At 73.7% G+C, this 41,098-nt stretch carries 34 protein-coding genes, 2 pseudogenes and 2 riboswitches; of the genes and pseudogenes, 15 read left to right on the forward strand and 21 right to left on the reverse strand.

The window, feature by feature from the left end; translation table 11 throughout:
• Positions 1 to 970 precede the first annotated feature (970 nt).
• Positions 971 to 2,026: a thiol-activated cytolysin family protein gene (locus ABTX81_RS37860; protein WP_350555173.1), complete on the forward strand. Its 1,056-nt coding sequence runs from the start codon at positions 971 to 973 to the stop codon at positions 2,024 to 2,026.
• Here ABTX81_RS37860 and ABTX81_RS37865 read toward each other — a convergent pair.
• Positions 2,002 to 2,139 (reverse strand): annotated as a pseudogene (locus tag ABTX81_RS37865) (aldo/keto reductase); the annotation flags it as partial. The gene ABTX81_RS37860 and the pseudogene ABTX81_RS37865 overlap by 25 nt on opposite strands.
• Positions 2,140 to 2,416: 277 nt before the next feature.
• On the opposite strand from ABTX81_RS37865, the gene ABTX81_RS37870 reads away from it, so the two are divergent.
• Positions 2,417 to 2,854: a hypothetical protein gene (locus ABTX81_RS37870; RefSeq protein ID WP_350555175.1), complete on the forward strand. Its 438-nt coding sequence runs from the start codon at positions 2,417 to 2,419 to the stop codon at positions 2,852 to 2,854.
• A gap of 147 nt (positions 2,855 to 3,001) precedes the next feature.
• Here the strand turns inward: ABTX81_RS37870 and ABTX81_RS37875 are convergent, their stop codons facing one another.
• The 5 genes from ABTX81_RS37875 to ABTX81_RS37895 all read right to left on the reverse strand — a co-directional run bounded on the left by ABTX81_RS37875 (position 3,002) and on the right by ABTX81_RS37895 (position 8,491).
• The gene (locus ABTX81_RS37875) at positions 3,002 to 5,293 is read right to left on the reverse strand and encodes an FtsX-like permease family protein (RefSeq protein WP_350555177.1); all 2,292 of its coding nucleotides are present in this window, start codon (positions 5,291 to 5,293) and stop codon (positions 3,002 to 3,004) included.
• Positions 5,290 to 5,958 carry an ABC transporter ATP-binding protein gene (locus tag ABTX81_RS37880; protein WP_350555179.1) on the reverse strand — a complete coding sequence of 223 codons (669 nt, stop codon included), beginning with the start codon at positions 5,956 to 5,958 and terminating at the stop codon, positions 5,290 to 5,292. Before ABTX81_RS37880 ends, ABTX81_RS37875 begins: the two co-directional genes overlap by 4 nt.
• Positions 5,959 to 5,994: 36 nt before the next feature.
• Positions 5,995 to 6,267, reverse strand: a complete 273-nt coding sequence (locus ABTX81_RS37885; protein ID WP_350555181.1) for a hypothetical protein — start codon at positions 6,265 to 6,267, stop codon at positions 5,995 to 5,997.
• On the reverse strand, positions 6,227 to 6,976 hold the full coding sequence (locus tag ABTX81_RS37890; protein ID WP_350555183.1) for a hypothetical protein: 750 nt from the start codon (positions 6,974 to 6,976) through the stop codon (positions 6,227 to 6,229). The genes ABTX81_RS37885 and ABTX81_RS37890 overlap by 41 nt, the downstream gene beginning before the upstream one ends.
• Positions 6,977 to 7,222: 246 nt before the next feature.
• The gene (locus ABTX81_RS37895) at positions 7,223 to 8,491 is read right to left on the reverse strand and encodes a hypothetical protein (RefSeq protein WP_350555185.1); all 1,269 of its coding nucleotides are present in this window, start codon (positions 8,489 to 8,491) and stop codon (positions 7,223 to 7,225) included.
• 576 nt (positions 8,492 to 9,067) lie between these two features.
• On the opposite strand from ABTX81_RS37895, the gene ABTX81_RS37900 reads away from it, so the two are divergent.
• Entirely contained in the window at positions 9,068 to 10,120 is a 1,053-nt protein-coding gene (locus tag ABTX81_RS37900) for a phosphotransferase enzyme family protein (RefSeq protein ID WP_350555188.1), read from the forward strand.
• A 495-nt stretch (positions 10,121 to 10,615) separates the two neighbouring features.
• Here ABTX81_RS37900 and ABTX81_RS37905 read toward each other — a convergent pair whose 3' ends face one another.
• Positions 10,616 to 11,308 (reverse strand): hypothetical protein, encoded by a 693-nt coding sequence (locus ABTX81_RS37905; protein ID WP_350555190.1) that lies wholly within the window; start codon positions 11,306 to 11,308, stop codon positions 10,616 to 10,618.
• A 371-nt stretch (positions 11,309 to 11,679) separates the two neighbouring features.
• Between ABTX81_RS37905 and ABTX81_RS37910 the strand changes: the two genes are divergently transcribed.
• Together ABTX81_RS37910 and ABTX81_RS37915 are read left to right on the forward strand one after the other, a co-directional pair.
• Entirely contained in the window at positions 11,680 to 11,859 is a 180-nt protein-coding gene (locus ABTX81_RS37910) for a hypothetical protein (RefSeq protein ID WP_350555192.1), read from the forward strand.
• Positions 11,860 to 12,902: 1,043 nt separating this feature from the next.
• Positions 12,903 to 13,337, forward strand: a complete 435-nt coding sequence (locus tag ABTX81_RS37915; RefSeq protein ID WP_350555194.1) for a hypothetical protein — start codon at positions 12,903 to 12,905, stop codon at positions 13,335 to 13,337.
• Positions 13,338 to 13,784: 447 nt separating this feature from the next.
• Here ABTX81_RS37915 and ABTX81_RS37920 read toward each other — a convergent pair whose 3' ends face one another.
• The 4 genes from ABTX81_RS37920 to ABTX81_RS37935 all read right to left on the reverse strand — a co-directional run bounded on the left by ABTX81_RS37920 (position 13,785) and on the right by ABTX81_RS37935 (position 18,112).
• The gene (locus tag ABTX81_RS37920) at positions 13,785 to 15,050 is read right to left on the reverse strand and encodes a sensor histidine kinase (RefSeq protein WP_350555197.1); all 1,266 of its coding nucleotides are present in this window, start codon (positions 15,048 to 15,050) and stop codon (positions 13,785 to 13,787) included.
• 4 nt (positions 15,051 to 15,054) lie between these two features.
• On the reverse strand, positions 15,055 to 15,861 hold the full coding sequence (locus tag ABTX81_RS37925; RefSeq protein WP_502892949.1) for a response regulator transcription factor: 807 nt from the start codon (positions 15,859 to 15,861) through the stop codon (positions 15,055 to 15,057).
• An 89-nt stretch (positions 15,862 to 15,950) separates the two neighbouring features.
• Positions 15,951 to 17,075, reverse strand: coding sequence for an endonuclease/exonuclease/phosphatase family protein (locus ABTX81_RS37930; protein ID WP_350555200.1), 1,125 nt, complete (start codon positions 17,073 to 17,075; stop codon positions 15,951 to 15,953).
• Positions 17,072 to 18,112: a D-alanyl-D-alanine carboxypeptidase family protein gene (locus ABTX81_RS37935; RefSeq protein WP_350555202.1), complete on the reverse strand. Its 1,041-nt coding sequence runs from the start codon at positions 18,110 to 18,112 to the stop codon at positions 17,072 to 17,074. The genes ABTX81_RS37930 and ABTX81_RS37935 overlap by 4 nt, the downstream gene beginning before the upstream one ends.
• A 612-nt stretch (positions 18,113 to 18,724) precedes the next feature.
• On the opposite strand from ABTX81_RS37935, the gene ABTX81_RS37940 reads away from it, so the two are divergent.
• Entirely contained in the window at positions 18,725 to 19,198 is a 474-nt protein-coding gene (locus ABTX81_RS37940; RefSeq protein WP_350555204.1) for a PH domain-containing protein, read from the forward strand.
• Positions 19,199 to 20,106: 908 nt separating this feature from the next.
• On the opposite strand, the gene ABTX81_RS37945 is transcribed toward ABTX81_RS37940, so the two are convergent.
• On the reverse strand, positions 20,107 to 20,349 hold the full coding sequence (locus ABTX81_RS37945) for a hypothetical protein (RefSeq protein WP_350555206.1): 243 nt from the start codon (positions 20,347 to 20,349) through the stop codon (positions 20,107 to 20,109).
• Positions 20,350 to 20,540: 191 nt separating this feature from the next.
• Complete coding sequence (locus ABTX81_RS37950) at positions 20,541 to 21,758, reverse strand: SUKH-4 family immunity protein (RefSeq protein ID WP_350555208.1); 1,218 nt, start codon at positions 21,756 to 21,758, stop codon at positions 20,541 to 20,543.
• Between the two features lie 166 nt (positions 21,759 to 21,924).
• Between ABTX81_RS37950 and ABTX81_RS37955 the strand changes: the two genes are divergently transcribed.
• The 7 genes from ABTX81_RS37955 (at position 21,925) to ABTX81_RS37985 (ending at position 30,517) form a co-directional block, all read left to right on the forward strand.
• On the forward strand, positions 21,925 to 22,602 hold the full coding sequence (locus ABTX81_RS37955; protein ID WP_350555210.1) for a hypothetical protein: 678 nt from the start codon (positions 21,925 to 21,927) through the stop codon (positions 22,600 to 22,602).
• A 122-nt stretch (positions 22,603 to 22,724) separates the two neighbouring features.
• A complete protein-coding gene (locus tag ABTX81_RS39765) occupies positions 22,725 to 22,871 on the forward strand; it encodes a hypothetical protein (RefSeq protein WP_502892950.1) in 147 nt (48 codons plus the stop codon).
• Positions 22,872 to 23,397: 526 nt separating this feature from the next.
• Entirely contained in the window at positions 23,398 to 24,339 is a 942-nt protein-coding gene (locus ABTX81_RS37965; RefSeq protein WP_350555212.1) for a TIGR04222 domain-containing membrane protein, read from the forward strand.
• 406 nt (positions 24,340 to 24,745) lie between these two features.
• Positions 24,746 to 25,729, forward strand: a complete 984-nt coding sequence (locus tag ABTX81_RS37970) for an ABC transporter permease (protein ID WP_350555214.1) — start codon at positions 24,746 to 24,748, stop codon at positions 25,727 to 25,729.
• Between the two features lies 1 nt (position 25,730).
• Positions 25,731 to 26,693: an ABC transporter permease gene (locus ABTX81_RS37975; RefSeq protein WP_502892951.1), complete on the forward strand. Its 963-nt coding sequence runs from the start codon at positions 25,731 to 25,733 to the stop codon at positions 26,691 to 26,693.
• Positions 26,690 to 28,780, forward strand: coding sequence for a dipeptide ABC transporter ATP-binding protein (locus tag ABTX81_RS37980; RefSeq protein ID WP_350555218.1), 2,091 nt, complete (start codon positions 26,690 to 26,692; stop codon positions 28,778 to 28,780). The genes ABTX81_RS37975 and ABTX81_RS37980 overlap by 4 nt, the downstream gene beginning before the upstream one ends.
• Before the next feature lie 51 nt (positions 28,781 to 28,831).
• Positions 28,832 to 30,517 (forward strand): ABC transporter family substrate-binding protein, encoded by a 1,686-nt coding sequence (locus tag ABTX81_RS37985; protein WP_350555220.1) that lies wholly within the window; start codon positions 28,832 to 28,834, stop codon positions 30,515 to 30,517.
• A gap of 146 nt (positions 30,518 to 30,663) precedes the next feature.
• Here the strand turns inward: ABTX81_RS37985 and ABTX81_RS37990 are convergent, their stop codons facing one another.
• The 7 genes from ABTX81_RS37990 to ABTX81_RS38020 form a co-directional block, all read right to left on the reverse strand.
• Positions 30,664 to 31,788 carry a hypothetical protein gene (locus ABTX81_RS37990; RefSeq protein WP_350555222.1) on the reverse strand — a complete coding sequence of 375 codons (1,125 nt, stop codon included), beginning with the start codon at positions 31,786 to 31,788 and terminating at the stop codon, positions 30,664 to 30,666.
• A 693-nt stretch (positions 31,789 to 32,481) separates the two neighbouring features.
• Positions 32,482 to 33,345, reverse strand: coding sequence for an aminoglycoside phosphotransferase family protein (locus ABTX81_RS37995; RefSeq protein ID WP_350555224.1), 864 nt, complete (start codon positions 33,343 to 33,345; stop codon positions 32,482 to 32,484).
• A 70-nt stretch (positions 33,346 to 33,415) separates the two neighbouring features.
• Positions 33,416 to 34,165 (reverse strand): class I SAM-dependent methyltransferase, encoded by a 750-nt coding sequence (locus ABTX81_RS38000; RefSeq protein ID WP_350555226.1) that lies wholly within the window; start codon positions 34,163 to 34,165, stop codon positions 33,416 to 33,418.
• Positions 34,162 to 35,400: an MFS transporter gene (locus ABTX81_RS38005; protein ID WP_350555228.1), complete on the reverse strand. Its 1,239-nt coding sequence runs from the start codon at positions 35,398 to 35,400 to the stop codon at positions 34,162 to 34,164. The genes ABTX81_RS38000 and ABTX81_RS38005 overlap by 4 nt, the downstream gene beginning before the upstream one ends.
• A complete protein-coding gene (locus ABTX81_RS38010) occupies positions 35,393 to 36,658 on the reverse strand; it encodes an ATP-grasp domain-containing protein (RefSeq protein WP_350555230.1) in 1,266 nt (421 codons plus the stop codon). Before ABTX81_RS38010 ends, ABTX81_RS38005 begins: the two co-directional genes overlap by 8 nt.
• Positions 36,655 to 37,677 (reverse strand): cysteine synthase family protein, encoded by a 1,023-nt coding sequence (locus ABTX81_RS38015; RefSeq protein WP_350555232.1) that lies wholly within the window; start codon positions 37,675 to 37,677, stop codon positions 36,655 to 36,657. The genes ABTX81_RS38010 and ABTX81_RS38015 overlap by 4 nt, the downstream gene beginning before the upstream one ends.
• Positions 37,674 to 38,573, reverse strand: coding sequence for a GHMP family kinase ATP-binding protein (locus ABTX81_RS38020; RefSeq protein ID WP_350555234.1), 900 nt, complete (start codon positions 38,571 to 38,573; stop codon positions 37,674 to 37,676). The genes ABTX81_RS38015 and ABTX81_RS38020 overlap by 4 nt, the downstream gene beginning before the upstream one ends.
• 203 nt (positions 38,574 to 38,776) lie before the next feature.
• Positions 38,777 to 39,015: riboswitch (cobalamin riboswitch) on the reverse strand.
• A 221-nt stretch (positions 39,016 to 39,236) separates the two neighbouring features.
• Between ABTX81_RS38020 and ABTX81_RS38025 the strand changes: the two genes are divergently transcribed.
• The gene (locus ABTX81_RS38025) at positions 39,237 to 40,247 is read left to right on the forward strand and encodes a ferric reductase-like transmembrane domain-containing protein (RefSeq protein ID WP_350555236.1); all 1,011 of its coding nucleotides are present in this window, start codon (positions 39,237 to 39,239) and stop codon (positions 40,245 to 40,247) included.
• Positions 40,248 to 40,336: 89 nt separating this feature from the next.
• Positions 40,337 to 40,527, forward strand: a riboswitch (cobalamin riboswitch).
• 41 nt (positions 40,528 to 40,568) lie between these two features.
• Positions 40,569 to 41,021 carry a (2Fe-2S) ferredoxin domain-containing protein gene (locus ABTX81_RS38030; protein ID WP_350555238.1) on the forward strand — a complete coding sequence of 151 codons (453 nt, stop codon included), beginning with the start codon at positions 40,569 to 40,571 and terminating at the stop codon, positions 41,019 to 41,021.
• A 3-nt stretch (positions 41,022 to 41,024) separates the two neighbouring features.
• Here ABTX81_RS38030 and ABTX81_RS38035 read toward each other — a convergent pair.
• Positions 41,025 to 41,098, reverse strand: a pseudogene (locus ABTX81_RS38035) (GTP-binding protein); the annotation flags it as partial.

The following is a 41,098-nucleotide window of genomic DNA, read 5'->3' on the forward strand; positions in this document are numbered from 1 at the left end:
GTCGCCCCGCGGCCCCGTTGGGGGGCCGCGGGCGCGCCGGGCGGGGCTGGGGGGGGGCGGCGCGCGGGTCGCTCTGCCGGGGGGGCCGGGCTGCCCGCCACGGCCCGCGTGCCCGCGCCGTTCCCGGTGCGCGCCCCACGGGGTACGCACCACCCGCCGGGTGCCTGCTCGCCGGCCGGTTCCGCGGTCGCCCGCGCGCCGTGCCCGGGGATCGCCTGTACCCGCGCCACCGTGCGCGTCCACCGCACCGGCCGGGCCCGGCACCACCCCACGCCGTCCGCCAGCGCCAGGGGCGCCTGCGCCCACCGCTCCCCCGCTGTCTCGCGACCACCACCAGGCGCGGGAGGCCCACGCCCGGTTCGGCTGCGGCCAGCAGGCCCAGCCCCTCGGAGCCGGGCGCCGTCGCGGTGGCGACGCGGTGCCGGCGGCGCAGTGCCGGCACCGCGCACCGACACCACCGCACCCGGGCGCAGCCCGGCGTCCGGCAGGAGGCTTTCGAGCGCGGGCGCAGGCCCCGCACGGGAGAGCTGCGGCTGGGGTGGGTCCGGCCCTGGCGGGGCGGGGCGTTCGGGTCTTGAGTCGCGGGCTTTCGGCTTCGTTGCCGGCCTGGCCCGACGGCCGGGCACGTGGCTGTCCCCCGGAATCGGGACGGACGTCGCTGAGAGAGCGGGCCGGCGATCGATGGAGGTGCAGGCGGCTCCTCGTTTCGCCGCTCGAGCAGGGGGTAGCCGCAACGCTACAGAACGTATGCGATCGGTACGACGCGGTGGAGGCCGACGGTCCTCGGCGCACCGGTCACCGCTGTCCGGCGGCGGGATCACCCACGATCGATGCGCGCCCGTCGGCTCCGACGCACCAGAGGGACGCCGGGATTCACACGGCCGGTCCCTCACCTGGAGGCCCGGGCGGCCCGCCCAGCCGGTGCTATGCCCGGGACCGCCGGCACGGCCGGATCGAAGGGAAGCAGGTCATGGCACGGCACCTCACCGCGCAGGAGGCCGCCGGTGCCCCGGCCCAGCAGGCCGCGGGCGACGGCAAGGCCGACCTGGTCGCGAAGCTCAAGCAGTGGAAGAAGTGGGACGAGATCGCCCCGCACGAGAAGTCCGGACACCAGAACATCGGCGAAGAGGAGGAGATCAAGCACGGAGACGTGACAGGGACCAAGCAGAGGGTCACCGTCACCGCGACCCCCCTCGAGATCCTCACCTTCAGCCCGGACACCGCCGTGCTGTGGCCCGGGGAGATCGTCTCCTCGAAGTCGCTGATCGCTGACGGCTCCCTCCAGACCGTGGGCATTCCCGGCGACAAGCGGGGAAGCTTGAAGATCGTCGTCGACGCACTCTCGGCGGGAAACTCGGACACGGTCGAGCAGCCCGACGGAGCAAAGGTGCACGACGCGGTCCGCGGCCTCGTCAACGGCAAGAAGAACACGTCCCCCGATATCCGGTACCAGCAGACCAGCGCCTATTCGAGCGAGGAACTCTGTCTCGAACTCGGCCTCTCCGCGCAGTACGGCGGATTCTCGGCGAACGTCGAGACGAAGTTCAGCAGGAAGGAGGAGTACAACAGCATCGTCTACTATCTGCGCGAGCGGGCCTTCACCGCGACCGCGGTGTGGGAGAACGCCAACGAGCTCATCGACGACAGCTTCACCGAGGACGACCTGGCGGAGCTGGAGAGCGACGGCTCCCTGGGACCGGACGATCCCCCGGTGCTGGTGTCGTCGGTCTCCTTCGGGCGGGTCCTCATGGCCTTCATCAGCAGCCGGGTCGCCGAGACGGAGATCAACGCCGCCATCGACGCCAGCCACAAGGCATTCGCAGGCCTGGAAGCCGAAGTCAGGGAGCACTACCAGAAGATCCTCCGCGAGTCCCGGATCTCCGTGCTGAGCTACGGCGGCAACCCCGACATCGTGGGGAAGATGCTCGAGGACGGGAGCATCGCCGGATACTTCAGCGAGGCGAAGGAGCTGCAGGACTACTCCGAGGAGGCCGTCGGACGGGCGCCGGTGTCCAGGAGTCGGTAACCGGCGGCCAGGGCCTCGGCGACGGCCTGCTCGGTCTGGTCGGCGGGGATCTGGTAGACGCCGAAGCCGAGGATCGGCATCTCGATGCCGTTGTTCAGGGTGACGTGCTGCACGGTGTACTTCCTCATCAATCGATCTGGGGGACGTCGTTCGGCTAGGACCGGGATACGCGGGACACCGGTCCCAGAGTGACCCGCCGGCCGCCGAACCGCTCGGCGGTCTTCGAAGGGCAGCCAGGCCGGCGGGCGCACAGCGGCGGCATCACGACGGCTTTCCGGCCGGATTTTCTCCACCCAACACCGCCAGATCCTCCAATGGGGCGGTGGAGCGGACCCTGGCAGGGACCCCACGCCGTGTCTCCGCGAGGTACGCGGTCGTAGGGTCAGGGGCATGGACCGCCGCAGCGAGATCCGCGACTTCCTCACCACCCGCCGGGTCCGCGTCACCCCCGAGCAGGCCGGCCTCACCCTCTCCCCGCTCTGCGGCACGCGCCGCGTCCCCGGCCTGCGCCGCGAGGAGGCCCCCGAGCTCGCCGGCGTCAGCGTCCCCTACTGTCATCCGGCTCGAACGAGGCGACGCCCGCGGAGCCACCGACGCCGTCCCGACGCCATCGCCCGCATCCTCCTGCTGGACGACGCCGAGGGCGCCCACCTCTTCGCCCTCGTCCGCGCCGCCCACGCCACCGGCCCGCCCCGCCCCGTCCGCCCCGGCCTGCGCAACCTCGTCGAGACGATCAGCGGCGTCCCCGCCTACGCCACGATGGTGCCGCGCGGACTGCCGACCCGGAGGAACGCATGGACCTGCTCCTGTACCACCGCACCACATTGAAGGCCGCCGTGAACAGACGCCTCCTCACGGCGAGAAGCACTACCCCGTCCGACAAGGCGACCTGAGCCCGCACCACTTCGGGTAGAACCTGCAGCGTGTGACAGGCTTCGCGCGCCCGGCCGAGGCGACCGGCCGCCGAAGCCCTGACTATCGGTGGGCTCGGCGCAGGGTGACCCAGCTGCTGGCAGCCGCGGCGAGGACGATCGCGGCGACGCCGGCCCCCGCCGCGAAGAGGTAGGGAAGACCACTGTCGAGGTGGTCCTCGTTGATCCGTAGATAGGCGACGCCGACGGCCGTAGAGGCGAGGGTGGCCAGGGCCGAAGTGAGGATGGCGGTGACCAGGGCTTCGGTGAGCTGGACGGCCGTCAGCCGGCCGCGGGGCACGCCGAGGGCCCGCAGGGCGAACCACTCCCGGCGGCGTCCGCCATCCTCGGCAACGGTCAGCAGGGCGCCGAGGACGGTGACGGCGGCAGCGGCGGTCAGCCCGAGCAAGACCCAGCTGCCGGTGCTGTCGGTGACTTCCGACAGCTGGTAGGAGTTTTCCAGCCGGTAGGCGGGTGAGGAGGACACCACCCATGTTCTGGCCTCCTCCCAGGCCGGTACATCCACAGTGACCCTCAGGTAAGCGGCGATCGTGAACGGGTCACCCACTTCGGCGAGAGCGGGGTCGTCGGGCGGAAGCACCATGACGGCCCCGACCGGCGTGTCCTGGTCGGCCGGCAGGTCGAGCGTCGTCGCGACGGGCGCGACGCTCGTCTGTCGGGTCCGGTCGGTGGAGCGCAGAAGCAGGCTCCCGCTCATGTCCGACGGACCGTTCGCTTGCCCTGCCGGCTCCCCGTCCGCTGACAGCGGGCCGCTGGCCCGCAGCGTCATCCGGCCGCCGGCGCAGTTGGAAAGCGGCCGGGCGAAGAGTTCCTGCAGTTGGCGGCAGTCGGCGACGAGGGCGTTGTGCGCGGGGCGGACGGCCGGGTCCTGGCCCGGGGACCACAGGGCAACGGCGGGAACCGGGCCGTGCACACCTGCCGGGGGATCCGTCAGGCGCAGGGGAACGGCCTCCAGGGTCTCGGCCCTGGCCAGCAGGTCGGTGTGGCCAGCGGCGCGTGCCTGCGCGACCCAGGGCAGGTTGGGCTGGGCCATGACCTGGGAGACGGGCTGGGCGGCGCCGACGGCGAAGACGGCAATGCCGACCATACCGGCGACTCGGAAGCGGGACTGCGGGTCCGCCCCCAGCCGCCGCATCGCCAGCAGCCACACCACGCCCGCCTCGACCCGTCCGAGGACCCGGGCCAGCCGCTGGCCCGCCCACGCGGCGGCGCTGGGAAGACCGGCGCCGAGCAGCACGATCGCCGCCCACAGCAGCGGATCACGCGGCTTGTGGCGGGCGTAGGCCACGGCCAGGAGCAGCAGTCCGGCGCCGAACAGCAGCGCCACCCAGGGGCTGGTGAGCCGCACCGGGCGCAGGAAGCGCACCTCGCGCGAGGCGCGGTCGGAGCCTGAGACGGTGGCCGCGCCCAGCACTCCGGCGAGGGCGGCGACGCCGAGAACGGCGAGGGCCGACTGCCCGGCCGGGACCCGCAGGTCCGCCCCGAATAGCCAGCGGCCGGTGACCGGGAGGGCGAACATGTCCGGCAGCAGGAGGGGCCAGGCGAGCCCGGCAACCAGCGCACCGACAGCGACCGGCGCCGCCGTCTCCAGCGCACCCGCCAGCCGGGCGTGGACGCCGGGCAGGCCAAGCAGGCGCAGCGCCTGGTAGCGGGTGGTGCGGACCTGGCGGCCGAAGCGGCTGGCGGCCAGGACGAGCGCGAAGGCAGGCATCACCAGGAAGAGCATGGAGCCGAGCGCCGGGTACCAGCCGAATCCGCGGCCGCCCGCCCCACCGAAGCCCGTCAGCGGGCCCTGCTGGGTTCCCAGTTCCCCGGGTGCGACGCCGAGGTAGGCGATCAGTTGGCCCGCGCTGCCCACCGCACGGGCCGGCAGGACCTCGGTGTCGGTCCCGGAGAACCACTGTCCGAGGGAGGCGGGCGCACTGCGGATCAGCCGGTCGAGCGCGGGGCTGACCAGGGCCCGACCAGGGCTCGGCCAGGCGGTGATGCCGGGCGGCAAGGGGCCGCGGGCGTGGGGGTCGGCAACTCGCACGATCTTGACGGTCTGGCCGCCGTAGTTGTGCTCCAGTTCGCTCCACCCGGTCTCGGGCACGTCGGGCCGGCCGAAAACGGGCGCTCCTCCGAAGCCGGCCTGCGGGCCGAACACGGGCACCATCGCGCCGGTGCGGGCGTTCTCCCGCCCCTTCGCCGCCGCCGCACCGACCGTGGCGAGGACTCCGAGGGCGGCGATCGTCCCGACCAGGGCGAGCAGGACGACCCGGCGCCGCGCCTGGCGCGACAGCACCGCCCGCCACGCGACCGCCAGCGCCGCCGGTACCGTGACTGTCGGGCTCACGCCGCCTCCACCACCCGTCCCGCGGCCAGCACCACGGTGCGGTCGGTGCGCGCTGCCAGGTGCCGGTCGTGGGTCACCAGCACTACGGCCGCCCTGTGCTCCCGCGCCTGTTCCAGCAGCAGGCCGAACACCACCTCGGAGTTGTGGTCATCCAGGGCTCCCGTCGGCTCGTCCGCGAACACGACGTCCGGACGGTGTACCAACGCCCGCGCGATCGCCGCGCGCTGCAACTCGCCCCCGGACACCTCCCCGACCGTCCGACGCCCCAGCCCTCCGATCCCCAACGCCTCCAACTGCTCACCGGCCCTGCGCCGGGCCTCCCTCGCCCGCTGCCCCTGCAGGCGCAACGGCAGGGAGACATTCTCCAGCAGCGTCAACTCCGGCACCAGATCACCGAACTGGAAGACGAAGCCGAAGTGGGAACGGCGCAGTTCGTCGCGTTGGCGCACGGTCATCCCCTCGACCGGCCGATTGCGGAAGAGCACACTGCCGGTGTCGGCGAGCAGGAGCCCGGAGAGGCAGTGCAGCAGGGTGGTTTTCCCTGAGCCGGAGGCCCCCACCACGCCCACCACCTCTCCGGGGTCGACGCTCAGATCGACGCCCGCCACCGCGGCGGCCGGGCCGTAGCTCAGATGCAGGGCCCGGGCTTGCAGGACTGGTGGCACGCGTTCACTCCTTGCGACGGCTGGTGAACCGGTGGATCAGGTGGTGGCGGTGACCCACCCGGAGCAGATGTCCGGGTCGTTCTGGCGTTCCTTGCAGACGTGGAAGCAGATGTAACTGGAGGTCACCGTGATGCCGTAGTAGCCCCAGTTGGTGTTGACGTCCTGCTGCCGGGAGACCCTGCTGCGGGTCGAGTGGCTCGAGTCGAACGAGTAGTCGACGTAGCAGTAGTCACTGTCATTGTTGTCGGCGCCCTGAATGCCGAACCAGTCAGGACCCGAGAGCCTGGCCGTTCGAGGCCGATATGCCACCCGGCGCATGGACCAGAGGCGCGTCGAAGGCCACCAGGCCGCGGACGTTGCCGCCGACACCGCGCAGGGCCTCGCTCGGTGCCGTCCCACCCCACCGCCACCGTTCGAGGGCCTCCCGCCGACACCGGGCGGCCTCGTCCTCTACGCGACGTGTTTTGGTACGTTCCTCGACGGTGGGACGGGACGGGAGCCGACGGGCGTAGTCGTGCCAGTAGGCCGCGATCTCACTGGTCTGCCGCAGCACGCACTCCGGCCCCGGCGGGGCGGGCCACAGCTGCAGGAGGTACCGGTCCACCAGCGGCTCGTCGGAAAACCTGGTGTCCCGTCCCCTGCCCGTGTCCATGCCGTACGCGCAGTACCGCACCCGGTAGTCACGCTCCTCCAGGTCCAGATCCCAAGCGGCCTCGCCCGCCCACTGCACCAGCCTGCTGCGGTGCGACACCGGACGGAAGGAGACCTCGACCACGTCCTCCCACACCGGATCCAGCGACGGCTGTGCGTCGTGCACCTCGACGGTGAACCCGACGCTGCCGGTGTGCAGGCCCGTCACCAGGAAGAGCGCACCGGGGATCGCCGCGCCGCACAACCCCGCGTCCTGGTCCGCGAACGCCTCCGTGAAGCCGGGCCCGACACTGTCGGGATCGCTCTCGACATAGATCTGCCCGTAGTGGACACGTACCTCACCGTCGACCGGCCTGCGCACCGCCATCGTCCCTCCCCGAAGACCCGCTCCTCGCAGGTCTGCATGGGAAGCGTACAAAGCACCACCGACACGCACCGCCCGACCGGCACACCCTGCCTGCCGGTAGCGGGGTAAGCCAGGTGCGATCCGAGGCCGCCGGCCACGAAGGGCGGTTCACGGTCCGACCAGGTTGCGGCCCATCGCGCGAGCGGCGCCGGATGTCTTCGCCACCACCGGGTGCCTCCGTCTCTGCCACCGAGATCAGAAGTACTGCTAGAGGAGCCCGAGGAGGCGTTTCCACCAGGGAACGGGGGTGGGGGCGGGGGGCTCTGTGACGATCGGGACAAACCGGCTCTCGACCGGGGTGTCCCACTCGACAAGGGCGGCCGGGAACCAGGTGACCGGCTTGGTGCTGTCGAGGGCGTTGGCCCAGGCAGCGAGGCGGTAGGCGGGCTCGCGGGAAGGAAGGAGTCCGCGCTCGTCGGTTGTCACCGCGAGGTCGCGCACGGCGTCCTGGTACAGGTCGTTGCAGAGCCAGCTGTGGAGTATGCCGCCGTCGTAGCCGAGCACCTCCCAGCCGATCCCGCGCCCGCCGCCGGCCGGCTCTGGGCCGGGGGCCGCGTCGGCCGGGCGGTCCAGGTGGGCGAGCAGCACCGGCTCGTACATCGCGGACGCGCGGATGTCGCGGACGAGGCCGTCGGCGTGCTCGGGGGGTACCAGCAGTGCGAACAGCCGGGCTCCGGCGGGCATCTGGATCATCGCGCAGGCGTCCAGAGCCTCCTGCGGGGTGTCGAACCAACAGCCGTCCACCGGCAGTCGGTCGAGCAGGCAGTCGCAGGCCGTGGTCAGCCGCTCGTGCGGGATGTCCAGACCGGCCAGCTGTTCGGGGGCTGCCACGAAGTAGCCCGCGAGCAGCGGGTCGCCGGCGGCTGCGGTGGCGGACGGCACGGAAGTACGGCGGCGGGACGGTCCCAGGTCGGGCCGGGCTTCGCCCGAGTGGGGTGGGCGGCGCTCGGCGAGCCAGAAGAGGTAGCCACGCAGGTAGTCATCCAGGCCGCGGTCGAGATAGGCGATGTAGTCGCGCAGACCCTGCGCGGCGTCGCGGTGGTGCTCCCGGTACTCGCCGCGGATCCGCGCCTGGAAGTCTGCGGCCGCGACGGCCCACTCCCGGACCCGGCCGCGCTCCTGCCACCAGTCACGGACGGCCGGGACGGTCCAGTGGTCGTCACCGTCCATCGCGAAGCCGCCGTGGCCGAAGAAGCAGCCGTGCACGAGGTCGTAGACCTGCGCCGGGTCGGTCGGCTGGCGGTAGACGAACTCCCGGCCGTCGTCGTCGTAGACGATGTGGAAGGGCGCGTCGTGCCGGCCCATCTCCATGGTGTCCGTGTCGGCGCCGTAGAACGGACCGGGAACGTTGCGCCAGTTGCGCTCCCGCCAGAGACCGTCGAACTGGTCCAGGTATCGGCTCTCGGCGAGCAGACGGCGGGCGGTCGGCAGCGGATCCCAGTAGCCGTTGGGCGTGACGTGGTTCCCGTCGTCCATGGAGAAGGGCTCCGTTCTGTGGCCGGTCACGGACTGTCAGTGCTATCAGATACGGGGTACCGCGTGTGACCAGGGCCGAGGCCGGAGCCGGTGGCTTGGCCTGGCACAGCGCCCGACGCTCCAGGCGGCGGGGCGGAGGCCGCAGGAGGGCCGATGGTTGCGGGGCGGGCGAGACCAGCACGGGGACAGGGCGCCCGGCCGGTATCTGGGGCCGGTTCGTCGGCGTCGTCGCGGGCGACCGACGGAGCAGTCGGACAGGGCCCCTCACGGGGGCCCGAGGCCGGCTCAGTTGTCATTCTGAAGCGATCAGTTACTTGCCGCTGTGGTGAAATGGAGGCCCGGCCCGGCACTTCCAGTGATCGGGACCGCCACTGACCCTCTGCTCCCGAGGTCTGACGGTAAGGGAGGGCCCGCCCGGGCCGGGCCACTCCGAGCCCATCCTCCACCGGCCCTACGCAGACCGGGAGCCCTCGGCCGTCCGCCTTCCCGGCCTTGACCACTGTTCGGACCCGACGGATTGCCCGTGTCTCGTCCGAGGACCGGAACCGCATCCGGCCGCCGAATCGAGGAACTCCCTTGGAACGCTCCTTCTACGGATTGTCACGCGCCACCCAGCGGGCCCGACTGCGGGCGCTGGCCGTCCGGGTGGCGGAGATCCACGACATCCGATGCGATGCCGTGCGCCTTGTGCAGTACGAGGACAACGCGGTGTACCGACTCGCCGGACGTCGGAGCGGCCACCCGCAGAGCGCCCTGTACACGCTCCGCATCTCGGTGCGCGACGCTCGGAGCGAGGCGGAACAGCGCTCCGAACTCGACTGGATGGAGGCAATCCTCTCGGACAAGGCGGTGAGTGTGCCGGTGTCGGTTCCGACCCCGGCCGGTGACAAGGTCGTCGGCCTGGAACTGGCCGGCTGTCCCGGGCCGGTGACGGCGGTGGTCTTCGGATGGATCCCCGGGCGGGCGGCACCGTCCTGCGCACGCCCCCGGGCGGCCGCGGAACTCGGCGCGGTCACCGCCCGGTTGCACGAGCATTCAGCTGGGTTCCGGCCGCCGGAGGGCTTCGTCCGACCCGGCTGGGGCCACCGCGAGGTCTTTGCCGAGGGGGCCGCACTCAAGAGTGCGACGGCACGGCGCCGCCTGACGGAGTACGAGTACCGGCTCCTCCAGGAGGTGTCCGCGACCGTGGGTGCCCGGCTTCCGGAGCCCGGCGGCGCCGACTGGGGCGTGATCCACGCGGACCTCCACCGGGGCAACCTCCTTGAAACCCACGACGGCTCCACGGCTGTCATCGACTTCGACGACTGCGGTTGGGGCTTTCCCATGCTCGACGTGGCCACGGTGCTGTCATCCGTCCTGCGTACCTGCGCGGACGACCGGCCTGCGTACGAGGACTTCACCGAACGCTATCTGGCGGGCTACCGGTCCGTCCGCAGCCTCCCGGCAGCAGCGGCGCAGTTCGACGAGTTCCTGGTGATGCGCGACATGATCATCCTGAATTTCATCCTCGGGTCCGAGAATGCCGCAGTGCTCGGCTGGGGGCCGCAACGAGCCCGGGGAATTCTCGCCCTCATGCGGACATACCTGAAGACCGGCGAATACGCAGGGCACCTGGAACTCCTGCCCTGACGCCCGCCCAGCGGATCACGGCAGGAGTTGTGAGGCCTTGTCCCCGACCCCGCTGACCGCCCCGCCGATCTTTCCTTTCGACGGATTCCGGTCCAGACGCCGCCTATTCTCCCCGGTCACAGGGAGGGCTCTGGTGATTCCGCCCGACCGCGCCAGCATCCCGGAGTCGGCCGGTGGCCTGGAGAACCCACCGCCATCGTTTGTCGAGGCTGCCGTGGGGCAGCAGGCCGGCGAGCAGGCGAGCACCGGCAGGACCGCGGTTTTGGGCGTCGCGGGCCCGGGCCGCCGGCGCGGTCGCCTCGAGCGGGCCGGTCAGGCGCTCATCGCGTTCAGCGCCGTCGCGGAGGGCGGCGGCTCGGCCGGTGCCGGAAGCACGGAAGCCGTCGTGAGGGGCTGGAGGACGGCGGGGTCCGCGACGACCCAGGCCACCGGGCTGCCGGGACCGGCGACTGCGGCGCGGTTCGAGGCCTGCGTGGATGGTGCGCCGGTGGGGGTTCAGCGGCAGTTTCCGGTGGGCGGGTCGCAGAGTCTGACGTCTTCGATGCCCGGGAGGTCTGCGATCTTCTGCCGGAGGTCGGCGAGGGCGGCGGCGGGTGCGCGGGGGTCGAAGACGACGACGAGGCGGGCTGCGGGCATTCCGCCGTTCCCGCTCGGGGAGAGGTCTGAGACGCTGTGGCCGAGTACGGGGTTGTCGCCCGCCCCCTGGAGGGCCGTCGGCACGGAGTAGGTGGCGCTCAGGAGCGGGCTGTCCTCCCGGACGGTGGCGAGGTACGCGTCCGGGTCCTGGAAGTACGGGGAGATCCAGATCTGGCCGATCGCCCAGCCGGCCAGGCCGAGGGTCACCGCCGACACCGTGCCGCCGGCCAGGGCTGCCAGACGGTGCGAGCCGGGGCGTGCCCGGCGTCCCGCCGCGAGAAGGACCACGCCCGCAGGGGCCAGCACGAACAGCCCCGTGAAGAAGCCCAGGGTCGAGAAGGCCAGCAGTGCCCACCCGGCGACCAGGCAGTACACCTGAAAGTCGGCAGCCTTGCGCGCGAGGAGCGGTGCGGCCGCGACCAGCGCTCCAACGACGAGGCCACCGTCGATCACCGACCCGCCGACGTCAACTACCCAGAACACCGCCGGCGCGGCGCATAGCACTGCCAGCACCGCCAGGACCCGTGCGCCGCGCGGCACCGAATCCTGCACCTGTGGATCTCCCATCACCCACCCCCACATTGAACGCGTTCAAATGTTTTGGATCGTCACGATACCTGGCCAGCAGCGGGGTTGTCACCTGCCCGCTCGGCAGCGTCCTGCTCGGACCCGGCGCCCGTGGCCGCGCGGCTGCCAAGCCCGAGGCCGGCCCCTGGGAGACCCGCACCGCAGGACCTCCAGCTGCGCCCCCAGGGAGTGCAGCTCGCCCGGACCCTCATGGACGCCATCACCGAGGACCTCCGGATCGAGGCCGAGCACGACGAGTACGCCCACGCCCTGGAGCAGGTCGTCGAAGCCCGCCTCGCCCCCTTGAGCCCCCGCACATTCCCGAGTCGCGCATCCTGCCGCCCGGCGGAGTCGCCATGGACCTCATGGCCCTCCTGGAGCGCGCCCTCGCCGACGCCCGGGAGCAGCACCCGAAGACCAGCGACGCGGTGAAGGGCACCAGCACCGCCGAGAAGCCCCCGATCCGGAAGGCCACCAGGGCCGCTCAGACCGAGTCCGAGAGCGCCGCGGGCGCCAAGGGGTTCGGGCGTGCATGAACCGGGCCGCCACCGGATGGGCGGCCCGGCGCCAACTTGTCGGGGCGACGCCCGAGCGCCGGTGGCGTCCCGAGCCCCTTCCATGGGAGCAGCCCCTCCCGCGACCGCTGCCGCTCAGCCGGGCCCTACTCGCGTGAGTCGTCCCCGGCACCCGCCCGGTGGCGCAGAGGGTGGTGCGTGCCGGCTGTGGTCGGCCGATGGGACCTGGGAACCTGGCTCGCCACACCGCACACCATGAAGAACATCGGCGGCCGCCACGATGGACGCCGTCGTCGAGGCCGGGCCGGGCCGGCCCGGTCGTCGTTGCGGGCGGGGCGGACGGCGGGCGCAGCGGTGGTGCGGTGCGGCCCGCGGCGTGGGCTGGGGCCGGGGGGATCAGGCGGGTACGCCGGGCTCCGCCTGTCGGGGGCGGGCGTTCTTCTGTAGGTGTTCTGCGCGCGCGGGTGTGGTCGCCTGCGCCGATGTCCGGGCGAACGTGGGGAGGCCGGGCAGGTGGCCTCGCAGCTTCTGCCTCGGCCGGTCCGTGGCGGTGGGAAATCCCGCCGGTGTGAGGGGGGACGGCGGCCTGGGTGAGGCGGCCGGCCGTCGCCGGCACCGCGGTGTCCTGCGTCGTGGAGAGCCACGCCCCGGCTTTGCCGCACGCGCCGCTACCCGTGACCGGCCGGGCTCCGCGCCGTTGCACCGGCTATGACGACCTCTCCGCTGTCCGCACTGTCACCGCGTTCCCGCCCCCTCGACGGGGTCGGGGCTTCCGACGGCGGGGGCCTGGTGCGGGTCGTTGCCGCGCCGGTGGCGCCGCGGCGGGCCGCCGGTGCTGGGGAGGGGGACCTTGGCCGGTTGTGGGGGCGGGTGGCCGACGATCCCGGGCCCGGCCGGGATATCGGCCGGTGGGAGGACCCGCTGCGCGTCGCCGCCGAGTCGGACCCGCGGGTGGGCCCCGGTGGTGCGAACGGCGGCGGTACCGGCAGCCTCGGCCGCCCGGTTGGGCCGGCCGCCGGGTGAGCGGGACCGTGCGGCGCGGGTTCGTGCCGGGTGCCGGACGGGTGCGGTCCGCCACCGTCGGCCCGCCGCGCGCTCCGTGGTCGCCCGGCGCTCTCGATGCCGGTCTTCACGCGGTCCTGGCCGCCTACGCCGAGGCGGCCGCGCCCTGGCGCGAGGCGTTCGAGGACCTGGACGAGGACGTCCTGGCGGAGGCCGCCGCCGAAGCACGGACGTTCGACAGCGACCCGGTGGCCGCGGTCGACACCCTGGTGCGCGGCCTGCTGCTCCAGCTGACCGACTGGCAGCGGGCGATCGGCGCGCTCGGCCGCGACCTCGCCGCGGCCGCGCAGGACCGGCCGCTGCCCATGTGGGCCGCCGACGCCGGCCGCGCCAAGGACGTCCGCTGGCGCCAGGCCCGCCAGGCGCTGCTGGAGGCGGTCGCCCGCCACCACCACGGTCTCCTGCCGGACGGGGAACCCGGCGACCGGCCGTGGTGATCACCGGCACGCCGGGGGACGGGAGAATGGCCGGGTGAGCGGCGGCCAGTGGGCTGCAGCGCGCCGGCCGCGGCCGCGGCGATGGCGGGGTCGGCCCGGATCGCGGCCACCACCTGCTCGACCGTGGGCCGGGGAGTAGCGGCGGGCCGCCGCCGCCCGCTGCGGGACCTTCCGCGGACTGCTCCCCCGCGCGGCGTCCTCGCCCAGAGGCCCGCCCGGCTCAGCGGCACACCCTCCAGGGCGCCGCCGGGGCGGCCACCGGGCGGCCTGGCAGCCACCCGGCCACGAGCGCCCGGTGCCGGAGCTCAGCACACCTGAACGACGGGCAGGACGGTCGAACCGGGCGGCGACGGGACGGCCCGACGGCCGACCAGGACGGCGGCCACGACGGCGGGGCGGCCACGACGGCGGGCGGCTGGCGCGGGGGTTGCCGGGTGGGTTCGGGGTTCAGGGGTCGGGGAGGTCGAGGGTGGCGAGGGCTCCGCCGTCGGGAGCGTTCGCGAAGGTCAGCCGGGCGTTGAGGACCGCCGCCTGCCCGGTGGCGATGGTGAGGCCGAGGCCGTGTCCCCGGCCGCGTTCGGCGGCCCCGGTGCGAAAGCGCTGCGGCCCGTCGGCGAGGAGGGCGTCGGGGAAGCCCGGTCCATGGTCCCGCACGGTGATCCGGCTGCCGGTGACGGTGACCTCGACGGGGGCGGTGCCGTGCCGGTGGGCGTTGGCGAGGAGGTTGGCGAGGATGCGCTCCACGCGGCGCGGGTCGGTCCGCACGGTGGCGGGCGCCGACAGCCGCAGCCGGACAGCGCCGTCGCCCTTCCCGCTCACCTCGTCGACGAACGCTCCCAGGGGGACCTCGTCGAGGCGGGCGCTCTCGGCGCCGGCGTCGAGGCGGGAAACCTCCAGCAGGTCCTCCACCAGGGCGCGCAGGGCGCGGACCTGCGCGCGGACCAGGTCGGCGGCCTCGTCGTCCTCGGGCAGCAGGCCGGCGGCCGTGACCAGGCCCATCAGCGGGGTGCGCAGGTCGTGGGCGACGTCGGCGGTGAAGCGTTTCTCCGCGGCGAGCCGGCCCTGCAGCGTGGCGGCCATCTCGTCCACGGCCGTGGACATCTCGGTGATCTCGTCCCGGGCGCGGCCCCGGCGGCCGATCCGGGCGTCCAGGTCGCCGTCGGCGATCAGGCGAGCGGTCCGGGACCCGTGGCGCAGGCGCCGGTTCATCCGCTCCGCCGCCAGCACGGTGACGGGGACGGCGACGGCCAGGGCGGCCAGGGCGGCCTTGACGATGCTGCGGTCCAGCAGTTGGAGGCTGCGCACGGTGGCGCTCATGTCGCTCCGCACGACGAGCACCCGGCCGTCGCCGACGGGGACGGCCGCCCACATCCAGTACCAGTTCGGTGCTTTGACGTCGTACCACAGAGCGTACTCCCCCGGGGCCTTGGAGTCTTCGAGGGCGCGGGCCAGCGGCTGGGGCAGGTCGGCCCGGGGCTGCAGGGAGGCGTTGTCGGGGCGGCGGCCGGTGCGGGAGAACTCCTTCTCGGCGGCGCCCAGTTGCGCGATCGCCAGGTCGCGCCCCGTCCGCTCGCCGCGCTCCGCGGTCGCCTGGTGGACGAGCACGCCGATCACCACGGCGACCGCGCCGCAGGCGAGCGCGACCAGGGCGGTGATCTTCCAGCGCAGGGAGCGCGGGTCCAGCAGGCGCGGGCCGGTGCGTCGTGCGGTCATCGCGTCAGCCCCGCAGAAGTTTGTAGCCGAAGCCCCGGACCGTCTCGATGCGGTCGGCGCCGATCTTCCGGCGCAGCCGGACCACGCACAGGTCGACCACCCGGGTGTCGCCCTCCCAGCCGTAGTCCCACACCTCGCGCAGCAGGCGGCGGCGGTCCAGGACCGTGCCGGGGTTCTCCGCGAAGACCAGCAGCAGGCGCAGTTCGGTGGGCGTGAGGGCGACGGCACGGCCGTCCAGACGGACGTCCAGGCCGCGCAGGTCGATGGTCAGGCCGCCGAAGGCGAGCAGGTCCGGCGCCTGGCCGGCGGGCACGTGCCGGTGGCGGCTGTTCGGCCCGCCGGCCGCGGCCGGGTCCTCCCGCCCGGGCCGCGCGGGCGGGTCGTCGCGGAAGGCGGCGCGGCGCAGCAGGGAGCGGATGCGGGCGACGAGGACGGGGATGTCGACGGGTTTGACCACGTAGTCGTCGGCACCGGCCTCCAGGCCGGCCACGACGTCCAGGGCGTCGCCGCGGGCGGACATCATCAGGACGGGGGTGAGGGTCTCCTCGCGCACGCGCCGGCACAGGCTGATGCCGTCGAGGCCGGGCAGCATCACGTCCAGGATCAGGACGTCGTGCGCGCCGGCCCGGACGGCGTCCAGGGCGTCGAGGCCGTCCCCGGTGACGTCGACCTGGTAGCCGTAGCGTTCCAGGGCCAGTTGGACCGAGCGGCGGATGACCGCGTCGTCCTCGACGAGGAGCACGTTGACCGCTTCGGGTACTCGGGTGGCGGACAAGAGCTCTCCGGTGTCATCGCCTCGGGGTCGGGTCATCATTCCAGCACGTCCGGGGGCGGTCCCCGGTACCGGGGGCGGTACGGGCAGGCCGAGCACGCCACCCGGGCGCGGTGCGGGCGGGGTCGTCACAGTCGCAGGGACGCCGCGACCGGGAGGTGGTCGCTGCCGGTGTCCGGCAGGGTCCACGCGGAGCACGGGGTGACGCCCTTCACCAGGATCTGGTCGATGCGCACCACCGGGAAGGGCGCGGGCCAGGTGAAGCCGAAGCCGTCGCCGGCTTCCCGCTGGGCCGAGCGCAGCGGCCCGGTGAGCGCGCGCAGCGCGGAGTCGTCGAAGGAGCCGTTGAGGTCGCCCAGGACGACGATCCTCGCGAGCGGCTCGCTCTGGACGGCCGCGGCGAGCCTGGCCGCCGCCTCGTTGCGGGCGGCGGTGGTGAATCCCGCGTCCGGGCGCACCCGGACCGAGGCGAGGTGCGCCGTGTAGAGGGCGACGGGGCCCTTGGGGGTGAGGACGGTGGCGCGCAGGGCCCGGGTCCAGGGCATGATCTCCACCGTCTCCACGTCCTGGAGCGGGTACTTGCTCCACAGTCCGATGCCGCCGTGCACCTCGGAGTAGGTGTAGGTGGCGGCCAGTTCGCGCCGGTAGGTCTCGCGCGCCCGGGCGGCCAGTTCCTCCACCGCCACGACGTCGGCTCCGGAGCCGGCCAGGGCGCGTGCCGTGCGGCGCGGGTCGGGGTTGTCCTCGTTCACGTTGTGGCTGACGACGGTGAACTCCCCGCCGTCCGTGCGCTTGTCGACCAGGGCGGGCGTGAACAGCACGGTCCAGACGAGGGCGGGCAGCAGGACGGCCACCGCTGCCAGGGTGCAGCGCCGGAGGGCCGCGAGGAGGAGGAGCAGCGTGATGCCCAGGCCCGACCAGGGCAGCACGGTCTGCCAGAGACTGACGAGGTTGAGCGGGCCGTTCGGCAGCCAGGGGCTCAGGGCCATCAAGGCGGCGAGCACGACGGCGGCCCCCGCGATCAGCCGCCCGCGCCGCCCCGCGGCGCGACGGGTCGCACGGCGAAGGACGCGGTGGCGGAGGACGCGGTGGCGGAGCGTCCGGCGGCGGGGCGTCCGGCCGCGGGGCGTCCGGCGGCGGGGCCCGCGCCCGCCGTCGTCGCCGGGCCCGTGGGCCGGCGTGGCGGTGTCGGTGTCGGTGTCGGTGTCGACGGCCGGGGGTGTCGTCGCGGCCGTGCCGGTGCGCGCGCTCATGCCCACTCCTGGCGGCCGCCGTCGAGTGCCGGCAGGACGCCGGGCAGCTTCTGCCGCAGGGCCTCGACGAGCAGGCCGCTGCGTTCCAGGGCGGCCCGCAGGCCGTCGGCCGGGGTGGTGCCGGCGCGCTGGGCGAGCACCACCCCGTAGACGAGCCGGCGCCCCGAGCCGCTCGTGCCGTCGGCGACCTGCAGCGCCCACATCAGGTTCCCGCCGGCCGAGGTCGTCGAACCGGTCTTCAGGCCCACCACCCCGGGCACGTCGAGCAGCCTGTTGGTGTTGCGCAGCGGTGCGGCGCGGCCCGGGAGCGTGGTGTCGCGCAGGGCCACCGTGGCCCGCAGCGCCGGGTCCTTCATCGCCTCGCGGGCCAGTTTGAGCTGGTCGGCGGCGGTGGACACGGTCGTGGCCTCCAGCCCGCTGGCCCCGGTGTAGGTGGTGCCGGTCATCCCGAGCCGGGCGGCCTGCGCGTTCATCCGGGACACGAACGCCTCCTCGCTGCCCGCGTCCCACCGGGCCAGCAGCCGGGCCACGTTGTTGGCGGAGGGCAGCAGCATCACCTCCAGCAGTTTGCGCTGGGTCAGGCGCTGCCCGGCGGTGACGGGGGCGGTGGACTCCTCCGCCGAACCCGCTTCCGCGGCGGCCTGCGCGTCGACCGTGATCGTCGGCCCGTCCTCACCGTCCTCGAGCGGGTGGTCCCTGAGAACGACGTACGCCGTCATCACCTTGGTGACGCTCGCGATCGGCACCGGCCGCTGCGGTCCTTTGACGCCGAGCACGCCGACCTTGGCCGCCGCGACCGCCGCCTGTCCTTCCTGTGGCCACGGGAGAGCGAGAGCGGCGACCGCCTCGGGTGCCGGCAGCACCGGCGCCCCGCCGGCGGCCCGGGGATCACCGCCCGCGGCCCCGCCTCCGGCCCCGACCCCGGTCCCGGCGAGCAGGACGGCGGCCAACGCCCACAGCGCCCCGCGGCGCGCCAGGGCAAGCCGGCCGGGCGCGGCACGCCGCTGCCGGTCCTCGGATGGTGTGGGAACTGACATGACGGCGGCCTCCCGGAGCCAGAAAAGGGGACAACGTCCCGGGGCGGGGGCCACCGGGTGTGCCTACAGGCTCCGCGACCGGCACTTCGGCCCGGTGGTGGCGCGGCTTCCGCCGACACGCAGTCGTGTATCAGCCGTGTAGCGGACCGCCGCTACCGCAGGGCCGGGAACCAGCCCGGGCCCGTCGGGAACCCGGCCCGCCGATCCCGTGCCGGTGCGGCGCTCCCGGGATGGCCGGCAGTACGCCAGGCCGATCACCGGCGGCAGGAGGCCCGGCCAGGCTGTCGCGGGCGCACCGCACGGCACCCCCGAACGAACACCCCCGAACGGACACCCCGCCAGGGCCCGGACGGACCGGCGCACCGGCCTCTGCCCGTCCGCGGTGTCGTGCCCGGCGTCGCCCGTGTGCGCGATCTGCCTTCGGGTCGCGTGGCGCTTCCGGGTCCAGAGGTCACCGCCGCGGGAGCGGCGCTGTCCCGCCCGTGGTCCGGGCGGGCTGCCGGCCGTCCGGGCGGTGGCCTGTCGGCGAGCAACTCCCTTCCCTATACTGCGAATCCGGCCGGCCACGGGCCGTGGCGGCGGGCCGGTGAGGACGACCGAGGGACGGGCGCGATGAGCGAGGATCGGCTGAGGGTTCCCCACGAGTACCGGGTGGCGACGGCGCGGGTCGGGGGGCTCGCGCTCACCATCCTGCTGCTGTCCTGCGGAGCCCTGCTGCCACTCTGGAGCGACAAGGAGTTCGCGCCGTCCAGCAAGGCGATCGGCACGCTCCTGGTGCTCGGCTTCTGCCTGCTGGTCATCGTCGGCGTCGCCAGGGCCGGCACACTCGTCACCGCCGAAGGGATCACCGTCCGCGGCGTGCTGCGACGCCGCCGGCTGCCCTGGACCGACATCACACGGTTCGGCAAAGCCCCCAACCCGAACGCGCACACAGGCCGCGGCGCACCCGCATACCTCACCTACGCGTTCCACACCGACGGCCGCAAGATCCACCTCCCCTACATCGACGACAAACACGTCCTCCTCGACCGCGAAGTGGAGCGACTGAACACACTCCTCGCCGAACACCACGGCCACGCCAGGTGAACTCGGGGCGGGCACGGCCTGCTCCGGCACGGCCGTCCGCCGGTTGCTGCCGCGCCGGGGCATCGCTGCCGAGACCACGCCGGATCCGCTCACGGCTGCGCACGTACGCGCCGGCGCCGTGAACCCGCTCCAGCACGAACCCACCGGCCGGCGCGCGGCACCGGCGGCCGGCGGACGCCACGCAGCCCGGTGACCCGCCCCCGCCACGCCCACAGCAACTCCCCCACACAGCGACCCCACCCGGACAGGAAATCCTTCGGCACAACCGGGAGAGGCGAGAGCCATTTTCCACCCCGCTGACCGCAAGATTTCCTGTTCCCCGAGCGCGCGGGCGCAGCGCCCGCCAGGCCCGGCAGACCGGGCAGGCCACGGCGACCGGCGCGACCGGCGGGTGAAGTGCCGTCACGGAGGAGGACCGGCACAGCACAAGCGCCGAGGACGGGACGGGGTGAGCTGGTCGACGGCCGGGGCCCGGTGCCCACCGACCGGGGCGGGCGGGACGCGAGCAGGCCGGCGCAGGACGTCGAGTCCCGGCGCCCGTGGCCGGTCCGCGCGGGCACAGCGGCCCGCACGGACGCCTCCGATCCGGACGACGACACCGCACCAGACGGGCTTCCCGCCGCCCGCACGACGGGTCGCCGCGCACGAAGCGCCGCACCCGCAGGCCCAGGCGGACCCGCCTGTCCCCGACCGGCCCGTCGACGAGCTTCCGTCACCGCCTTCCGGTGACGGAAGCACCCGGCACAGCATCTGACGAGGCGCCCCCTTCTCGGCGGTCCGGCGGGGCAGCCTGCGGGCGCACGCCCGGTTCCGTCACGGCAGGACGGTGACGGATCATCACGGACAGGGCGCCGCCGTATGCGCGGGCGGCCGCTGCCCGGCCCGGCCCGCACCGGACGTCCGGCCCTCTACCGCGAGCAGGCCTGGGACTGAAGGCCCTCGGCCCGCAGCCGGCCGCCGCCGGGCGGCGGGAACCGGAGACGATGGACGGCGAGCAGCTCGGCCCGGCCGTCCTGCACGCACGCGCCGGCCGCGACCACCTCGACGCCCTCCACCAGCCCGAACGGGCCGGAGCGAAAAGGGGGCGGCGGGCCGGAAGCCGCGGGCCGGCCGACGGCGTGCCGGCGGACCTCGCGTCGAGCGCCACGCACACCACCCCCGGACCGGCCAACGGACACAACTGCCCCTTGTTCGCCGACCAGGCTTCCCGGCACTCCTCCGCGCACGCTACCGGACCTCGGCCCGCCTACGCACCGGAAACTTCGGCGACGCGCCCGGACCACCCCGCCGACCGATCACCCAGGACGGCCCCCGCCCCGGACGTTGCCTGCCCACCCCGCCGCTACTCCAACAACTCTCCCATATGGCAGTCATCGGCCCGGGTCGGCCAGTACTGGCCCTCGACGGCCCAGGCCGACGGATCGAGAGAACGCAGAACAGGAACCACGACGCCGTCGAGAAGGTCGCAGGGCCGGAAGACGGCCCACGGTGACGGAGTGGAGGAGCCCCAGCGACGGCGTTCGGCACGCAGTCGTTCGTAGGTCCACAGGACGTGGAGCAGCGTCGCCAGGTCACGGTGGAGGTAGGGGGCGGGTTGGTCGTCGTCGTGCCAGTCCGGCAGCTCGACGCGTCCGGTAGCGCCGTCGAGGGTGGCTTCGAGGTCGTACGTCCAGCCGCCGAGCGCGAGGTGGTCGCCCTGGTACGGGCGGGCGCTCGGCTCCTCGTCCTCGGTGTCCGCGTACGCGTCGGGGAAGGCCTGCGCCATGGTGACGAGCGGCCCTTCGGCGGGCACGGTCAGGGGGCCCCGGCTGGAGACCGGCAGTCCGACCTCGGTGAGCAGCCGCCGGGTCGGGGCGTGGGTGAGCCGGGCGGGCAGTTCCTCGGGGAGGAAGCGGCGCACGGTTCCCGTGCCGGTGAGCTCCGCGAGGTCCTCGACCAGGTCCGGTCCGACGGTGTACGGCACTCCGTCCGCTGCCGGCGGTCCGGCGCCCCAGGCGAGCGCACGGATCCGCAGGGCGGTCTCCCAGTGGGCGGGCCGGCCGCCAGTGCGCTGCCACAGGTCCGGGTCGGCCTCGCGGAGTTCCCGGAGTCCGAGCCGGACGGCGGCGTCGGCGGTGGCGGGTCCGTACGGTGGCAGCACCTCGTCCTCGTCGCGCTCGTAGGCGCCCGCGGCGGTCAGCGTGACCGCCTCCACCACCACCGCCAGAGCGATCAACGCACGGGGACTGCTGGCCAGCAGGTCCCGCCGCAGCGCACCGCTCTCATCGGGGCACGCGAGGTACACCGCGCCGCTCTCACCGTCGAGCAGGACCGCGACGTTCTCGTCGTCCGTCGGGTACAGGGCCTCGCCCAGGACGAAGAGCCCCTCGGCGTCCGCGAGGGCGGTCCCGAACCACTCGGCAGCCGTCTGCGGAGGCCCGGCCGAGGTGGCGCTCAGGTCCAGGTACGCGTAACACCACGACAGTTCCCCGGCCGCGAGCATGGTCCGGCTGCGCTCGTCGGTCAGCCCGGCCGGCCACGCCCACGTGCCACCGCACTTGCCACCCTCGTCGATTCCCACCGGTTCGCTCCCTGTGCCGCCGCGCGTTGTCCCGCGACAGTAGCCCGTGCCACTGACGGTCCGGTGAGGTGGTCCCCTCCCGTCACCGGGCTGTGGCTCACGGCCCGCCCGGGGTTGAGTACGGGTACTCATGCGGCGGATCGGCGTGGCGGGGAGCATCGGCTCCATGACCGGTCGACAGCTTGGCAGTACGGGCAGGAAGTGGAAGGCGGCGCGTCTGAGCGCGGCCGGTGTGCTGCTGGTCGGGGTGGTGTTCCTCACCGGGCTGAAGGCCGTCGAGCTCTGGCAAGGGGAGCCGTTCCCGGTCGCCGATCCGGTGACGGTCGCGCAGCGGCTGGACGGGCAGACGCAGACGATCTACGACGCGCTGCAGTTGCCGTCGGCGCGGCTCGACCCCGACTGGCCCGGGAGCGGGATCGAGGCCACTGTCCAGAGCTGCTACGCCCGCGGGCTGGGGGAAGCCCTGAACGACTCCCCTCCTCCGGAGCCCGGCACGGCCGCCGTGCACGAGAGCTGGGCGCTGGAGGGTGTGCCCGCCGCCGAGGCCGTGGAGGCGATGGCCAGGGCCCGGCGGACGCTGACGGCGGCCGGATGGGAGATCACCTCCTCCTCCGAGAGCCCGGCCGAGGACGCCGACCTGTACCTGCGGCCCCCGGCCACCGGCGACGGCGTCACGGTCCGCACAGGGGTGCGGTTCTACCCCAGCGGCGTTCTGGAGGTCTTCGCCATTTCGGAGTGCCTCCGCTACCCCGGCAGCACGACCGTCGACAGCGAAGGCAAACCCCACGTGCCCGGAGTGCCGACGGCCCCGTCCGCACTCCGTTCCGAGCCCGCCCCGCTGTAGCCGAGGCCGGCGGACTCGGCGGTGTCGAGGACGACCTCCCGGGTGAGATGCCGGAGGCGGCGGTGTTCGAAGACGCGCTCGGCGACGGTCACGGTCACGGCCGGCTCCAGGAGTCGAGGACGGTGGACAGCGTCGAGGTGGGGGCCGGTGTGGGCCTGCGCCCGGGCGATGTGGTCCGGGTCGATCCCGGTCAGCAGGCGCTCGGCGGCGGCCCACGCCTGCCCGTTCGTGTCGCGGGCGACGACGTGGAACCGGATGCCGAACCGTAGGGTGCGCCGGGCGTCGGCGGCGAGGGTGCGGATGCGCCCGCCGGGGACCCGGAACGGGATCGCACCGCCGCCCACGGGATGTACGACCGGGCCGGCTGCACGGACGTCGACCGGCTGCACTCCTTCACCCGCCGCCCGCAGTGCGCGGCACCGCGCAGGGTCTCAGGGCCCTGACCTGGGCGGACCGGCCTCACGTGATACCGCGGCCTCGACGACCGGCAGCACCGCCGGATCGGTCCCGACCGCCGGCGCCGCACATAGGGGGCCTGCCCATCCTGCGAATGACCGGAACGATGCCGCGAAGAACGGTGTGGACCATGTCCGGCCGTGACTCAACCACCGCAGCCTGACCAGGCCCCGGGGTGGGCCGGCTCCGTGACGGTCGCCCTCACCCCGGCGGGCCGGCGCGAGGGCGATCGGCAGCCCTCGGCATGGACAACTCCACTGCCTCATAAGCTGATTAGGCTTGCAGGAACGACTCCGCGATCCCCACACTGGGTTGACCCGCCGAGGCAAGGGGGACGGCGTGTGGGTGGTCGTGGTTCTGCTGCTGGGGTCCGCCGTGTGGCCGGCCCGGGCCGGGCTTCGGTGCTGGCAGGCGCGGGTGGCGCTGCGCCGGGCCGCCCGGCTGGCGGCCCGGCGGGAGTTCGACCTCGATCCGTACGAACTCGCGGGCCTGGCCGACAACGTGGCGGTGCTGCTCATGGCACGGATGCACGAGGACGGCCGGCTCGTGGCCTCCCGGTCCGGTGACATCACCATCACCCGGGCGCTCGGAGCCACCGACGGGAGCGGGGCTCCCGGCGAGGGCGACCTCGAGACGGCACTCGTGCGGTGGCTCGGGCCCCAGAGTACGTGGGAATTCGGGACTCTGATCGTTGACGTGGCCCGCTGTCCGCAGGTACGGGCACTGCGCGAGCGACTGGCGGCCACGGGACTGCTCGTGGACGGGGCGCTGCGCCAGCAGGCGTTGAAGGCATGCACTCGGATGGGATGGGCGAACGCCACGGTCGTCCTGGCGGGCGTGGCAGCCCTGGGGTGGACGCTGGTGCGCGGCGAGGACTGGCGCATCCCGGCGGCGGCCTTCACCGCGCTGGTGGCGCTCGCCGGCGGGGTGCGTTCCGTGTCGTTCCCGAAGTGGCGCCGCCTCACCAGTACCGGCGCCCGGGTCCTCGCCGAGGCACAGGCGGCCGACCGCTGGAAGCACGGCTCCGCGGCCGTGGCCGCCCACGGACTGTCAGCCCTGCCCGAGGACCACGACCTGAGGGTCTGCCAGAACGGCGACTGGACTCGGGCGATCACCCGCCGATGGGAGCGATCACTCGCCCCCGAACCCGAACCCGCACCCGCACCCGCACCCGCACGCCACACGGGCCGGGACGGGGGCGTCGGCGCCTGCGGGATGGGCGGCGGAGGGGGCTGCGGCGGAGGGGGCTGCGGCGGAGGGGGCTGCGGCGGCGGCGTCTGAGGCCCGCGTCCGCGGTCGTCCGCGGATCCGCAGGAGGTGGCTGCGAGGCGGAATGCGGCCCGGCCTGCCAGAACGGCCTGCCGAAGACCGAGAAGGCCGTATCCCCACCACGCCAACACGGCGACGGCCCGTCACCGACGGGAGGCCCAAGCAGCCGTCGCACCCGCTCCCACCTGCGAATTGACGGAGATGTGACGCGAACACGTCCGCCTGCTTCGGGGGTGTTTCGTCTTCGTGTCCAAACCTCTGGACCACTGGTGCCACGTGTCGCTCGCACACAGACTTGGCCTCTGCACCACAGTGCAAGCACCCCCCTGGACCGAAAGAGTTCCACCCCCATGCTCAGCTCCGCCAGACCCGGCGCTTCCCCGTCCCACCCGCCCTCTCCCGTGGGGAGGTGGCATCCGTGCTCCGGTACGTGACACGCAGGGCGGCGGGCTGGTTCCTGGTGATCGCGGTGGCCACCAACGCCACGTACTTCCTCGCCAGTTCGTTCCTCGACCCGCGGTCGAACTTCAAGGAACTGCGCCCGGTCCGCACCGACGAGCAGATCTCCCGGGCCCTGGCCCCCTACAACCTCGACCCGCACGAGCCGCTGCTCCACCGCTGGTGGGACTGGCTCACCGGGGTGGTCCTGCGCTTCGACTGGGGACGCTCCCCGGTCGGGGTGGAGGTCAACGGGGAGATCGGCTACCGCTCCCTCGTCAGCGCCCAGTTGGTGATCGGCGCGACCGTCCTGTCCGTCGTCGTCGGTGTCGCGCTCGCCGTCCACACCGCCTCGCGCCAGTACGGCTGGCGGGACCGGGCCGCCCAGGCCCTGTCCATGGCGCTCTTCAACGTCCCGGTGTCCATCGCCGCACTCGCCCTGGTCCTGCTCGCGATCCGGCTGAACGAACAGGCGGGCTGGCACTTCCTGTACGTCGCGGGCGAGAAGTCGCCCGACGTGGAGGGCTTCTGGGCGACCCTCGGCGACCGGCTGGCACACCTGATCCTGCCGACGCTGACGCTCACCCTGACGGGGTACGTGGGCTACCACCTCACCCAGCGCTCCCTGCTGCTGGACGTGATCGGCTCCGACTTCGTGCGCACCGCCCGGGCCACCGGGCTCACCCGCGCCCAGGCGATCCGCCGCCACGCCCTGCGCACCGCCCTGATCCCCACCGCCCAGTCCGTGGCCTTCAGCATCCCGGCCGTCTTCACCGGCGCCGTCCTCACCGAGACCATCTTCGGCTGGAACGGCATGGGCCAGTACTTCATCCAGACCATCAACAAGAACGACGTGCACGGCACCGTGGCGACCGCCGCCTTCGCCGCCGCCCTGACCGCGATCGGCGCGATCCTCGCGGACATCACCACCGTTCTTCTCGACCCGAGAGTGCGGGTGAGCTGAGATGGGCATCCCTGTGAGTCCCGACACGACCCCCGACGGCCTCCTCGCCACCGCCCCCGGGCCGGCCGCCCAGCGGCCGCCCAGCGGGCACGACGGGCGCTACCTCGGCCGGCGCCGCCTCTACGTGCGCCGCTTCCGGCGCAACCGGACCGCCGTCGCCGGTGTGGTGATCCTCCTGCTGCTCGTGCTGTTCAGCGCGTTCGGCGGGCTGTTCACCCCGTACCACTTCTCGGACGCCGACTTCTCGGCCCTGACCCAGGCCCCCGGCGCCGAGCACTGGTTCGGCACCAACCAGGGCGGCAACGACGTCTACGCCTCGGCCGTGCACGGTCTCCAGCGCTCCCTGGTGATCGCGGTGACCGTCTCCGTCCTGACCGTCGCCGTCTCCGCGGTCGTGGGCGCGGGCGCCGCCTACCTCGGGGGCCGGGTGGAGAAGGCCACCCTCGCCCTCATCCACTTCCTGCTGATCGTGCCCTCCTTCCTCGTCCTCGCCCTGGTCTCGCACCGTCTGGCGGGCGACTGGCGGGTCCTCATCCTCGTCCTGACGGTGTTCGGCTGGATGTCCACCACCCGCGTGGTCTGGTCGGTGTCGACGTCGCTGCGCGAGCGGGACTACGTGCTCGCCGCGGAGTTCATGGGCGTGCGCCCCCTGCGCGTCGTCCTGCGCCACATCATCCCCAACCTGGGTTCCCTGCTCATCGTCAACCTCACCCTGGGCGTGGTCTCCACCGTCCTCAGCGAGACCGCCCTGTCCTTCCTCGGCTTCGGCGTGCAGACCCCGGACGTCTCGCTGGGCACCATGCTCGCCGACGGCGCGGGCACCATCACCAGCGCCCCCTGGCTCTTCGCCTTCCCCGCCGGGCTGACCGTGCTGCTCACCGTCTCGATGACCTTCGTCGGCGACGGCCTGCGCGACGCCCTCGACCCCACGTCCACCACCGGCGCGGCAGGAGGCCGACGATGACCCTCGCACCCGCCCGCCGTACCGGGCCCGAGGCCGGGCCGGCCCGGCCCGCACCCGTCCTGTCCGTACGCGACCTGCGCGTCTCCTTCCCCTCCGAGGCCGGACCGGTGGAAGCCGTGCGCGGCGTCGACTTCGACCTCCTGCCCGGGCGCACCCTGGGCATCGTCGGTGAGTCCGGCTCCGGCAAGTCGGCCACCGCCCTCGCCGTCATAGGCCTGCTGCCGCCCACCGCGCGGCTCGGCGGCCGGATCCTGCTGGGCGGCCGTGACCTGGCGGCGATGGACGACACGGAACTCTCCCGGGTCCGCGGCAAGGACATCGGCATGGTCTTCCAGGACCCGATGTCCGCGCTGACGCCCATCTTCAGCGTCGGCCGGCTGCTCTCCCAGGCCCTGCGCGTGCACCGGGACCTGTCCAGGAAGGACGCCTGGGAACAGGCGGTGGAACTGCTGGACCTGGTCGGCATCCCCGACCCGCGCGAACGCGCCAAGGCGTTCCCGCACGAGTTCTCCGGCGGCATGCGCCAACGCGTCGTCATCGCCCTGGCCATCGCCAACAAGCCCTCGGTCCTCGTCGCCGACGAGCCCACCACCGCGCTCGACGTCACCGTCCAGGCCCAGATCCTCGACGTGCTGCGGCTGGCCCAGCGCGAGACCGGCGCCGGTCTCGTCCTGATCACCCACGACCTGGGCGTGGTGGCCGGCTACGCCGACGACGTCGCCGTCATGTACGCCGGACGGATCGTCGAGCACGCGGGCGTCGACGAGCTCTTCGGCCGTCCCACCATGCCCTACACCGCCCGGCTGCTGGCCGGCGTTCCCACCGTGGACAGCGGCGTCGAACGGCCTCTGATCCCGATCGGCGGTGAGCCGCCCTCCCTGGTCGGCCTGCCCGACGGCTGCGCCTTCGCGCCGCGCTGCGCGGTGGCCCGGGACCTCTGCCGGACCACCGAACCGGATCTGGCCGCACCCGCCGGGCGGCCCGGCCGCGTCGCCTGCCACCGCGCGCAGGAGATCGCCGACGGCAGCCTGGACCCGGCCGGGGACGCCACTCCCCCACCGCCGGCCCGCGCCGCGGAACGGACCGTCGGCGACGTGGTCCTGCGCGTCGAGGACCTGGTCAGGACGTTCCCCGTCACCAAGGGCACCCTCCTCAAACGCCGGGTGGGCATTCTGCACGCCGTCAACCGCGTCGGCTTCGAGCTGCGCGCGGGCGAAACCCTCGCCCTGGTGGGGGAATCCGGCAGCGGCAAGACCACCACGCTGCGCGAGGTGCTGCGCCTGCGCGCCCCCGAGGGCGGTCGGATCGAGGTGGCCGGCACCGATGTCGCGACGCTGCGCTCGGCCGCCCAGGTGCGGGGACTGCGGCGCGAGATCCAGATCGTCCTCCAGGATCCGACGGACGCCCTGGACCCCCGGCTGACCGTCTTCGACCTGCTGGCCGAACCGCTCCAGGCCGCCGGCGCCGACCGGACGGCCGTGCGGTCCCGGGTCCCGCGGCTCCTGGACCTGGTGGGCCTGGACCGCGCCGTGGGCGACCGCTTCCCCGCCGCCCTGTCCGGCGGCCAGCGCCAGCGGGTCGGCATCGCCCGCGCCCTGGCGCGCGAGCCGAAGCTGCTGGTCCTGGACGAGCCGCTGTCCGCCCTGGACGTCTCCGTACAGGCCGGGATCGTCAACCTGCTCGTCCGGCTGAAGCGGGAACTCGGCCTGGCCTACCTCGTGGTGGCGCACGACCTGGCCGTGGTGCGTCACTTCTCCGACCGGATCGCGGTGATGTACCTCGGACACATCGTCGAGTCCGGCGCCACCGAGGAGATCTTCGCCCGGCCGCGGCACCCGTACACGAAGGCCCTGTTGTCGGCGATCCCGCTGCCCGACCCGGAGCGCGAGCGCCGCCGCGAGCGCATCGTCCTCAAGGGCGAGCAGCCCAGCGCCGCCCGGCTGCCGGCGGGCTGCGTGTTCGTCGACCGCTGCCCGCTCCACCGGGAGGCCGACGAGAGCGTGCGGACGCGCTGCCGCACCGAACGGCCTCCGACGGTCGGCGCGTCGGACGGTTCCGACCACCAGTACGCCTGCCACGCGGTCTGACGCCCGCTCCCCCTTCCTCACCCGTTGTTCCCCTCTCACCAAGGACATCCCGTGCGTCGTAAGCTCGTTCTGCCCCTCGCGCTGGTCGCGGCCGTCTCGGTCGCCGCCACCGCCTGCGCCTCCTCGTCCTCCCCGAGCGACTCCTCGGGGAAGGAGACCGGAAACACCGCCGGGGTCGCGTCCTCGGTCACCGACTACAACCCCCAGCCGTACGAGAACCTCAAGGACGGCGGCACCTACACCACCGCGGGCACCTTCGACGAGCAGGGCAACCCCTTCAACGTCAACGGCACCCTCAACGCGCTGCGGATCTGGTCCTGGTACAACGCCGACGCCATCACCTACTCGCCCACCGGCGAGGTCCAGTACAACCCCGACTACTACAGCGACGTGAAGGTCTCCGTCGAGGGCGGCGACCAGAAGGTCGTCATCACCATCAACCCCAAGGCCGTCTTCAACGACGGCACCCCGATCGACTGGCGGGCCATCGAGGCCACCTGGAAGGCCAACAACGGCTCGGACAAGGAGTACGCGGCCTCCTCCACCGACGGCTACGACCGCATCACGTCCGTCACCCGGGGCGCGGACGACAGGCAGGCGGTCATCGCCTTCAAGGGCGTCAACGCCTCCTGGTCCGCGCTGTTCACCACCTTCCTGCACCCCCAGGCCGCCACCGTCGAGAACTTCAACAAGGCGTACGTCAAGACGGCGCACCCCGAATGGGGCGCCGGACCGTACACCGTGGGCACCTGGGACGCCCAGTCCGGCAACATCACCTTCGTGCGCAACCCCCACTGGTGGGGCCGCAAGGGCAAGCTCGACAAGCGCGTCTACGTCAACCTCGAGCGCGCCGCCTCGATCAACGCCTTCAAGAACGGCGAGATCGACTACGCCCCGGTCGGGGACGCGGAGAACCTGAAGCAGGTGAAGGCCGTCAAGGACGCCGAGGTCCGCAGCGGTGGCAGCCCCTTCGAGTACTCGCTGTACCTCAACACCAAGTCCCCGTTCCTCGGTGACGTCCAGGTCCGCAAGGCGGTGCAGGAGAGCATCGACCGCTCGCAGATCACGAAGATCCGCTTCCAGGGCCTCGACTACAGCGAGCCGCTGCCGGGCTCGGCGGTGCTCTACAGCTTCCAGCAGGGCTACCAGGACAACGTCTCCGCCGTGCTGAAGTACGACCCGGAGGAGGCACGGAAGACCCTGGACGCGGCCGGCTGGAAGCCCGGGGCCGACGGCATCCGCGCGAAGGACGGCAAGGAACTCGAACTCGGCTACACCCTGCTCGGCGACGACCCCGTCGAGAAGGCCGTCTCCGGAGCGTTCACCGCGATGCTCAAGGCCGTCGGCGTGCGGCTGAACGTCAACAAGGTCTCCTCGAACGACTTCTCCAAGGTGCTCAGCGAGCGCCGCTTCGACCTGTTCATCTCCGGCAACCGCTCGACGGACCCCTTCGGCGCGCGGTCCCTGTGCGACTTCTACTGCTCGGACCGCGAGTCGAACATCACCGGAGCCGGCACCCCCGAACTGGACCAGGAGATACGCGCCACCGGGGACATCGCCGACCTCGGCCAGCAGATCGCGGCCGTGAACAAGGTCGAGCAGAAGGCCCTTCAGCAGTACTCCCTGCTGCCGCTCTACAGCGGACCCTCCACCTACGGCCTCCGGAAGGGGCTCGCCAACGTCGGTGCCGCCATCTTCCACAGCCCGCTGCCCGAGACCATCGGCTGGCAGAAGTAGCACCGTCGGCGCCGAGGTGCGGCCGGCCCGTCCTCATGGCGTGGGGACAGGCCGGCCCGTTCTTTGGATCGGCATCAGCCGGACCGGGGGCCGCGGCGCGGGCCGGGCCCGAGGCGGTGGTGCGCCCCGGGCCGGCCGCCGGCGGATCAGGACGCCGAGGTGTACGCGGTGAAGAAGCGGGACGGGACCGGCGAGCCGGAGGCGTTGAAGCAGATCGGGTAGAGGTTCACCGTGCCGGCGCTGCGGTTCCACGGGGTGGCCAGGGTGCAGTGGTCCGGGCCGGGGCCGAAGGCGGTGACCTGCGCGGTGTCCGAGGGGACGGCGATGTTCGGCAGGTTGACGGTGTAGGGGACGGAGCCGGCGAGCGTGTTGACCGCGCCGGAGGAGTTGAAGTTGGTCGTGGCGGGCAGCCCGCCGTTGAACCAGAGGTAGCCGTAGAAGTCGGGCGGCAGGGCCGGCCCGTGCACGGCCCGCTTCTCCGAGTAGCTCAGCGTCCAGCGGGTGTTGTACAGGACGTTGCCCGCGTTGTAGCAGTTGACGATGACGGTCTGGCCGGTCGAGGACGGCGACCAGTCGGCGACCTTGCAGCGCGCGCCGTTGGCCGCGTCGACGGCGGTGACCTCCAGGTTGCCGGCCGGGGTGGACTGGCCCAGGCCCGGCAGCCAGACCTTCCAGATGCCGGTGCCCCCGGAGCCGACGACGTTGGTGCCGCCGGTCGAGTTGTACTGGGTGACCACCGACCCGGTCGGGTTGGCGAAGACGTAGCCGTAGCCGCCGGCGGGCGGGGACGGCACGCCGCTGCTGGTGGTGTAGAGGACGGTGAAGCGGTTGTCCTCGGGCGCACCGCCCGTGCGGTAGCAGCCGACGGCGACGTCCTGGCCGGAGCCCGCGGTGGCCCAGCCCCGGACCTGGCACCAGGAGCCGGTGCGGGCGACGGCGGTGACGTGCGCGATGCCGCCCGGGCCGGCGATCAGCGGGAAGTGCACGACGTAGGAGCCGGTGCCGACCTTGTCGACCCGCACCGGGTTGGTGGCCGGCGAGGGCCAGCTGCCCCACTGGCGGGTGGTGTCGGGGACGTAGCCCGGCGGCGGGGCCGGGTTGTCGAGGTAGGCGAAGCCCCAGCGGTCGGGCACGGCGGCGTGCGCCGGGCCGGCCGCCGGGAGGCTGACGCCCACCAGGGCGGCCAGCACGGCGAGGACGAGCAGCAGGGCGCGGAACGCGCGGACGGTGGGGACGGGTCCGACCGGTGGTACGGCGGTGCCGGCGTGCATGGGCATACCCCTTGGGTGTGGGTGGTCACGGGCGGCCTGCGCGGTGCTGCCCGCCCCGCTGCTCCGCTCGCGCCCGGGGTGAGCCGGGCGCGCGGCGCCCGACGGGGCGACCGGTCCGTCAGGGCGGGGACCGGTGCCGCCCGGTGTCGGCCGGCAGGGGCGGGGTCGGGGGTCAGGCCCGACGGCGCTCACATCGTAGGGGCGCGCCGGGCGGCGGCACAGGCCTGCGGCACGCGCCGCCCGGCCCTTCACGCGGCACCCGGAGGGCGCCCCTCCGGACGTGTTGCGTCCCGCCCGTCCCGCGCCCCGCCACACCGGTACCGCCGGCCCCACGGCACCCGCGCGTCCCGTCCGCGCCGTGGCCGGAAACGGCCGTTCCGGGTCCGCCGGGCGGAACGCTTCACGCCGGAGGCGACGGGTCGGCGGGTTCTTGTCACAGCGATGTCCGGGGCATTGACCCGGATCCTGCCCGGCGGTCGGCTCGTACCCAGCCGACCGCCGAGGGCGCGCCACCGACGTCCTCCGGCACGACCTGTGGACCGGCCGCACCGAGGCGACGCCGACTTCTGGAACGACGCCTTCCTCCGCCGTGTGCTGCCCTTCCGACGCCTCGACCTGACCTCCCGACCGCCCCGCCGGTCCACCGGGGCGTGGTCGACCGATGCCCCGATGAGGTCGGTGTGCCGGCGTGCCTCAGCGGTAGTCGGCCAGGCCGTCCGCCAGTTCTTCTTCGTCTCCGTCGCGGATGGCGTAGAGGGCTTGTTGCAGAGCGAAGGTGTCGCGGATCGCCGCGATGCGGGCGGTGAGTCCGTGGTTCGGCGAGCCGCCCGGGGCAAGCACCCGTTCCAGGAACTCGGCACCGTGGCCGGCGCCGATGGCCGCGAGGTCCTCGGCCGGGTCGCCGAGTGCGACATCGTCCCAGTCGAGCACTCCGGCGAGGTGCGGCAGGCCGTGCGTCCACTCCCACAGGACGTTCTCGGCACCGAGGTCACCATGCACCACCGCTCGGGTGAGGTGGGGAAGGTCGTCGAGTGCTGCGAGCTCTCGCTCGGCCCGTAGCCGCCCGCTGTCGGACATGAGCCGGAACAGCTCCGCGCGCACATCCTCCGCGAAGTGCCTCCACCGGTCCGCCGGTACCCGGGGCAGCGCTGCCCGTACCGCCCCGTCGTTGCCGGCACGGGCCAGACCGCCCAGCAGCGTCGCATACTGCGCCGCCACGGTGTCGGCCACCCGGCGATCGCTGAGTGCGTCGGCTCGGAGCGGTTCCCCGGCGATGCGGGTGAGGACCAGGAACGGCAGTCCGTCGGCGCCGTGGGCCTCGCCCTGGAACAGCGGTTCGGGTGTGCGGACGCCGAGGTCGAGCCCGGCGAGCAGGCGCAGTGCGGCGACGCGCTCGGGCAGCCGGGCGGCCGCCGCCCGGGTACGGGGCAGGCACACGACGCGGTCCGAACCGACGACCACGTGGTGGAACTGCCCCTGTCGCACCGTGAGACGGTCCGGTTCGTCGTCAGGAAGCAGCCGGCTCAGCAGGGCGCCATGCGTCTTACGGATGTTCACCAGTGTGACCTCTGGATCCTTGGATGGGGCGCAGGGGACGGGCGCAGGTGGTGGACGCGCCCGCCCGCCGTCACGCCGGGCGGGCCGCCCGCAGCACCAGGCGCTCGGCGTTCTCGTCGTACGGGCGGCCGTCGAAGCCGCCGAACACCTCGATCCGTTCGAACCCCGCCTCCTCGGCCATCCGGCGCAGCTCCACGGCGCTGTAGACGAACCACACCAGGGTGGCACGGGTGACGCGCTCGCCCCGCACCATCACCCAGTCGCTGCGCAGCCGCGCCCAGTCGTCCAGCACCGTGTCGGTCTGGACGACGAGGTCCTCGCCGCGCCGCACCACCTTCGGCGGGGTGACCCGGCGGGCCAGCAGTTCCTTGCCGGCCAGGTCGAGGACGAGCGTCCCGCCGGGCGTCAGGCTGTCGTGCATGGTGCGCAGCACCCGGGCGTTGTCGGCGGGGTCCTCGAAGTAGCCGAAGGAGGTGAACATGTTGAGCACCACGTCGAACTCGCCCGGCGCCTCGTACGTGCGCGCGTCGGCCCGCACGAACGTCACCTCGGCGCCGGCCCCGTCGGCCAGCCGCCGGGCGCGTTCCAGCATCGGCGGGCTGAGGTCGACGCCGGTCACGGCGTGGCCGCGCCGTGCCAGCGGGACGCTGAAGACGCCGGGCCCGCAGCACAGGTCGAGCACTCGGGAGCCGGCCGGGAAGTCCAGCAGCGGGGAGGAGCCGAGCAGTTCCTCGGCCTGCGTGTGGCGCTGCTCGGAGAACAGGAAGTCGTGGAACTCGGTCCAGAAGTCATCGTCCTGGAACCCGCCCGTCCGTGTCATGCGGCCTCAGTGCTCCTTCGTCGTCGTGCGGTTGGGGGGTGGGGTCCGGCGGCGCGGGGGCGCAGCGCGAGCAGCAGCGGGGGCAGCAGCAGGCACTGCGCGGCGGCCAGCAGCCAGAACAGCGCGGTGTGGCCGCCCCGTTCGGAGAGTCCGTAGAGCTGTCCGCCGAGGAGGCCGCTCACGCAGGCGCCGAGTCCGGCGCCGAGCCGCTGCTGCCCGAAGACCACGGCGTCCGAGCGCGGGCTGCGGGCCAGCGCCTCCAGGTCGTTCTTGAGGAAGAGCACGATGTCGCCCAGGGTGATCAGCGCCCCGCCCGCCAGCAGCGCGGGCCGGGTGCCGGCGGCGAGCACGGCCAGCCCCGCGGCGAGCCCGGCGAAGCCGGCCGCCAGGGCGATCGGGTAGGGCATCCGCCGGATCGCGTCGGAGGCGAGCGGCTGCACCACGATGACCAGCGTGAAGCAGAGCAGCAGCACCAGGCTGTAGAAGGTGCCCGAGGCCCGCTCGACCGCGTACATCGCCAGGAAGTGCTGGAAGTGGAAGTACAGGTAGAAGGCGAGCGCGTTGGCCGCGAACGGCAGCACCGCGATCCCGGCCAGCAGGCCGCGCCCGCCTCCCGGCTCCTGCGCCCGCTGCGGCGCGGCCCCGGCGGGCAGCCCCGCGTGGCCGGCGGTGACCAGCGCGAACAGCGCCGTGGCGGCGAGGAAGAGGTAGCCGGGCGAGGAGAGCACGAACGGCCCGGCGATCAGCGGCCCGACCGCCATGCCCGCGTTGAGGGCGGCGTTGCCCGCCGACAGGAACGCCGGCCGGCGCGCGTCGTCGACGCCCCGCACCAGGTAGGCCTTGTTGGCGGGCAGGTACAGCGCGGCGCCGCAGCACGTGAGCACGAGCGCGCCGACCGCCAGCGGCGGCCAGCGCAGGGCGAGCAGCAGGCCGGCGAAGCCCGCCGTACGGACGGTGAGCGCCCACAGCATGGTGCGCCGCAACCCGATCCGCTCGGCCAGCGCGCCGCCCGCGATCCCGCCGGAGAACTGCACCAGGGAGGCCGCGGCCAGCACGACGCCGACCGTGCCGAGGCCCATGCCGAGCCGCTCGTGCAGGAAGACCGACATGAACGGCAGCACCATGAAGCTGCCGAGCGGGATCAGGAACGAGCTGAGCAGCAGGAACCGCAGCGGCCCGTCGAGCGTGCCGAGCGCGGCCCGCAGCCCCGTCGGGCCGGCGGTGCGGTCAGCCACCGTCGGCCCCGCCGCCCCCGCCGGCGGCCGCGGGCGGCGCGACCGGCTCGGTGAGCACCCGCAGGGCGTTGGCGGCGGCGACCGCGTGGTGGGTGGCCAGCTCGGCGGTCTCGCCCTCCGCGTAGACGATGCCCGCGTAGCCGCGGCTGTCGGCCAGGTGCTCGACCGGATCGCCCACCGACCTGACCGGGTACCAGGCGGGCGAGCCGGGCAGGCCGGCCAGCCGCTCCAGCCCGGCGACGCCGGTGAACACCCCGGGCGCGGCGGGGTAGCCGAGGACGAAGGCGACGGCCGGGCCGCCGGGTGGTTCGGCGTCCATCAGGGCGGGGCGGCGGCCGAGCGCGGCCTCGACCAGCGCCTCGTACACGTTGACGCCGAGCGCGCGGCACAGGCCCTCGCCGACCAGTGCGCCGCCGATCCGCGGGTTGATCTCGACGATCTCCGGGCCGTCGGCGGTCAGCACGAACTCCACGTGCGCGAAGCGGTCGGTGTAGCCGACCGCGGCGAGGACGTCGCCGAGCCACCGCTCCAGCGCGGCCCGGCGCGGCTCCGGGAACGCCACCGGGAACGCCGTGATCTCCTCCCGGAAGTACGGCTCGGGGGACATCAGCCGGCTGGAGACGCCCAGCAGCCTGGTCCGGCCGTCCCAGCCGAGCGTCTCGGCGCTGTACACCGGCCCGGCGAAGTACGGTTCGGCGAACAGCCGGCCGCGGAACTCCCGGCGGGCGGCCTCGGCGAGGACGGCGTCCAGCTCCGCCGGGTCGCGCACCAGCCAGACGTTCTGGCTGCCGGTGCCCGCGGTGTCCTTGAGGACGGCGGGCAGGCCGGGCTCCTTGAGGAGTGCCTCCGCCGCCTCCGGGCCGGCCCCGGTGACCGGTACCGCCCGGCCGCGGGTCAGCCCGGCCTCGTACAGTCGGCGGCGCACCGCCGACTTGTCCCGGGTCAGCCGCAGCACGGCCGGGTCGAGGCCGGGCAGGCCGAGCCGTTCGGCGAGTTCGGCGGCGACCAGCGTCCAGGTGTCGGTGGAGCTGATCAGGCCGCGTGGCCGGGGGGAGCGTTCCAGCAGCGCGGTGAGCCCGTCCACGTCGAAGGTGTCGGTCTCCACGACGTCCAGCGCCTCCGCCGGCAGCCGCTCCAACTCGTAGGTGTAGTAGGAGCGGTCGCGGGTGAGCAGGGTCAGCCGCTCGCCGAGCGCGTCGGCGGCCCGCACCAGGTGGCCGAGGCCGAAGGTGAGCGATTCCAGGCAGACGATGCTCATGCCGCCCGCTCCCCGGGGTGCGGCGGGCACGCGGTGCGCCGCCAGGCCATGGTGGACCAGGGCATGGACATCTCCTCGGGGGCGGAGACCTCGACCGGTTTCAACGCGGCCGGGTCGGGGGCTTCGGCGTGCCGGGCGAAGACGCGCTCGACGTAGCGGTGGCCGGTGTCGGCACCGATCACCAGGTGCAGCCGGTCGGGGTGGCGGCGTGCCTCGTAGGTCGCGGCCAGGTAGCCGGCGCCGGTGGACAGCCCGGCGAAGACGGCGTGGTCGCGCAGCAGGGCGACGGTGCCCGCCATGGCGTGGGTGAAGTCCAGCCAGTGGATGCCGTCGTAGAGGTGGTGGCGGACGTTGTCGAAGACGATGGAGGAGCCGATCCCGGCGATGATCGCCTCCGGGTCGTGGTGCCGCTGGCTGCCGAAGGTGACGCTGCCGAAGGGCTGCACCCCGACCAGCCGCACCGACGGGTCGGAGGCGCGCAGCCGGGTCGCCACCCCGCCGGTCGAGGCGCCGGAGCCGACGCCGCCGACGACGGTCAGCGCCGCGCCGGGGAAGGCGGCCGTGATCCGGTCGGCGACCTCGTGGTAGCCGAGGTAGTGGACGTCGTCGTGGTACTGCCGCATCCAGTGCCAGTCCGGGTGTTCGGCGAGCAGCTCGCGTACCCGGCGCACCCGCAGCTCCTGGTCCAGTTTGAGGTCGCGGGACGGCACGACCTGCTCCACGGTGGCGCCGAGGATCTCCAACTGGGCGCGGGTGGTGGCGTCGACGGTGGTGGACGCGACGATGTGGCAGCGCATGCGGTGCCGGTGGCAGGCGAGCGCCAGCGCGTAGGCGTAGATGCCGCTGGAGCTGTCCACCAGGGTCTGCCCGGGGCGGACGGTGCCGCGCTCCAGCAGGTGGCGGACGGCGGCGAGCGCCGAGTAGATCTTCATCGACTCGAACCGGACCAGCACGAGGCCGTCGGTGAGCCGGACGAGATCGGGGACCTTCAGGGCGTCGGCGATGTGGGGGTGGATCACCTGTAGCCTCCTTGGGCGAAGGAACACTGGTGGCCGAGCGAGTGGAAGAACGCGGACAGGTCCGACTTGAGCGCGGCGTCCGGGCGTCCGGGGAGCAGGTAGCCGACCAGGCAACCGGTGTGGGCGACGAAGATCCCGTCGGCACCGAACTCCTCGCGGTGGGCGAGCAGCGCGTCGAACGTCGCTTTGGGGAGAACCTGTTGGGAGAGCGCGGCGCTGGCCGTGGCCGTGCGCGCGACGGCGGCCTGGTCGCCCGCGGCGAATCCCTTCAGCAGGTCGGTCAGGCAGCGCCGGTACTCCTCGCCGTGCCGCCGGTAGTGCCCGAGCAGCAGGTCGGTGACGGCGGCGGTGTCCACCGTCCCGGGCTCGGTGATGTACGCGGTGTGGAAGCCGATGCCGGTGCCCAGCCGCCGCACCACCCGGTGCCGGCCACTCAGGTGCAGGGCGAACTCGTCGAGGAAGACGCTGTCGGCCCGTTCGATCTGGCGCAGCACGGCGAGCACCACCCCGGTGTCGTACGGCAGCGCGAAGATCCGGAACAGGCAGCGCAGCGTCGCCACGATGTCGGCGGTCGAACTCGCCATGCCCACCCCGACGGTGAGCTCGGAGTGCACGCACCAGCGGCCCGGCGGCAGGGTCAGCCCGAAGCGCTCCAGGAACAGCCGGGCGGCCGTCGCGGCCTTCGCCCCGAGCGGCAGCGGGTCCGACGTGTCCGTCCCCGGGGTGAAGTGCACCCAGGAGTGGCGGTCGACGGGGAACGACACCACCGCGATGTCGGGGCGGGGACCTGCGCGCAGCGGTCCCTGGTAGAGCTCGCCCAGGGTGCCGTGGCAGACACCGGAGAGCGTGCCGCCCGGCGGCGGGGCGGGCCGGGCCCCTCCGGTGGGGGTCACCATCGCGCCGCCCGGGCCGCCGGTGGGCGGGCCGGTCGGCGCCCGGTGCGGGCGGGCGGAACTCGCGCGGTCACGGGCACGTCCTCCTCCTCGTTCCGAGCCCCGCGTCATGACCCGGAGGAGGAGGGCACGGCGTGTCGTCGCACGCCGCGCAGCCGTCGTACCGCCGACCCAGTCCACGAGGTCACCGTGCACAGCCCGCACGTGGGGGTGCGGGCGCAGCGGCAGGTCTTCGGACTCGTGGGCCGGTACGCCGAAGGACCGGCGCACACCTACCGGCCGTCGCTTCCCGGGCCGGGGCGGAGCCCGGCCCAGTGCTGATGACGGCTTTCGTTCCCACTCACCGCTGCGGGACAGTCCCGGTTTCCCACCGGGTTCCCTCTTGCGTCGCGCCGCCGAAGTCCGGTCGGTCGGGAGGCGCGAACCGGCTGCGGTGATGAGCATACGGGGGCTCGCGCTCCGGTGGCAGGGCACGTGCGGGCGGTTGTCCGAATGCGATCGGTCCGCGGGCCGGAGCGTGGGGGCGCCGCGGCGGGAGGCCGCCGGTGCACGTGCCACTCTGGCCGGATACGGGCTCGGCATGCCGGAACCCCTCCGCCACACTTGTTCGACCCATCGCCCGCTGTACACCGTCAATCGGTGTCCCGCCGTTCCGGAAGGTCCACGATGCTGCCTGAGACGACGTCGGGGGACGACGCTCCGGACGCCCCGCCCGCCGCCGGGAGGCGGCCCGCCGAACGCATCGCCCCGCGCGCCGCCCCGCGCACCGACCTGCGCGCCGACCTGCGGGCCGCGCTGCCCGACGCGAGTGCGGCGGTCGGCGTCACCGCGGCGGTGTTCGTGCTGCTGTACGTCCGGATGGACGCGGGCACCTCGGCCACGGTGGCGGTCATGCCGTTCATGGACGACTCGCGCACGTACTGGATGTACCTGCTGAGCCAGGCGTTCGGCTGGTCGGGACTGCTGTGGGCCTGGGGGACGGTGGTGCTGGGGCTGCTGCTGTCCGGTCCGCGGCCCGTCCGACTGCCGGTCGCCCGGCAGACCCTGGAGCGCTGGCACCGCACGACGAGCCTGACAACGACGGCCCTGATGTTCGCGCACGCGCTGATGTTCGCGGCCGAACTCGTGCGCTACGAGGCCGGATCGGCGTGGGGCGACCGGCTCTGGTCGGGGTTCGCCGACAGCTTCGTGCCCGGCTGGTACGACTCCGGCACCGGCCGGACCGCCATCCCGCTCGGGCAGGGTGCGCTCTACCTGGCCGTGCCGCTCGGCCTGCTGTTCTACGTGCGGCACCGGATCGGGCCGAACACCTGGCGCCGGCTGCACCGCTTCGTGGTCGTCGTCTACGTGCTGAGCGTCTGGCACACCCTGCTCTACGGGACCAACGTGTGGTTCGGCGAGTGGCCGCGCACGGTCCTGTGGCTGCTGCAGGTCCCGCTCGCCGTCCTGCTGCTGGTCCGGCTGCTGCGGCCGGCCCGGCGGGCCGAGCGGCTGGGTGCGCCGGGGCGGGGCGGGGCCCGGTCGCTGCCGGCCTGGGCGGTGCGGGCGCTCGGACGGGTGGCGGTGGCGGCCGTCGTGGTCGGCCTGGTCGCGGTGGCGGCGTCCGGCCACGACGGCGGGCGGGCCCGTCCGCCGGCGCCGCCGGCCTCGGGTGGTCAGGCCGGCGGCACCGGCTGAGTCGCCGGCCGCACGGGTACCGTCGGCCGGCCGGGCCGGAGGCGGGCTGGTCCGGAGGCGGGCTGGGCGAGAGGCGGGCTGGGCGAGAGGCCGGTCCGATGGGATGATGATCGGCGACAGGGCGACGGCGGAACGAGGAAGCCGGTGGAAATCCGGCGCGGTCCCGCCACTGTGACCGGCGAGCGGATCCCGCACGGGCCACTGCCCCCGCAAGGGGCGGGAAGGCCGGGACGAGCTGCGACCCGGGAGCCAGGAGACTCACGGCGTCGCCTCCTCGCTGGAGCCCGGGGCGGATCTCCCCGGAGAGAGGGGTGGTTCGGCGTGCCCGACCTCATGGACCTCGGAACGGCCGAAGCCGTCGGCGGAACGCTCGCCGGTACGGGAGTCGGCACGGGAGTCGATACAGGGGGCGGGGCGGCGGAACCGCCCGGCGCGGTGCCCTGCCGGGTGGTGGTCTGCCGGGACTGCTGCTGCGGCACGGTCAAGGTGACCGGCGCGGACCACGCGGCGCAGACGGCGCGACTGCGCGAGGCCGCCCCGGTGGGAATCTCCGCGTGCCTGGACGTGTGCGAGCAGGCGAACGTGATCGTGGTCCGGCCGTCCGCCGGAGGCCGGGCGGCCGGCGGCCGGCCGGTCTGGCTGGGCCTGGTCAACGACCCGGCCGCGACGGAGGCCGTCGCCGACTGGATCCGGGCGGGCGGGCCCGGGGTAGCCCCGCGCCCGCCGCTGCTCGACCGTCACGTCTTCCCCGCGCCGGGCCGGCCGGCCCCCTGAGCGGGCGCCGTCCATCTGGGCGGCACCGGTGATCATGTTCTTGATGTAGTCGGCGTGACCCGGGCAGTCGACGTGGG

The sequence above is a fragment of the Kitasatospora sp. NPDC097605 genome (assembly GCF_040302725.1).
Classification (GTDB): Bacteria; Actinomycetota; Actinomycetes; order Streptomycetales; family Streptomycetaceae; genus Kitasatospora.

What these genes read in the sequence shown, in the direction of transcription:
- ABTX81_RS38010 (WP_350555230.1), bottom strand. Translation starts at nt 36,658, where the DNA reads ATGAGCATCGTCTGCCTGGAATCGCTCACCTTCGGCCTCGGCCACCTG.
- ABTX81_RS37860 (WP_350555173.1), top strand. Translation starts at nt 971, where the DNA reads ATGGCACGGCACCTCACCGCGCAGGAGGCCGCCGGTGCCCCGGCCCAG.
- ABTX81_RS37895 (WP_350555185.1), bottom strand. Translation starts at nt 8,491, where the DNA reads ATGGACGACGGGAACCACGTCACGCCCAACGGCTACTGGGATCCGCTG.
- ABTX81_RS37975 (WP_502892951.1), top strand. Translation starts at nt 25,731, where the DNA reads ATGGGCATCCCTGTGAGTCCCGACACGACCCCCGACGGCCTCCTCGCC.
- ABTX81_RS37955 (WP_350555210.1), top strand. Translation starts at nt 21,925, where the DNA reads ATGACCGGTCGACAGCTTGGCAGTACGGGCAGGAAGTGGAAGGCGGCG.
- ABTX81_RS38000 (WP_350555226.1), bottom strand. Translation starts at nt 34,165, where the DNA reads ATGACACGGACGGGCGGGTTCCAGGACGATGACTTCTGGACCGAGTTC.
- ABTX81_RS38020 (WP_350555234.1), bottom strand. Translation starts at nt 38,573, where the DNA reads ATGGTGACCCCCACCGGAGGGGCCCGGCCCGCCCCGCCGCCGGGCGGC.
- ABTX81_RS37940 (WP_350555204.1), top strand. Translation starts at nt 18,725, where the DNA reads ATGAGCGAGGATCGGCTGAGGGTTCCCCACGAGTACCGGGTGGCGACG.
- ABTX81_RS38025 (WP_350555236.1), top strand. Translation starts at nt 39,237, where the DNA reads ATGCTGCCTGAGACGACGTCGGGGGACGACGCTCCGGACGCCCCGCCC.
- ABTX81_RS37920 (WP_350555197.1), bottom strand. Translation starts at nt 15,050, where the DNA reads ATGACCGCACGACGCACCGGCCCGCGCCTGCTGGACCCGCGCTCCCTG.
- ABTX81_RS37980 (WP_350555218.1), top strand. Translation starts at nt 26,690, where the DNA reads ATGACCCTCGCACCCGCCCGCCGTACCGGGCCCGAGGCCGGGCCGGCC.
- ABTX81_RS37930 (WP_350555200.1), bottom strand. Translation starts at nt 17,075, where the DNA reads ATGAGCGCGCGCACCGGCACGGCCGCGACGACACCCCCGGCCGTCGAC.
- ABTX81_RS37990 (WP_350555222.1), bottom strand. Translation starts at nt 31,788, where the DNA reads ATGCACGCCGGCACCGCCGTACCACCGGTCGGACCCGTCCCCACCGTC.
- ABTX81_RS37910 (WP_350555192.1), top strand. Translation starts at nt 11,680, where the DNA reads ATGGACCTCATGGCCCTCCTGGAGCGCGCCCTCGCCGACGCCCGGGAG.
- ABTX81_RS37890 (WP_350555183.1), bottom strand. Translation starts at nt 6,976, where the DNA reads ATGGCGGTGCGCAGGCCGGTCGACGGTGAGGTACGTGTCCACTACGGG.
- ABTX81_RS37870 (WP_350555175.1), top strand. Translation starts at nt 2,417, where the DNA reads ATGGACCGCCGCAGCGAGATCCGCGACTTCCTCACCACCCGCCGGGTC.
- ABTX81_RS37925 (WP_502892949.1), bottom strand. Translation starts at nt 15,861, where the DNA reads ATGACCCGACCCCGAGGCGATGACACCGGAGAGCTCTTGTCCGCCACC.
- ABTX81_RS37935 (WP_350555202.1), bottom strand. Translation starts at nt 18,112, where the DNA reads ATGTCAGTTCCCACACCATCCGAGGACCGGCAGCGGCGTGCCGCGCCC.